The organism is Cephaloticoccus primus (genome assembly GCF_001580015.1).
Lineage (GTDB): Bacteria > Verrucomicrobiota > Verrucomicrobiia > Opitutales > Opitutaceae > Cephaloticoccus > Cephaloticoccus primus.
This window is the reverse complement of sequence record NZ_LSZQ01000046.1, coordinates 1-57,671: the sequence shown is the minus strand read 5'-3', so window position 1 is coordinate 57,671 and position 57,671 is coordinate 1. Positions and strand designations below refer to the sequence as shown.

Genomic DNA, 57,671 nt, shown 5'->3' with positions numbered 1-57,671 from the left:
TCGCGGCGGGCTCAACTGCGAGCTCACACACGGCCCTTCGGGGCAGGTGATTTCGACGGATGCGCCGGTCGATAATCAGGGACGAGGGGAAGCGTTTTCGCCCACGGATCTGACGGCCGCTTCGCTCGGTGCCTGCATCGTGACGACGATGGCGATCATCGCAGGCACGCGCTTGGGGCTCGACGACGCGTTGCTCGCGGGTACGCGCTGGGAAGTCGCCAAGGAGATGTCGGCTGATGCGCCGCGCCGGATCGTGCGACTGGCGACCGAGATCTGGTTGCCGATCCCGCAAGACCATCCGGCAGCAGAGCTGCTCGCACGGATCGCGAAAAACTGCCCGGTGCACCACAGCCTGCACCCGGATATCGAGAAACCGATCACACTGCACTGGGCAGCCTGACACGCTGCTCGTCAGATGAAAGAGGCAGAAGACTCCCGCTACGCGCGGGGCGGTGGCGTGGCGCCACGTGCCATTAAATTTGCGATTTTGCCCGTGCGCTGCGCGCCCGAACAAAATCGCAAATTTAACGGGACATCCTCCCTGTCGCTTCGCGACAGGGGAGGAATCCCAAAACGCGAATGAAACGGGAAACCCTTTGGGGCGCGTCCAAAAAGTTGACGAGTCAAACTCCCACCTGAGCTCCGGTCAGGGAGTTCATTCAACTGTGCGGCTTGCTGTGCTGTGCGGAACGCCCGACAGAACAAGCCGCACAGTAAATGGGAGCAGGCACCGCCTCCCGCCCCCACGCGCAGTGGCGGTCGTTGACCGGTTTTATTTGGCGGTGCACTCGTTGGTGCGCCGTCATCCTTAAAGTGCCAGTGAGCGGCTCGCTTGATAACAAGAGCACTCGAAGAGTGTTGCAGGGTGGCGAGGGGCTTCCTGTGCTGCTCGGCCACATGGCCAGAAAACAAGTCACTTGGGGCGGCCGTTTCAGTGCTGGCCCCGCGCAGTTGATGCAGCAGTTCAGTGAGTCAGTGTCCTTCGACTCGCGGCTGGCGCTTTTCGACATCGCGGGCAGCCAAGCGCATGCGGCGATGCTTGCGCACGTGGGGCTGATCACGGCCAGGGAGTGCGCGGCGATTCACAAGGGGCTGGAGCAAATCCGCCGCGAGATCGAGGCGGGCGAGTTTGCGTGGGATCTCGCGCTCGAAGACGTGCACATGAATATCGAGCACGCGCTCACGCTGCGCGTGCCTGCCGCCGCCAAGCTGCACACGGCGCGCAGCCGCAACGACCAGGTCGCGACCGACATGCGGCTGTGGTTCAAGGCCGCTTGCGCCGAGCTGCGCACGAAGCTCCACGGCGCGCAGTGTGCGCTGCTCGATGTGGCGAGTGCCAATGCGGGCGTCCTCATCCCGGGCTACACGCACCTCCAGCGCGCGCAGCCGGTCTACCTCGCGCACCACCTTTTCGCCTGGATGGAAATGCTGGCGCGCGACTGCGAGCGCTTCGAGCGCGTGGCCGCGCTCGCCAACTGGTGCCCGCTGGGCAGCGGCGCGATTGCGGGGACGACGCTGCCGATCGACCGCGAGCACACGGCGCGGCTGCTCGGCTTTGTCGATGCGCGGGGGCGCCCGCAGGTGACGCAAAACTCGATGGATACGGTGGCCGACCGCGATCTCTTCATCGAATTCGCCAACGCGTGCGCGCTCGTCGGCGTGCACTTTTCGCGTATGGCTGAGGATCTCATTTTGTGGAGCAGCAGCGAGTTTGGCTTTGTCGACCTGCCGGATGCGTTTTGCACCGGCTCTTCACTCATGCCGCAAAAGAAGAACCCCGATTCCTGTGAGCTGTTGCGCGGAAAATCGGCCCGACTTCAGGGCAACCTCCATACGCTGTTGACGCTCACCAAGGGGCTGCCGCTGACCTACAACCGCGACTTGCAGGAGGATAAGCCGCCGGTCTTCGACAGCTTCGACCAGGTGGCGATTTGCGCGGAGGTTTTTGCGGGAACGGTCGGCGGCCTGCGCGTGAATGAGGCGGCCTGCGCGGCGGCGGTCGCCGATCCGGCGCTGCTGGCGACCGATCTGGCGGACTACCTCGTCGAGCGCGGCGTGCCGTTTCGCGAGGCGCACCACGCGGTGGGCGCCGTCGTCCAGCTCGCCGAGAAGCGCGGCGTGGCGCTCAATGCGCTGGAGACGCGCGAGGTGAAAAAAATCAATGCGGCTTTCGCGGAGGATTGGCGCGAAGTCTTCGACCTGAAGCGTGCGCTGGCCAAACGCAGCGGGACCGGAATGCCCGGGCCCGTGCAGCTGCGCCGCCAATTCGCACGCTGGAAGAAACTGCTCAAGTAGCCGGATCCGAAGCACAGAACCTTGAAGAAAGGGGTCACCCGTTCGGGCGTTCTTTAAAAAAACATGCGTTTCGCCATCGTGCATTCTCACAGTCGTTGCTGGCCCTCCCGCCGCTTCCGTCCCGCCGGCTCTTCCTGCCTGCTGGGCAGGCTTCTTTAAGCGATGGCTAAAGTTCGCATCCTGCCAGATCGGGTCGCCAACCAGATCGCCGCGGGCGAGGTGATCGAGCGCCCCGCTGCGGTGATCAAGGAGCTGGTGGAAAACGCGCTTGATGCGGGGGCGACGCGGGTCGAGGTCGAGTTTCGCCACGGCGGGCGTGCGCTCATGCGCGTCGAGGACAACGGCAGCGGGATGAGCCAGGACAACGCGCTGCTCGCGCTGGAGCGGCACGCGACGAGCAAGATCACCGAGGCGGCCGACCTCGACCGGATCGGCAGCTACGGGTTTCGCGGTGAGGCGCTGCCGTCGATTGCGAGTGTCTCGCGCCTCGAGCTGCAAACGCGCGAGCAGGGCAAAGACGAGGGTACGGAGGTTTTGATCAACGCGGGCAAGATCGTGCACGTGCGCGAGTGCGGGCGGCCCGTGGGCACGCGGATCGTCGTCACGCACTTGTTCAACTCGGTACCCGCGCGGCGGAAGTTTTTAAAAACCGACCCGACCGAGGCGGCGCACATCATCCAGTGCGTGCGGCTCTACGCGCTCGCGAGCCCGCAGGCCGCCTTCACGTTGATCGAGGATGGGCGGGTGATTTTTAAATCGCCCGAGTGTGCGACACTGGTCGAGCGCGTGGCCGAGATTTTCGGGAAACAGACTGCCGAGGCGCTGATCCCGATTGACGTGAGCGAGGGGGCGGATGGCGAAGGTCGCGCCAGCAGCGCGGCGGCGGGCGCGATGAGCCTGCGCGGGTTGATCGGACGGCCCGGGGTGGGGCGGGCGACGCGGCACGAGATGGTGATCTTCGTCAACCAGCGGCCCGTAAACAGCCGCACGCTCAACTACGCGCTGATCGAGAGTTACCACGAGTCGCTGCCAAAGGGGCGCTACCCGCTGGCTTTTTTGTTTTTCGAGTGCGAGCCCGCAGCGGTCGATGTGAACGTGCATCCGGCCAAGCGCGAAGTGCGCTTTCGCAGCGAGCCTGCGGTGCGCAGCTTCGTAATCCGCAGCGTGCTCGAAAAGCTAAGAAGCCTCGGGGGCGAAGCGCAGCAGGCTTCGGCGGCGGCGCCGCCTCCGTTTTCGGGAGAAGCGAAGGGCCCAGCGGGAGCCCCATTTTCACCGCCCACGCTGCACACGGCTGCGCTGCCTCAAACGGGCGGGCGTGCGATCAGCCTGGCGGGCGAAAAGGTCTCGCTGCCCGCGCCGCGTTTGTCGCCCTTTGGGGCCTTTGCGCCGGCTGCGCACCGCGAGTTGGCCGCAGGTGTAAATCAAGCCGCCAGCGACGAAGCTCTAAGCGCGCGTGCGCAGGCTCCCACATCGGTGGAGAGTTCCACGGCGCCCTCTGCTCAGGGAAACGGGCCCGCGATTTCGTTTAACAAGACGAGCGGGCCGAGCGCCTGGCGCTTCATCGGGCTGGCGCACGGGGCCTATGCGTTGTTCGAGACCGGCGCGGGGCTTGTGCTGCTCGACCGGCGCGCGGCGCACGAGCGCGTGTGGTTTGAGCGGCTTCAGGCCCAATTTCGCGATGCGGCGGTGCCCAGCCAGCGGCTGCTCTTGCCGGTTGCGCTGGAGCTGGACCCCATCGCGACGGCGCTGCTGCTCGACCGCCTGAAATTTCTCGCCGAGCACGGCGTGGAGCTCAGCGAGTTTGGCCGTAATTTTTTCCGGATCGAGGCGGTGCCCACGTGGATGGAGCCTGCCGATGCCGAGGGCTTCGTGCGCGACTTCCTCGGGCTTGTGCGCGAGGGCCGTTTGCAGGGGCGCAACCTCGACCTCATGCGCGAAGAGCTCGCGCGGCTGGCGATCCGCAAGGCCCTGCGCCTGCCCGCGACAGCGAGCGAAGAAGCGCTGCGTGGGCTCCTAGCCGAGCTTTTCGCGACAGCGCATCCGCTGACGAGCCCCTCGGGCCGCCCGACCTACGTCGAGCTGAGCCACTCCGAGCTCGCCCGCCGTTTCTCCAAACCTGCTTGAGGTTAAATCCCTCGCTTGGGCCGGGGCTTTCGATTTCAATCTGGCGTCCACTCCCTTCAAAAAACGTCTGCGCCTCCTCTCTCCGCCATGCCCAAGCCCACCAAATCTCCCCGCGCCAAAACCAGGCGCGCTGCACCAAACAACGCGCCGGCTGCACCGGGCGAGTCGGCAACCACGGCGGGCACAGCCGTCGCCTCTGCTTGTTTGCCCACGGTTGATGCGTTTCGCGACTCGATCCTCCGGCACCTGACTTCGACTCTGGCGCGTTATCCGGCCGGGGCCACGTCGCACGATTGGTGGGTGGCGACCTCGCTCGCCGTGCGCGACGAAATCCACGAGCGGTTGATCGCCACGCAGTCCGCCCACGCCGCGCAAAACGTCCGCCGCCTCTACTACCTGTCGATGGAGTATTTGATCGGGCGCCTTTTCGAGGCGAACTTGCACGCGACGGGCCTGACGGAAGTCGCGCGCGAAGCACTCGCCGAGCTCGGTGTGGACTATACGCGGGTGCTCGATGCGGAGCTCGACATGGGGCTCGGTAACGGCGGCCTCGGGCGGCTCGCGGCCTGTTTCTTCGACTCGCTCGCCACGCTGGACTATCCGGCGGTCGGCTACGGGATGTACTACGAATTCGGGCTTTTCCGACAGGAGTTTGTCGATGGGCACCAGGTCGAGCAGCCCGACCGGTGGCGCGTTTTTGGCAGCCCCTGGGAGGTCATGCATGGCGAATACGCCCAGCAAATCCCGCTCTATGGTCGTGTGGAAAACGTCTTCGACGACCGCGGCCACTCGACCCCGCGCTGGGTGGAGACCAAGCAGATCCTCGGCCTGCCGCACGACATCCCGATCGCGGGCTACGGCACGCGCACGGTGAATTTGCTGCGGCTGTGGTCTTCGCACGCGCCCGACGACTTCGACCTGGCGGCCTTCAACTCGGGCAGCTACGAGGAGGCCACGCGCAAGAAGCAGGCCGGTGAGTCGATCTCCAAAGTGCTTTACCCGAACGACAAGACCGAGAACGGCAAGGCCCTGCGCCTCGTGCAGCAGTACTTCTTTGTGGCCTGCTCGCTGCGCGACTTGATCCGCCGCCACTTCCGCGACTCGCGCAATGGCTGGGCCAACTTTGCCGATAAAGTCGCGATCCAGCTCAACGACACGCACCCCGCAATCGCCGTCGTCGAGCTCATGCGGCTGATGCTCGACGAGCACCGGCTCGGCTGGGACGAGGCCTGGGGCATCACCACGCGCAGCCTGTCCTACACCAACCATACGCTGCTCCCCGAGGCACTGGAGAAGTGGGGCGTGCCGCTTTTTGAGCGGCTCCTGCCGCGCCACCTCCAGCTCATTTACGAGATCAACCACTGGCTCATGCAGCGTTGCGGCGAAGTCTGGCCGCACGATCACGCGAAGCAGCGCGTGTGCTCGCTGATCGAGGAGGGCGACGAGAAAATGGTGCGCATGGCGAACCTCGCGGTCGTCGGCTCGCACACGGTCAACGGCGTGGCCGCACTCCATACCGAGCTGCTGCAAAAGGAGCTCTTCCCCGAGCTCGCCGCGCTCTACCCGGGCAAGTTTCAAAACAAGACCAACGGCATCACGCCGCGCCGCTGGCTGCTCCAGTGCAATCCGCGGCTCGCCGCTTTCATCACGGCGACGCTCGGGCACGAACGCTGGACGCGCGATCTCGACCAATTGCGCGAGCTGGAAAAGCTCGCCCACCAGCCTGCCGTGCAGCGCGAGTTCATGGCGATCAAGCGCGCGAACAAGGCCGAGCTCGCGGAGATCATCGCGCGCGATTGCGACGGCCTCGTCGTCTCGCCTGATGCGCTCTTCGACGTGCAGATCAAGCGCCTGCACGAGTACAAGCGCCAGCACCTCAACCTGCTGCACATCCTCGCGCTCTACCGCCGCCTGTTGCAAAACCCGCAGCTCGACATCGTGCCGCGCGTCTTCGTCTTTGCGGCCAAGGCGGCGCCCGGCTACGACCTCGCCAAGAACATCATCCGCGCGATCAACCTCGTCGCCGCGCGCATCAATGCCGATGAGCGCATCGGCGGTAAACTCAAGGTCGCCTTCTTGCCCAACTACCGCGTCTCGCTGGCCGAAAAAATCATCCCTGCCGCTGACCTTTCCGAGCAGATCTCGACCGCCGGAAAGGAGGCCTCGGGCACGGGCAATATGAAGCTCGCGCTCAACGGCGCACTGACCATCGGCACGCTCGACGGTGCCAACGTCGAGATCCTCGAAGAGGTCGGCCCCGACAATATCTTCATCTTCGGGATGAGTGTCGAAGAAGTCGCCGAGCTGCGCGCGCGCGGCTACTACCCGCGCGGCGTTTACGAAGCCGATGAAGAGCTGCGCGCTGTCGTGGACTGGATCGGGAGCGACTACTTTTGCCCGGGTGAGCACGGCGCCTTTGCCCCGCTGCATCACAGCCTGCTCGGCGGCGGCGACCCCTTCATGGTGCTGCCCGACTTTCGCCCCTACAGCGATGCACAACAAGCGGTTGACCGGTGCTACCGCGACCAGGCCGCGTGGGCCGCAAAGGCGATCCTCAACGTCGCTCGCGTGGGCAAGTTTTCCAGTGACCGCACGATCCGTGAATACGCGGAGCAGATCTGGCGGCTGCCCGCTGCGCCGCTGGCGTAGCGGCGAGCGGCGTGGACGAAAGGCGTGATGCGGCGCGCACGGCTCATTGCGTTGTGCCTGGTGCTTTGGTGCGTGCTGCTGCTGCCTCCGCCGCTCGCGCTCGGCGGGGCGGCAGGCGAGGGCGCGCCGGGCGCTTCTGCGCCTGCACCGAAATCGGTGGCGGGCGGGGCTGGCGCCCGCGGCGGAGAGGGTATCGGGCATCACAGCGGCGGCGTGCCGCGGCTCGCGCTGAGCGGCGAGGTGGCAGGCGAGTTTGCATTTACATCCGCCTCGGGCGAGGTCTCGGTTGCGGGGCCGTTTCGGGTAAATCTTTCGACTGACGAGTCGCTCCGCGCTCAGCTCTCTCTAAGCGCGCCCGAGGCCAGCGTCCCCGGGCTGCTGTTGCGTGACCTCAAAATCGAAGCGCAGGCCGATGCAGCGCGGCGCGTCCTTGAGGTGAGCGTGGCGGAGTTTTCCGCGCTCGGCGGCCAGGTCGCGCTGCGCCCGTTTGCGATTGATTTTTCAGAGGAGGCGGGGCCGCCCGTACTTTCCGTGATTGCGGAGCTGCGCGGTTTTTCTTTGGCGCAGCTCAGCGACTTCGTGCCCGAAACGTTGCGTGAAGCCAGCGGCCGGATCAGCGGGCAAATCGCCCTTCGCTGGAGCGCGGCCGGCGGCCTGCAAATCGGCGAGGGCGCGCTCTCGATCCATGCGGATGAGGCGCCGCAGATCACGCTGACCGCCATGCCCGGCTTCCTGACTCAGCACACGACGCGGCGGATTCAGATCCTGCCCGCGAGTTTTGGGCGGCTGGCCCGTTGGCTCTCGCTCGAAAATCCCGCCTACGACACGATGGAGGCGGTAGAGCTGGGCACACAGCCACTCGCCGTCGAGAGCCTGAGCGTCGCGCTCTATCCCGATGGGCCCGACGGCCCGCGCTCGGCAGCGGTCAGCCTCGTAGCGCGGCCCGTGAGCGGCGCCGTCGTGAAGCGGCTGCGCTTCGACATCAATGTCTCCGGCCCGCTCGATCAGGTGCTGCGGCTCGGCGCGACTGACTCGGTCAGCCTGAACTTTGGCGCACAGCGAGCCGCGGCGGCCGAGTGAAACCTGGGTTGCGAACGCGGGCCGGACTTGCTCCTGTTTGTGCCATGTTATCCCTACGAGTCTGTCTGCTTTCCCTGCTGCTGCCTCTTTTTGCGGTGGGCTGCATCAACGTGAAAATGCAACCGATTGAAATTCACGCGACGGTCGATGTGAACGTGAAGATCGACCGCGAGCTCGACGACTTCTTCGGCGATCTCGACCGGAAATCAACGACGCTCACACCCGCCGAGCCCACGTCCTGATCGCGCTACGCTTCGCATCCGCACTGTTTTTTAACCCCTGTACTCTCATGAAAACATTTTTCCAAATGCTCCTTCTCGCCCTGTTCCTCGGCGTGCCTGCGCTCGTGACTCACGCGGCGGACGACCTCAGCGCCGTGCGCGCGCGGATGGAGGAAAGGCTGCCGACCATCGACGACCTCAAGGCCAAAGGCGCGGTGGGCGAAAACAATCAAGGCTACCTCGAAGTGCGCGACGCAGCGGCAGGCGGCAGTAATGCGCGCAACATCGTATCCGCCGAAAATCGCGACCGTGGGACAGTCTACTCCGCCATTGCCGAGAAAAACAAAACCACCAGCGAGCAAGTGGGCCGAGCCCGCGCGCGCCGCATCGCGGCCAACAGTGCGGCGGGCGTCTGGCTCCAGCGCGAAAACGGCGAGTGGTATAAGAAGTAGGGTGCGCGCGTTAATATCCTCCCCATTCTCGTTCGCACCGTTCCGGCTCCGCGGGTGTCCGCCCGCCAGCCCTCTGCCTGTTTCCCATTTCCGGCCCCCCGCTTTTCGCACCAATCGCGCTATGGACGTAAACGACCGCCTCGCCCGCCACCTCCTGAGCCGTGAGCCCGATACGGCTCGCGCGCTCTTTGTCGCGCCGACTGCCAGTATTCAGGGCGACGTCGTTTTGAGCGAAAACAGCAGCGTGTTTTATGGTGCGGTGTTGCGCGGCGATATTGCCGAAATCCGCATCGGCGCGGGCACCAACATTCAGGACAACGCTGTCGTGCATCTGGCCGACGATCTCGGCGCGCACATCGGCGAGTGGTGCACGATCGGCCATGCGGCGATTATTCACGCCTGCACGATAGGCGACGAGTGCTTGATCGGCATGGGCGCGACCGTGCTCGACGGCGCAGTCGTGGGCGAGCGCAGCATTGTGGGCGCCAACTCGCTCGTGCCCCAAGGCATGCAAGTCCCGCCCGGGTCGATGGTCTATGGCTCTCCCGCAAAAGTCATCCGTCCCCTGCGCGCCGAGGAACTCGCCTTCCTCAAAAAATCCGCTGATAAATACATCGCCGTCGCCCGCGCCCACGCCGCTTACCAAGCCCGCCGCCGTGCTGTGCCCGCCAAGTGATGTAGCGTTTTCAGCGGCCAGGAGCTCCGCGTAGCGGCCTATCCCCACGGTATCGTGAGGTACGGGGAGGAGAGCCTCGCTCGGCGTTAAACACTCGTGCTCCCGCAGTGGTCTATCTTGGTGAGCAGTTGGAGTGTTCAAGTAAGGGCTTTAAGTCTTCCCGCAAAGGATTTGGCTGGGGCTCGACAGCCCGTGATGAGTGGGCTGCTGATGAGGTGCTTCTTTCCTCTCCAGTCTGATCACTCCTCTCCCGTTCAGATTGGTCCCCCTCCTTTACCCCTCTTTATTTATGCAGATTTTAACGGCTGGGGTTTTCTTGGTGTGTGGATTTGTTTTTGGGGCGGCTGGGCTTCGGGCTGAGCAGGAGGGAGGAGAAGTGACTGCGGTGGCTGGAAATGCGGTGGGGTGGAGTGATGGGGAGATCGAGCGGTTTTTGCTGAGGGCGCGTGGTCAGTATGTGGCTGGGGAGTTGGAGGCGGCGTTGGCGAGTTATCGTGAGTTGTCGGCGCGCTTTCCCGACCGGCGCGAGTTTGCGGTGGCGGTTGAGCGGCTGGAGCGCGAGCTCGCGGGGCGGCGTGTGGCGCCGCGTTTGCAGACTCGGCAGGAGATGCTGGCGGAGGTGGATGAGAGCTGGCGTCGCCCGAGGCTTTTTGAGGAGCAGGCGGCGGTGGAAGGGGCGGCTTCGCCTGCGGTGAGCTCGCTTTCACGTAAGCTCGATGGAATCGTGTTTCCGGAGCTGAGTTTTACGCGTGTGGAGATCGGCCGGGTGGTGAGCGCGTTGAGTGCGGCTTCGGTCGAGTTTGATCGCACGGGCAGCGACTCCGCCGGAGCACCCGATTTGCCGCGCGGGGTAAACCTCGTGTTGCTCGATCCGGTCGAGCAGCAGCCGACTGTCACGCTCACGCTGCGAAACACTTCGCTGCGGCGCGTCCTCGATTTCGTTACCCAGTCGATTGGCTACCAATACGAGTTGCAGGGGGATGCGGTGGTGCTGCGGCCCGGCGGTGAGTCGAGCCCGCTGGAGACGGATTTCTTTCCCGTTTCCCGCGCAACGGTTTTGCGGATGATGGGGCAGGGCTGGCAGCCTCCGGCCTCTGCTCCCACTGCGCAGCAGGGTGCCTTTTCCTCCGCTGGCGGGAGCGGCGCGCCTGCCTTCACCGGACAGGAGGCGCCCGCGCTGCGGTATTTTTTGCAACAAGCGGGGGTGAACTTTGAGGGCACAGCCGGCAGCAGCCTCGCCTACGACGGCTCCTCAATCATCGTCACGCACACCGCGCTCAACCTGGAGCGGATCCGCAACCTCCTGCACCGCTACAACGACATCCGGCAGGTCGAGATCGAGGCCAAGTTTATGGAAGTCGCCGAAGGCGCGCTGGAGGAGCTCGGCATAAGCTGGAGCCTGAGCACCAAGCCCACGCAGCGAAACGCCGGAGCGCAGGCGAGGTACGCGATTTCGGGGCGGCCGCTCTCTGCTGCGTTTTCCAGCAGCGGTACCACCCAGCGCGGCTCGATCACGCGGCCCGCGACGGTCAGCCCCAGCGGTGAGCTCACGGAGGGCATCGACGCCACCTTTGACAACAGCCCGCCCGCGATCCCCGGGGCGCCCTCCCTCGGCGTCGGGGCCAGCGCGCTGGCGAGTGTGACCGGCGTGATCGGCGAGTTTGACGTCAACGCAGTCGTGCGCGCGCTCTCGCAAAAACAGGGTACCGACCTGCTCAGCGCGCCCAAGGTTACCGTCCTCTCCGGCAATACCGCCACGATCACCGTGGCCCAGGAGCTGCGTTACCCGCAGAGTTTCGGGCAAACGCAAAGCCAGGTGGGCACGGGCAGTGCGAGCGGTGGCGGCTCCGCCGGTGTGGCGATCACCGCTGGCACGCCGCAGGATTTTACCACGCGCAACGTCGGCGTGGAGCTGCGCGTTACCCCGATTGTCGAGGAAGACGACTACAGCATCAGCCTGGACCTGAACCCGCGCGTGACCGAGTTTGACGGCTTTGTGGAGTACGGCGGCCCCAGCGTGGCGATCTCCGGGAGCACGACCGTCAACGTGCCCTCCGGCTTTTATCAGCCGATCTTCTCCGTGCGCGACATCTCGACGAAAGTTACCATCTGGGACGGAGCCACGCTGATCATGGGCGGGCTCACCCGCGAAGAGGTGAAAAAGGTAAACGACAAAGTCCCCGTCGTGGGCGACATCCCCGGGCTCGGGCGCCTGTTCAAGTCCAGCGGCCAAAGCGCCCAAAAGCGCAACCTGCTGATCTTCGTCACGGCCAACCTGCTCAGCCCCGGTGGCTCGCCGAAAAACCAGTCGCTGCCCCACCTGCGCGCCAACTCGCTGTTCCAGAACCCCGTCCTCATCACCCCCGAAACCAGCCTCCCACGTCAACAGCTCCCTGCACAAAACACGCCCCCCGAAGAACACAGAACACTCGACCCATAGGGCCCACCCGCACATCGGCCGATTTGGGTCTCCCTACAAAGGAAGGAGAGGTGGGGCACCGCAGCGGTGGCGGGGCTAAACCAAGGCTATTGGAAATAGAGCGTGAGGGCGATTGTGGTGGCGAGGAGCAGGCGGTAGAGCGCAAAGGCGGACAGGCCGTGGCGGGTGAGGATTTTTATCAAAAACTTTACTGCTAGGGCGGCGGAGGCGGCTGCGACAGCCACGCCGAGAAGCACGCTCGACCAGCCAAAGACTTCGATCATCGCAGGGCCGCTGCGCCAGCCTTTGAGGATGGCCGCGCCAGCGAGGACGGGCAGTCCGACGAGGAAGCTAAACTCGGCAGCCTTTGCAGGGCTGAGTCCGGCCCAATAGCCGCCGACGATTGTGAGCATGGAGCGGCTGGCCCCGGGCCACAGTGCGAAGCACTGGATGAGGCCGATCTTGAGGGCTTCGCGCGGGCTGAGCTGCGCGGGCTCCTTTTCGGCGCGCGGCGCGGCTGGCGCTGACTGGACTGCGGTGGCATGTTTTGCGACTTGGGCGCGCCGCCAGCGCTCGGCCCAGAGCATGAGGACTGCGCCGCCCACGAGCCCGATCAACACGGTAGCGACGGAGAACAGGTAGTGCTCAATCAGGTCGCTGGCGGCGAGTCCCACGAGTGCGACGGGCACGAAGGCCAGCACGAGATTGCGCAGCAGGAGTAGCCCCGCGCGGTCGCGGCCCATGAGTCCGCGCAGCATCAGCACACAGCGCGACCAATACAGCGACAGGACGGCGAGGATGGCACCGATCTGGATAACGACGGTGTAGGTATCGGCGGCGAGCTTCAGGGTGAGCGGCTCGCCACTCGGGTTTTCGGGCGAGGGCGCTTTGTGCCAGAGCGGTTGTCCGGCCGCGTCGCTCAGCGGCTGCCCGGAGTCCAGGCGCAGAAACTGGTTCGTCAGGATGAGGTGCCCTGTGGAAGAGACGGGGAGAAACTCGGTGACGCCTTCGACGAGCCCGAGGATGATCGCGTCGAGCGGTGCGAGCCTGGCGAGCGGTTGGCGGTGCGGCTGCGGGTCGCGCGACTCGCGCGCGAGGCTGGGCGGCTGGCCTGCGTTTGCGGCTTCTGTGCTGGCCTCATTTGTTGCGCCGTGGCTCGGCGCGGTCGTGGCGAGTGTGGCGAGCAGGAGTGGTAAACCGAGGAGGCATGAGAGGGCGCAGAGAGGCCTTGGGCGTAGGTGCACAGCGCGTTTGCTGCGGTGTTTGCCGAGCTGCGGCAAATTTATTTGCGGCACTGAGGCTGGCTTGGCTGCCTTGTGCGGACATGCCCATTTTAAAAGAATTGACCGCGCAGCTTCTGGAGGGCGCCGAGCTCTCGGCGGAGCAGGTGGAGGCGGCGACGCAGGCGCTGGAGTCGCCCGAGGTGCCGGATTTTGAGAAGGCGGACTTCCTCAGCGCGTTGTCCGAAAAAGGCGAGACAGCCGGGGAAATCGCAGCGTTTGCACGGGCGTTTCGCCGGCGCGCGCTCGACCCCGGGATGCAGGACTGGGCGGCGCGCGCGATCGACATTGTGGGGACGGGCGGCGACCACTCGGGCGGGTTTAACATATCGAGCCTGGTCGTGCTCACGCTGGCGGCGGCGGGCGTTCCGGCGATGAAGCACGGTAACCGCGGGATCACCTCGAAGTGCGGCAGCGCGGATCTGCTGGCCGCGCTGGGCGTCGATCTTTTCGCGCCGCCCGCAGTGCTGCGCCGCGCGATGGAGGAGCTCGGCTTTGTGTTTTTCTTCGCGCCCAATTTTCACCCCGCCTTCAAGCACATCACGCCGGTGCGCAAAACGCTCGCGGGGCAGGGCAAGCGCACGGTGTTTAACATCCTCGGGCCGCTCATTAACCCGGGGCGTCCCGCGCATGTGCTGCTCGGCAGTTTTTCCAAAACATGGGTGCCGCGGCTGGCGGCGGCGCTCGCGGCGCTGGAGCCGCAAGCAGGGCTCGTCGTCCACGGCGTGATTTCTGAGGGCAAAGGGATCGACGAAGTCACTACGGCGACCCGTAACCGCGTTGTCGGTGTGGGCCGCGCGGCGGCGATCGACGCGACCTGGGAGCCCGAGCACTACGGGTTGCAGCCCGCCTCGTTTGCCGATCTCCAGGGCGGCGACCTCGCGCAAAACCTCGCAATCGTCGAGGCCCTGCTCGCGGGCAAAGCCCCGCGCGGGCTCGAAGACACGGTCGTCCTCAACGCGGCGATTTCGCTCTGGCTGGTGGGCAAGACCAAGACCGTCGAAGACGGACTTGAGCCCGCGCGCGAGCTGCTGCTTGGCGGGGCAGTGCGCCGCAAGATCGAGGACACCCGCCAATTTTACCGCAACGCATGAGCCGCCGTTACTTTGGTACTGACGGCGTGCGCGGGCCGGTCGGCGGCGCACTCGTGAATCCCGATTTTTTTGCTCGCTTGAGTGCGGCAGCCGTCGAGTGGGCGAAGACCCAGGCGGGCCGCAGTGGCAGCGTGGCTGGTAGTGAGGGCGGCACCCGTGAAGTTGCCGGAGCCGATGAACGCAGGAGCGAGGGGGCGCGGCCTTTGCGCGTGCTCATCGGCCGCGACACGCGGGCGAGCGGCCCGGAACTTGAGCGCGGCGTAATCGCGGGCGTGCTCGCGGCGGGGGCCGAGCCGGTGCGGCTCGGCGTGCTGCCGACTCCGGCGGTCGCGCGTGCGGTCAAGACGACGGGCGCCGCGCTCGGCGTCGTGATCACCGCCTCGCACAATCCGGCGAGCGATAACGGGATCAAGTTTTTCACCTCCTTCGGTACGAAACTCACCGATGCGGATGAGGCGCAGATCGAGCACCTGCTGCCCGAGGCAGTGCCACTCGGCGCGGTGGAGGCAGCCCAAACAACCGCGTGCGACGAGACTGCGCTCACGGCTTACGTGCAGGCGCACGCGCAGCTATTGCCCGCGCAGTCGCTGGCGGGCTGGCGGATCGCGGTCGATACGGCCAACGGCGCGACTGTGAGCGCGACCCCGGTCGCGTTGCGCGCGCTCGGCGCGGAGATCGTGGGGATCGGCGACCAGCCAGACGGGCACAACATCAATGCCGGCCTGGGCAGCGAGCATCCCGAAAAGCTCGCCGCGCTCGTGCGCGAATCCGGCGCGCGGCTCGGCGTCGTCCACGATGGCGATGGCGACCGCTGCATCTTGATCGACGAGCTCGGGGCGGTGCTCGATGGCGACGAGATTTTAACGATCCTCGCACTGGATGCGCTGCGGCGCGGGGCGCTGGCCCGCGATACGCTGGTGATCACCGTGCAGAGTAATCTGGGCGTCGATGCGGCGATTGGTGCCGCAGGCGGGCGCGTGCTGCGAACCAACGTGGGCGACCGCTACGTCAGCGAGCGGATGCGCGCCGAAGGCGCGGCCCTCGGCGGCGAATCGAGTGGCCACATCATCTGCGCGGATATTTCACCGACGGGCGATGGACTCGTCACCGCGCTGCGCGTGATCGATGTGATGCGGCGCAGCGGCCAACCGCTTTCCGCGCTTCGCGGCGAGCTCCGGAAATTTCCGCAAAAAACCTCGGCTCATCGCGTGCCCGAACGGCGCGCTCTCGGGAGCTGTCCGAAACTCCAGACGGCGATTCGGGAGCTGGAAGCCGCATTTAATAAAAGCGGGGAAACCGCCACCACTGGCTGCGTAGGAACGGGCCGCGTGATGGTGCGCTACTCGGGTACGGAGCTGAAGCTGCGCTTCCTCGTCGAAGCAGGCGAAGAGACGCTTGCCGCAGGCGCGCTTGCCCAGCTCGAAACCGCCGCCCGAGCCGACGGACTCTTTGAGCCCACCCAATAAATCAGTCCAAGACCGCCACTGCGCGTGGGGTGGCAGGCGGTGCCTGCACCCATTTACTGTGCCGCTTGTTCATCGGGCCTTCTGCCCGACAAACAAGCGGCACAGTAAGGGATACCCGACCTTCGGTCGGGGTCTTCAACTGGCTTTTCGGGCGGGGTGTCGTTGCCGCCGCGTCCGGAGCTGGATTCCCTGTTAGCCCAAAAAGTCCGCCCCCAATGAGTTTTCCGCTTCATTCGCATTTGATGCTTCCAGTCCTGTCGCAACGCGACAGGGGAGGTTCATGTAAATTTGCGATTTTGTTCGGGCGCGCAGCGCACGCGGCAAAATCGCAAATTCAATGGAAGTGGCGACCCGCCACCGCCCCACGCGTAGTGGAGGTCTGCGACGGGAAGCCTTGCAGCACTGACTTGCTCGGCGAGTGGCTGAGGCCTTGAGTCGGCTACATGTCGGCTGCCCCGCCACCTCGCCCGCAGGATGCGCTGAGTGCGCCGCAGCAAAAGCTGTTTGAAAACGCTCGCCGCGCTTTTGAGCAGGGCAATTGGGACTACGCGCTCACTGCCTGCGAAACGATCCTTGCGGCGCGGCCCGAGTGCTTGGCTGCCCGCCGGCTTCAACGGGCGGCCCTTGTCAAAAAAATCGCGCTGTGGCCCACATGGCTGCGGAAAGCTCGCGGCGGACTCTCTGCGCTGCTCCTGACTGTGTCGGCGAGGCGGGCCAAAAATCCGCGAGGGCGACTCCGTTTGGCAGAACGGCACTTGCTCAAAAATCCCTACGACATTGCGGCGCTCACGCTCATGGGCGAAGCCGCTGCGGCACTGGGCTGGGCCGATACCTCCGTCTTTGCCTACGAAGCGATCCGCGAGATTGAGCCACGCAATCAGGCAAATCTGCTGGCACTCGGCGAGGCCCTCTTGGCCGCCGGGCGTCACACCGAAGCCCTGAGCGCGGCCGACGCGCTTTTAGCGCAAAATCCGGTCGACGGCACCGCGCAGGCACTCATGCGCAAAGCCTCAATCGCCCAAACGCTGGAGAAGGGAAACTGGGCGGCGGAAGGCGACTTCCGCAGCAAACTCAAAAAACCGTAGCCTCAGAGGCCGAGCAGGAACTGGAGGGATTGGTCGCACTCGAAGGGCACGTCGTGACCGGTGGCGGGGTAGACGACCAGCTCCTTGGGCGAGGTGATTTTATTGTAGGCTGCGAATTGGGTATGCGGCGGCGTGATGGTGTCCATCAGCCCGGTGTAGAATTGGACCTGGGCTTTGATGCGGGGCGCGAGGTGTTGGCAGTCGACGTAGCCGAGTCGGGTAAAAATCTGGTCGGCGCGCTCATGTTTGGGATCGAAGTTGTAGAAGTAGTGGCCGAGTTCGCCGTAGGCATCGACGGCGCGGTCTGTCTCCCATACGCGGCGGTAGTCGCAGAGAAAGGGCGCCCCGATGACCGCGCGTTTGATGCGCGGCTCCAGTGCGGCGCAGGCCAGCCCGAGTCCACCGCCCTGCGAACAGCCGATCACTCCGAGCCGCTCTGGGTCGACTTCCTCGAAGCGCATAAGGACGCGGGCGAGCTGCGCGGTATCGAGGAAGATCTGGCGGAAGAGCAGTTTGCGCGGATCGGGGTCGTCGATGCCGCGAACGATGTGCCCCATGTAAGTGGTGCCGCGCACGGTGCTGTTGTCCTCGGAGCGGCCGCCCTGGCCGCGGGCGTCGAGTGCCGCGACGCAAAAGCCTTCGCCGCTGTAGACGAGTTTGGACAGAAATCGCTGACTGCTTCCCGCATAGCCGTGAAACTGAAGGAGCGCCGGGCATTTCCCGTCGGCTCCTCCCTCCGCGCGATTTTTGGGGCGCAGGTATCTGGCGTAAACCCGCGCGCCTCCCACACCGGTGAACCACAGGTCAAAGGCCTCGCTGTTTCGGGGGCTGAGCTCTTTGCTGGGGACGAGCTCGGGCTGCGGGTCAGTGGCATCGAGCTCGCGGAGGGCGGCGTCCCAATACGCATCAAAGTCGGCCGGGCGCGGGTTGCGGCCCTGATAGTTGTGGAGCTCGGCGAGTAATTCTTGGGTGAGGGGCATAAGGCCGCCCACGCTGAAATCTCCCATCGGCGAGGCAAGCCTGCTCCGCCGCCATTCCAGCGCATGCCCCTACGCGTGGGGCGGGGTCGCAGACCCCTTTATTTTGCGAGCCGCTCGTTGGCGGCTCGTCGGTCGCCACTTCCATTGAATTTGCGATTTTGCCCGTGCGCTTTGCACCCGCCCTCCCGCCCAAAATCGCAAATTTAACGGGACCTTCCCCAGTCGCGTTGCGACTGGGAAGAAACTCAAAATGCAGATGGAGCCCGTTTGGGCGCGGCGAAAAAGTTGACGGGTTGAATCACCGACTAATGGTCGGGCCCTTTCTACTGTGCGGTTTGCTCGGCGGGCGGTACGCCCGCCGAGCAAACCGCACAGTAAATGGGAGCAGGCACCGCCATAAGACCGGTCTGCGACCGCGCCCCACGCGCAGTGGGGGCTTCTGGAAGCGTCGGTCAGACTGCCGCAGGTGGGCGCGGGCGGTATTTTGTCAGCCAGCCTTCGGCGAGGGCCACGGCGCTGAGCATCAGTGCGCCGCTGAGGAGTAATTGCGGGACTGCCGCTTGCTCGCGAAAAAAGAGGAGCGAGACGAGGACGCCGATCGGGATTTTCGCGTTGTTCATCACGGCGAGGGTGCCCGCGTTGACGCGGAGGGCGCCGAGGTTCCACCAGAAGAAACCGATGCCCGAGGCGATGATTCCCAGGTAGGCGATGGTGCCGAGCTGGGCGGCACTGGGGCGAAAGCCGGGCCAGTCGGTGCTGAAGAGCGAAGCGGCGAGGCTCGCGCCGAGCGCGCCGAGGTAGAGCAGCCCGAAAAGCTCGCGCTCACGAAGGCCGGCAGGAGCGCGTGCCCGCTCGCGCCGCCAGGCGAGCTGGCCGAGCGCGAAGCACAGGTTGGACAGTTGCATGAGGCCGAAGCCCGCTGCGATGCCCGCCAGCGCGAGTGAGTGCCAGAGCATGACCGAGGCCCCCGCAATCGAGAGCAGCGCCGCCCAGAAATGCCGCCACTGCCAGCGGCGCTCAATCGCCGCATCGAGCAGCGCGACATAAACGGGTGTGAAGATCGTGAAGAGCACGACTTCGTGCGCGGCCAGAAACGCAAAGGCGCGCAGGTACAGCGTGTACATGATGCCAAACTGGAGCGCACCGATGGACGCCAGCCGCCACGCTTGGCGCGCGGGGATGCGCCGCAGTTTTAAAAAGGGCACAAAAACGAGTGCCGCAAAGAGGAGCCGCAGCACGACGACGGCAGTCGGGTCCAGCGTGGTGAGCTGGCCTTTGATCAGACCGAAGGAAAAGGCCCAGGTCAGCGAGGTGAGGATCAGATAAAACATGCGGCGGGCGGGAGGAGGCGGGAGGGGCGCGGTCGGGCGCGTGTGAGTGAGGCGTTGTGGTGGCTTGGTCGCCTGGCTGGCGTTAGCCGTTGGGGAGCGCGGCACTTAACGCACGCCTTTTTAGCCCACTCCGCGTGGGGCGGTGGCGTGGCGCCACGTGCCATTCAATTTGCGATTTTGCCACGTGCGCTTTGCGCCCGAACAAAATCGCAAATTTAAGGATCTCCCCCCCTGTCGCTTCGCGACAGGACGCGAGGCATCAAATGCGAATGGAGCGAGTACCCATTGGGGCGAGGTGAGAAAGTTTACGGGTAAACTCCTACCCGACCGAAGGTCGGAAGTTTTCAACTGTGTGGTTTGTGCATCGGGCGGAACGCCCGATGTACAAACCGCACAGTAAATGGGAGCAGGCACCGCCTGCCGCCGCCCGCGTAGGGCCGCCCTGCCGCCCCACGCGCAGTGGAGTCTTCGACTCTTTTATCCAGCGAGGCCCTCGTTGGGGCCTCGTCAGGAGTCGTATCAATTCGTTGGATACGCTTTTTAAACGCGGAAGATCGCGCCGAGTTTTTTGCCGAGCAGCAGGCTCATGCCGACGATTGTCACGCCCAGGAAAACCATTGCCCAGACGCCGAGTGCGCTGGCGATAAACTTGCCCTCACCGATGAGCTGGAAGAGCTCCATGATCGCCTTGGTGATCGGGTAGTAGAGCTGTTTTTGCGCGAGGATCAGCGAGTCGGAGACTTCGAGCATGGCGAAGGAAAAGGCGAGCAGCCCGCCGGCGATCAGGTTGGCCATGATGAGCGGCAGGGTGATTTTGATCGTCGCCTTTAGCGGTGGGCAGCCGAGGTTTTGCGCGGCTTCTTCGAGCGTCTCGCTGGTCTGCTGAAAACCGGCCACGGCGGAGCGCACGACGTAGGGCAGGCGGCGCACGGAGTAGGCGATGATGAGCAGGACGCTCGGGTTTTCGACCGGGTTTATGAAGTCAAAGAGACGCCCCTCCTGCGACATCGCGAGGTAGCCAAAGGCGAGCACCAGCCCGGGCACGGCCAGCGGCATCATGGCGAGCGAGTCCAGCACCTGGCGGCCGGCGAGCCGGCTGCGGACGACGACGTAGGCGATGGCGATGCCGAGCCCGATGTCGATGAGTGTGGAGAGGCTGGCGAACTTCAGACTGTTGGCGATTGCGGGGACGGTGAGCTCGCGGCCGAGCGCGAGCCCGAAGTTTTCGAGCGTGAAGCCCCGCGGCAGGACGCTGCCGTACCAGTCGCTCGAAAAGGCGACGAGCACGACGCCCAGGTGCGGCAGGATCGCGACAAAGGTCACGCTCGCGAACAGTAGCGTGCACAGCGCGCGGCGCAGCGGCGGCAGCTCGCGCGGGCCGCTCGTCGTCGCGGCCTTGGGTGCCGTGGCGTGGCCGCTGCGGCCAAAGAGTCCCTTGCCCAGCGCGTAGAGCGCGACCGAGCTTGCGAGCATCACCGTGACCAGTGCGTAGGGAAACGGGTTTCCGCCGATGTCGCGCAGCCCGTAGTAGATCTGCACGGGCGTGACGCGCGCGTAGTCAAAGACCAGCGGTGTGCCCAGCTCCGTGAAGGCCCAGATAAACACGATGGTGCCGCCCGCGAAGAGCCCGGGCTTGATGAGCGGCAGCGTGATTTTGAAAAACCGGCGCAGCCCCGTACAGCCGAGGTTTTCGGCGGCCTCTTCCATCGCCGGGTCGATGTTGGCGAGCGCGGCGACGGCGTTGAGGTAGATGATCGGGTACAGCGAGAGCGCCTGGATCAGCGCGACGCCCCAGAACTGGTTGAGCGCAAACCAGTCGAAGGCCCAGCCCTCGGGCCGCAAGCCGCTCGCGATCAGCAGGCTGTTTACTGCGCCGTACTGGCCGAAGATTTGCCTGATCCCTATCGCGCCGACAAAGGGCGGCAGGATCATCGGCACGAGGACGAGCGAGCCGAGCAGCGTCTTCCCGGGAAAGGCGAAGCGCTCGGAGACGAAGGCCAGCGGCAGGGCGACGAGCATCGCCAGCACCGTCGTCGCGCAGGCGAGCAGGAAGGAGTTTCGCAGCCCGCCGAGGTAGAGTGGGTCGCTCAGTAGCACCGCAAAGTACTCCACCGTGAAGCGGCCATCGGCATCGAAGAAACCACCCTTCAGGATCTGGAGAATCGGCCACAGAAAAAACGCGGCGAAGAACACCGCGGTCAGGGCAAAGACGAGGCGCGCAAAATTGGCCGACATCGCGCGCGACGCTGCGAGTGCCACCGGATTATGCAAGCGGCAGAGAAGACGGCGCACCAACGAGCGGCTCGCAAAATGAAAGGGTCGAAGACCCCTGCGCGTGGGGCGGTGGCGTGGCGCCACGTGCCATTCAATTTGGGAATCGGCCTCGACGCTGCGCGTCGAAGCACGATTCCCAAATTTGCCCCCCAGTCGCGTTGCGACTGGGAAATGTGGCCTCAAATGCAAATGAAGCGGAAACCCATTGGGGCGCGGCGAAAAAGTTTACGGGTTAAACTCCCACCTGAGCTCCATTCAGGGAGTTTATTCTACTGTGCGGTTTGCTCGGCGGGCGTTCCGCCCGCCGAGCAAACCGCACAGTAAATGGGAGCAGGCATCGCCTGCCGCCGCCCGCGCAGGGCCGCCCTTGCGCGCCGCCATGTACGTTAGGGTTCCATACATTATAGTGCGTAATACTGCTTATTAGTATTACCCTCTTTAGACAGGCGTGGGACGATTTGTCATGAAGCGGCGCGATGAACCCTGCCCCGAGCGGGGCTGTAACGAGTGTTGCGGCCCCATACCTGAAGCTCTTTCGCCGCGCACAGCTACTCTGTGTGTGCGCGTTGGCTTGGGGCGCCTGGGGTTCGCCTGCTGTGGCGCAGGTTACGCTGCCTGCGGGCATCGTCACCTGGGGCGGCGCGGGCGCGGATGACAATTGGGCGACCCCCGAAAACTGGGCCAGCGGCGCAGTTCCCGCGTCGGGCGCAGATGTGCTCTTCGCCAAGCTGTCACCCGATGGGGCTGAGCAGCAGCCGCGCGTTTTGGATAATCCGGTACGGACCTTGCGCTCGCTGTGGTTTGAGGCGGGGGATTTTTACACGCTGAGTGGCCCGGAGGCACTCAGACTCGGCAGCGGCCTCAGTGCCGGTGGAGACTTGCTTGTGGTGAACTCGCTCAAGGCCGACGGGAGCCTCTCCGGCCACTCCGAGATCAATATCGAGCGCGTTATCCAGATCGCTGCCGGTAGTTTTGGCGGCGGCTTTGGGCGAATCGCCAACTACTCGGAGGCAGGGCTGCGCTTGGGCGCTGTCTTCAATCTCTCCAATAACAAGCTGCGGATCGGCGGGACTGGAGCGACACACTTTGCGGGCGGGACTGCGGGGAGTGGGACAATCGCCGTGGGCGGTGTGGCCGGTGAGCGGCCGCACTTGATCTTCGGGGGAACCGACGGGCTGGGCGTGGCAGGCGCGATCACTGTCGATGCGGGCGGCATGGCCGTTGTGCGTGGAGTGGGCGCACTCGGCTTTGCCCAAAAAACGGTAAACAGCGGCGGCACCTTGGCCTTTCGCTCGGACGCGGGCGTCGCGGTCACCTACGGCGTGAGCGGGCAGACGCTCCAGGTCGCCGGACACGGGCAGACCCGCAACGACGACACGGGGCCCATCGGCGCGATCTACAGCGACGGCGGCAGCAATCAGGTAAACTTCAGGATCAACATGGTCGGCACCGAGGGCGTGAGCTTCGGCTCGCGCGGCGAGCTCACGGGCGGGCTCACGCTGGCCGGACGGATCTCGGGCAACGGACCATTCATCAAGGTCGGTACCGGCCTCATCACGCTGAGCAACACGCACAACAACTGGAGCGGCAGCACGATCATCCGAGGCGGCGTCCTGCGGCTGGGGAGTGCGGCTGCGCTTCCCAGCACGAGCAATATCGTCTTCGACGGCGGGATCTTGGAGCTCGGCAGTGACGCGACGTTCAGCTTCGGCACGGGCCCGGGGCAAATCCAGTGGATGGGCTCTGGCGGCTTTTCGAACTCAGCTTCAAGTGCGAGTTCGGTCAACGTGGGAGCCGTCACTTGGGGGGAGGGCGGCTTCGTCCCCACGGGCTCGGCCCTTTTGCTAAACTCCCGCTACGCACGCGGGAATATTACGCTCTCTTCCGATATCGATCTCGGTAGCGAGCTGCGTGAGATCCGTGTGGAACGCGGGGAAAACCACATCGTTCATGCCCAAATGAGCGGTAAGCTCAGCGGGAGCGGTGGCGGGATACTCAAGACGGGCAGGGGCCTGCTATACCTCAACCAGCCCGACCATACGTACACGGGAGCGACGCTGATCCGCGAAGGAGCCCTGTGGCTGGAGGCTTTGGGGAGCAGCAACATCCAGCTCGACGGTGGAGTGCTCGTCATCGGAAAGGTGGGGACTACGGTACTCGATATTGGCAGCGGTGCAGGGCAGATCCAGTGGCTCGGCGACGGCGGACTTTCCGCCAGCAGCTCCTTTTCGAGCACTGTAAAACTGAGGCTGAACGGTGCTGAGGGTGAGCTCGACTGGGCGGCCTTTATCCCGCTGGGGCGCGAGCTGCGGCTCGGCCACTATTCGTCCGCCAACATACTTACCTGGGATACCGCGCTCAATCTTGGCGATGGGGAGCGGACGATCAGGATCGAGGGCGGGCGCAGCATCAGCACCAGTGATGTAGCCTTTAGCCAGGCGCTGCGCAGCACTGCGGCGGCGACGCTCAACCTCGTGGGGAATGGCCGGATCGACTTTGCCGTCGATAACGCCGAGCTGAAAGCGGGGCGGATCAATCTCTACGGTGCCGGGCTGCGGCTGCACAGCGCAGGCCGCCTCGCCGCCGCGGCCATGCTCTTCGACATCCGGCACGGCGGCCGCCTGATCCTCGATAACAGGGGAAGTGTCGGTAACCCGAATGTGGGCGGCAGCTTCGTGGCGGATCGGATTCACGACGAGGCGGTGATCCGCCTCAACGCGGGCACGCTTGTTTACCGGATCGGCTCGGCGGATACGTCCTACGAAAAGCTGGGTGAACTTACGCTCGACTCGGGGGCCAACGCCATCGAGTTCAGCGCGGCGGCCGGCGTGACGCACTTTGAGCTGGGCGCAGCCGCACTGCTCCGCGCCGCCGACTCGCGCAGCACACTCTACTTTAACGACGCACGGGCGCAGCTCGGGCTGACCAGTTCGGCGAGCGGTCTCGGCATTAACGATGCGGGCGGCGACTCGATCATCCCTTGGGCTGCGTACGACCAAGGCTGGCTGCGGCCGATTGCCGCCGGATCGGGTGCCGGTGCGGCACACTATCTCAACGCAATTCCCAACGAAGGCTACCACACGGGAGGGCAAGCGGGTTGGAACGGGGCCCACAACGTTAGGTTCCCGGGCCCTGTGATGCTCAATGCCGCGCGCACGGTGAACTCGCTCGTTCTGGGGACTGCGGGAGCCCTCAATACTGGCAGCTACACGCTGACGATCAACTCGGGCGGCCTGCTCGCCCGTGGGCAGCAAATCACCGGCAGCGGCTTGATCACGACTGGCGCAGGTCGCCCGCTCTACATTCACAGCTACGGTACCGGCACCGGCGTTGAGACAAAAGTGGCAGGTGCGGTCAGACTTGGCGGCGGGATGGATCTGGTAAAAACCGGCCCAAACACGCTTACGCTCAGCAGCACTGCGACGCACAAGCTCGGCGCGGTCTACATCCACCAAGGCACGCTTAAGCTGCAAGGAGGGACGCTCTCCGTCTCGGGCCCGATTACCATCGGCGACGGCGCAGGGACGGACATTCTGGAGCTCGCGCCCGACCGCTGGCACCAGCTCGTGAAAACCGGCGGCGGTTTCCCGAAGGTTATCTTAAAAGGCACACCCTACGATCCGCTCGGGCCGGAGTACGGCGGCGACCAGGCGATTCTGCGCTTGGGCGGCGGTACCAGACAGACGCTCGCCGGGCTGCACATCGAGCACCGCGGGACGATTGACTGGGCGGGCGGGCGCGGGGGCATGGGAAACATCCTGTGGATCGAGGAGCTCACCTTCAGCGACCCGAAGGCGCAGCTCTTCATGCGCAACTGGAACCATTTTGAAGACATCCTGCTCGTCCGCCACGGCGGCATGGCGCTCAGCCAGCTCCAGCAAATCGTCTTCGAGGGCTACCAAGACTACACCACCCAGTGGAAAGCGTATAACGCCGACTACATGCAAATCCTCCCCTTCGGTGCGCTCCCCGAGCCCTCGACCTATGGTGCCCTCCTCGGTACGCTAGGGCTGGGAGTAGTCGCGTGGCGCAAACGGCGGAACGGACGGCACACCAACGAGCAGTGCTGTTAAATAGAAGAGTCGAAGACTCGCACTGCACGTGGAGCGGGAGGGCGGCCCTACGCGGGCGGCGGCAGGCGGTGCCTGCATCCATTTACTGTGCGGTTTGTGCATCGGGCGGGACGCCCGATGCACAAACCGCACAGTAGAGAACCTCCGACCTTCGGTCGGCTAGGAGTTTACCCGTGAACTTTCTCACCTCGCCCCAATGGGTTTCCGTTTCATTCGCGCACGGGTTGAGGTACCTGACGAGCCGCCAACGAGCGGCTCGCAAAATGGAACGGTCGAAGACCGTGTCGCAACGCGACAGGGGGAGATTCATGTAAATTTGCGATTTTGGGCGGGAGGGCGGGCGCAAAGCGCACGGACAAAATCGCAAATTCAATGGAAGTGGCGACCCGCCACCGCTCCACGCGCAGTGGAAGCCCCAGGCTCTTTTACGTCTGCTGAGTCAGCCTTTGGAAGGCGGCCAGGGTTTCGCGGCTGACGTGGTGCTCGATGCCTTCGGCATCTTTTTGGGCGACGGCGGCGGGCACACCGATGGCCCGCAGGAAGTTCTCGACCGTCTGGTGGCGCGCCTTGGATTCGACTGCGATTTTCTTGCCCGTATCGGTCAGGAAAATCGCGCGGTAGGGCTGCGAGCTCACAAAGCCGTCGCGTTGCAGGCGGGCAATAGTGCGGTTTACAGTCACGTGGCTGACGCCGAGCAGTCGGGCCAGATCGGTCACGCGGGCCTCGCCCGTTGTCTCGACCAGATCGGCAATCGCTTCGACGTAGTCTTCGACTGTCTCGCGCGAGTGCGCCTCGCGGGTGCTGCGCAGCGCGGCGGCGCGGGCCGTTTCCATGGCTTCTCTCGTGGCCTTGGCGGCCCTGACCGTGGCGGCTTTGGAGCTGGCCTGGGGGGCCGGGGCGGCGCGTTTTGTTGTGAGCATGGAGGGCGGTGACAAGAGGCGCGGAAGGAGCGGGAGGGCGGGAGGGGCGGGGCAATGCGTAGCCAGAGATTCTCCTTGCTGTCGAAGGAAATAAATGTAACTGAGACTACGTTTCGTCTCTATAGGTACGAATTAATACCCATGATTACCAAGCTAAACAAAGATACATTTCGAATCGCGCGTGCGGCGCGTACGCTCAGTTGGGCGGCCGCACTCGGCGGGCTGGGAGCGGCCGGCTCGCTTTTCGCGCAGACTGCGCCCAGCGGCGGCGCCGATGCCGACCAAGCTGCCGTCGCGCTTGAGCGGATGCAGGTGGTGAGCACCGCGACGCGCACCGAGCGGCTGATCTCGGAGGTGCCGATCCGCACCGAGGTCGTCACCAACGAAGGCATGCACATGCGTGCGGCCTTTAACTTCTCACAGGCGATGGATCTGTTTAACGGCATCCGCGTCGAGAGCACCTGCCAAAACTGCAACACCTCGGAGGTGCTCATGCAGGGCCTCGGCGGCGCGTATAACCAGATCCTCTTCGACGGTGCGCCGCTCATGTCGGCGCTCGGTGGGGTTTACGGTCTGGAGCAAATCCCGACTGCTTTTGTCGATCGCATCGAGGTCGTGAAAGGCGGCAGCTCGGCGCTCTACGGCGCGGGCGCGGTCAGCGGCGTGATCAACCTCATCCCCATCCAGCCGCTGCGCAACGGCGGCTTCCTGCAAGTCGGCGTCGACGTGCAAAAGAGCGAGCCGGTCTGGCTGGCCGATGGGCGGCTCGACCGTGTGTTTGCCGAGGGCAAGGGCGGCCTCTCGTTCGTGTTTCAATCCAGCCAAAATGACCCGATCGACTTCAATGGCGACGGCTACAGCGAGATCACCGAAAAGGAGCTCGGCGTCGTCGGTGTGCAGGGCTGGTTCTCGCCGACCACGCGCACCCGGCTGCGCGGGAACTACCAGTACACCTGGGAAGAGCGCCGCGGCGGTAACCGCTTTGACCAGCCCGAGTACCTCTCCAACATCGCCGAGTCGCTCCAGACCAAGTACCACCGCGGCGGGCTGACCTGGGAGCAGGATGTGACGCAGGACTTCGATTTCTCGGTGGGCTACTCCTTCGCCTACATCGAGCGCGACAGCTTCTACGGCGGCCTCGGCGATGTGATCACCGACCCGACCGACCCAAATTACGATCCCGACGAGCTCGACCCCACGATTGCCGGAAGCGCGGCCTCTGACTCTTACGGCCAATACGGCTACACCAAGGACCCGCTGCACTACATCGACTCGCAGTTCAACTACCGCCTGGAAAAACACGCGCTCGCCTTTGGCGTGCAGTACAAGTGGGAAAAGTGACCGACGATAATCGCGACTTCGAGGGTAACACGATTAACCGGCTCACCGACGACAGCTTCTCCAACGTCGGCTTCTACCTGCAGGACGAGTGGACGGCTACGCCGCTCCTCAGCGTCATCGCCGGTGGCCGCGTCGATAAGAGCTCGGAGCTCGACGATGCGATTTTCTCGCCGCGGCTCGCCGTCGCCTACGAGGCCACGCCGAACCTGAAGCTGCGCGCCAGCGTGGCGACCGGCTTCCGCGCGCCGGAGGTCTTCGACGAAGACTTGCACGTGGACATCCTCGGCGGGGAGCAAGTCCGCATCCGCAACGATGCGGATCTCAAGGAAGAAAAGTCGATCACCGGCATGGCCGGTCTTGAGTGGCGCAACGATCCGGTGAAGCCCACCTGGGGCTTCGACATCACCGCCTCGCTCACCGACATCGATGACACCTTCCTGCTCGGGCCAAACCAGACCGACCCCGTGACCGGCGATCTTTATCAAGTGCGCAGCAATGCCTCGGGCTCCAAGGTCCAGGGCGTCGAGGCCAACTGGGTTTACCAGCCGCAAAAGGAATTCCGCTTCGAGCTGGGCGCGTCCTACTACCGCTCGCGCTACGATGAGGCCGAAGACATCTTCGACGACACGGAGGAGGGCGGCACGACGATCATCTCGACCCGCGACTACCTGATCACGCCCAAGTGGAGCGGTGTCGGCCAGGTCGTGTGGACGCCCATCGACGAGGTGAACGTGTTCCTCGGCGCGAAGTACATCGGCGGCATGGATGCGCTGAACAACCGCTTGGGCGAGCTGCGCCACACGTCGGATTTCTGGGTCGTCGACTTCGGCTTCACGCGCCACTTCGAGCTGCGCGGCAGGCACCACCTCGACGTCTCGCTGGGCGTGAAGAATATCTTCGACGAGCGGCAGAAGGACCTGGAGGTCGGCGCCGACCGCGACAACGACTACGTCTACGGGCCGCGTTTCGCGCGTTCGTTCTTTGTCACTGCAAAGTATAGTTTCTAAGCGTGCAGAAACAGGCGCGCTTCTTTGCGCGGTCGGGTGGCAGCACTCCATGCCATTGTGTTGCCCGCCCGCTGTGGAGGGGCGCTCGCCGCGCTGCGGGGTACGGGGTGTCCGTGCTCCGAGAGGCGGCGTTTTTTTCTGCGCGGTGGAAATGGCGCGGCCAGCTCAACCAGGGTTCATGGGTTTGGCCGCGCCACTTTTTTGATGGCGGCGGGCAGCTCGGGAGTGGGCCTAGAGGAGCGCGGAAGTGCGGATTGTGGAGGGGAGGCGCGGAGCGGGCGGCGATTTTTTTAAGACAAAGGCTACACCATGAAACTAAAGTATCTACTCGGTACGGCGCGCACGATCGCGCTGGGGCTTGGATTATCGGCGCTGCTCGCGGCACTGATCGGCTGCGCGCCGAAGGGGGAGGGCACGGGCGCGGCTGAGCGCGAAGCCGCCGGTGCCGCGCCGCACAAGCCGCGCGTGGTGACGACCTTTACGATCCTTCAGGACATCGCCCAAAACGTCGCGGGCGACCGCGCGGTAGTGGAGTCGATCACCAAGCCCGGGGCCGAGATTCACGGCTACGAGCCCACTCCGCAGGACATCATCAAGGCGCAGGAGGCAGACCTCGTGTTGTGGAACGGGCTGGGGCTGGAGCTCTGGTTTGAGCGATTTTTTACGCGGCTGAAAAATGTGCCCAGCGCCGTGCTGAGCGAGGGAATTACTCCAATCAAAATCACGGAGGGCGCTTACTCGGGGCAGCCCAATCCGCATGCGTGGATGTCGCCGCGGGCCGCGCTCGTTTATATCGAGAATGTGCGCCGCGCCCTGAGCGAAATCGATCCGGCTGGCGCGGCGATCTACAGCGCCAATGCGGCAGCCTACGGCGCACAGGTGCGGGCGGTCGAAACGCGCTTGCGCACGCAGTTGGCGCAAATCCCTGCGCGGCAGCGCTGGCTGGTGACGAGCGAGGGCGCGTTCTCCTACCTCGCCAAGGATTTCGATATGCAGGAGCTGTTTTTATGGGCGGTAAATGCCGACCAGCAGGGCACGCCCCAGCAAGTGCGCCGCGTGATTGATGCGGTGCGCGAGAATGGCGTGCCGGTGATTTTCAGCGAGAGCACGATCAGTGACCAGCCTGCCCGCCAGGTCGCCCGCGAGACAGGGATCCGCTACGGCGGTGCACTCTACGTGGACTCGCTGACGGAGGCCGCCGGGCCAGCGCCGACTTTCCTGCGCTTGCTCGAATATAATGCGGAGGTCATCTTGCGCGGCTTTAGCCTTCATGACTGAAAGCCCGCCCGACTCACCTCCGCATTCGCCTGCCGAATCGCCCCCGCTCGAACTGAGCGTCGAGGACATCACGGTCAGTTATCCCAACGGGCATGTGGCGTTGCGGGACACCCGTTTCCGGCTGGAGAGCGGGCGCATCTGTGCACTGGTCGGCGTAAACGGCAGCGGGAAATCGACGCTCTTTCGCGCGATCATGGGCTTTGTAAAACCCTCGCGCGGCCGCGTGCAGGTGGGCGGTCGCAGCATGCAGTCGGCGCTCAAGGCGGGCCTGATCGCCTACGTGCCGCAGGCCGAGGAGGTGGACTGGACCTTTCCCGTCAGCGTGTGGGACGTCGTGCTCATGGGCCGCTACGGGTACATGAATTTCCTGCGGATGCCGCGTGCGCGCGACCGCGAAGTCGCCGAGGAAAGCCTGCGCCGCGTGGGCATGCTGGAGTACCGCGACCGGCAGATCGGCGAGCTTTCCGGCGGGCAAAAGAAGCGCGTCTTCCTCGCGCGTGCGCTGGCCCAGCGCAGCCGGATCATCCTGCTCGACGAGCCTTTCACCGGTGTGGATGTGCAGACGGAGACGGCGATCATCAAGCTGCTGCGCGAGCTGTGCGCCGCCGGTCACCTGATCCTCGTCTCGACGCATAACCTCGGTGCCGTGCCCGAGTTTTGCGACTGGGTCGTCCTCATTAACCGCACGGTGCTGGCCGCCGGGCCGACCGAGCAGGTCTTCACCCAAGACAACTTGGTGCGCGCCTTTGGCGGCGTGCTGCGGCACTTCAAGTTCGATGAATCGACGGTGCAAAAACACGACGAAAAGGCGGTCACGCTGCTGACCGACGACGAGCGCCCGCTCGTTTTCGGCAAAGGCGGCCACCTAGAATACAGCCACCGCGAGGGCAAGGAGGACGTACTCGCCGAGCGCGACGAAGAGGAAGCAGAGGCTGCGGCGGCCCCTGAACCCAGGTCCCGATGAGCCTGCTGCATCCGCATCGCATTGGCCGCGCCGCCCACCGCACTTCATGCTCTTGGGGCCACATTTCACGTGCTGTGTTTTCGGTGTCGGGCCTCGCCGCTCCTGCACTCGTCAATTTTCCCGTAAACCGCTGCACTCGCCCGCGCGGGTAAGCGCCTTTTTTTGAACCGTCCGCATGTCTGATATTTTTCCCCCGCTCCTTACTCCGCTGCACTACGACTACATGCTGCGCGCGATTGTGGTCAGCGGATTGATCGGCGCGGTCTGCGGCTTTCTCTCGTGTTTCATCACGCTGAAGGGCTGGTCGCTGATGGGCGATGCGCTCTCGCATGCGGTGGTGCCCGGCGTGGCGGTCGCGTATGCGCTGGGGCTGCCCTTTGCGGCGGGGGCCTTGGGCACGGGCCTGTTGGCGGCGGCGGGCATGGCCTTCGTCAAGGCGCGGACGCCACTGCGCGAAGACGCGGTGATCGGCGTCGTGTTCACCGCCTTCTTCGCGCTCGGGCTTTTGCTCATCTCGATAAACCCCAGTGGCGTGGCCCTGGAGACGATCATCTTTGGCAATATTTTGGGGATCTCGGATTTCGACATTGCGCAAATCGTGGTCGTCGCGGCGGCGACGCTCCTTGTGCTCGGGCTCAAGTGGCGCGACTTGCTCCTCGTGTGCTTCGACCCGCATCAGGCCCGCGCGCTAGGGCTCAATACCGCGGTGCTGCACGCGGTGTTGCTCGCGCTGCTCTCGGCGACGACGGTCGCCGCACTGCAAGCCGTGGGGGCGGTGCTCGTCGTGGCGATGCTCATCACACCGGGGGCGACCGCGTACCTGCTCACGGATCGCTTTAGCCGGATGATCGGCGTGGGGATGGCGCTGGGCGCGGGGACTTCGCTCGTCGGTGCCTACGCGAGCTACTTTTTCGACGGGGCGACCGGCGGCTGCATCGTGACGCTGCAAACGCTGATCTTCCTCGGCGTGTTTTTCTTTGCCCCGAAACATGGGCTCGTGCGGCTGCGCCAGCTCGCGCGGTTGAGGGGGCACGAGGCGGCGCAGCCAGCTCCCGCGCGGACTCCCGCCGCGCAGTCGTAGCAGCACGCGCCCCAAGAAATCTCACCGCCACCCGCACCGCCACGACGAAACCGCAAACGAAAGCCTCCGCCCGATGCCACCGCTACTCGACGCACTTCTGGAGCCCTTTCGCTATCCCTTCATGGTCGAAGCGATGCTGGCGGGCACGGCGATTGCGGCGGTGTGCGCGGTGCTGTCGTGCTATCTCGTGCTCAAGGGCTGGTCGCTGATGGGCGATGCGATTTCGCACGCCGTGCTGCCCGGGATGGTGCTGGCCTATTTCTTCGGCCTGCCAATCGCGCTCGGGGCTTTTCTGTCGGGCCTGTTTTGCGCGGTTTCGGCGGGCTTCATCCGCGCCAATAGTCGCGTAAAGGAAGATACGGTTTTGGGCGTGGTGTTTACCGGACTCTTCGCGCTCGGGCTGGTGCTTTTCACGAAACTGAAGGTCGATCTGCACATCGATAAGGTGCTCTTCGGAAACATCCTCGGGCTGCTGCCCGGCGACCTGCGGGCGACCCTGCTGACCAGTGCGGTGGTGCTCGCGGTCATCGTGGCCCTGCGGCGCGACCTGCTGCTGTTCTGCTTCGATCCGGCGCAAGCGCGCGCTATCGGGCTGCGCACCGGGTGGCTCTACTACCTGCTGCTTTCACTGCTGGCCGTGACGATTGTCGTTTCGCTAAAGGCGGTCGGCATCATCCTCGTGGTGGCGATGTTGGTGACGCCGGGCTGCGTCGGCTTCCTGCTCACGCAGCGCTTTGGCCGCATGCTGTGGATCGCAGTCGCCACCGCGGTGGGCTCCAGCTTTGTGGGCGTTTACAGCAGTTTTTTCCTCAATGCCTCGACAGCGGCCTGCATCGTGCTGACGCAGGCGCTGGTCTTCGTGGGCGCGATGGCTTTTGCGCCGAAGCATGGTTTGCTGCGCCGCCGTCGCGGGGCAGCGAGCGCCTCAACGTAGGGTCACGGAGGTTAGCGGGTCTGGTGCACAGCTAAAACGCAGGCCTAGGCCCCGGGAGCCCCCTCCCACTCGCCTCCACAGGGTCCACCGGACTTCTCGAACTCAACCATGAGGTCGCGCCCATCCATGGAAACCACGGGCGTGTAATACTTGGATATCCTCGCCAGGTCTCCCTTCGCGTAGTGGCAAATGAAAGAACGGCGGAAGCGCGTCTTCGAGCGGTTGGGCCCTGAGCCGTGGAGCACATTGCCATTAAAGAAAAGCACGTCCCCGGCCTTCATCTCGGCATATACGGGCTTTTTCCCCTTGGGGACAGGCACCTGGTTGGAAGAGAAACTAAGCTTCGAGTCGGCTATGTCAGGACAGACGAGCTCCGCATCTTGCGTGTTCGGCACGACCATCAGTCCGCCGTTTTCCGCGTCGCTGTCATCCAGAGCGATCCAGGCAGCCATGCAGGTGCCAGGCTGCACCAAGAGGTAGAAATTATCCTGGTGTATTGCCTGCCCACGTGCTCCGGGCGGCTTGAAATAATACATGCTTTGGGTTGCCACAGGATCCTGGCCCATGAATTTCACGAGATACATCCGCACTTTCGGATGAAGCAGGTACGCACGTGCCTTTTGATCAAAACGATGCGGATGCATCACGCGCGGCCACCTGACCAGAGGATCTTCCGGACTGCCAGCTATCTTCGCATCTCCTTTTACGAACTTTCCCGGCTCGTAAAATCCGGGCCTCCCCTCCGCATGCATCGCGCCAAAATGCGCATTCAGGTCGCTCACCTCTTCGGGGAGGAAAAGTCCGCGGGCGATAAAATAACCATCACGGTGAAGGGCCTCAGCCGCTTCGGCGAGGCGAGTCTCGTCCACGGTCGGCTCGGGGAAAATCAGAGAGTGAGCACTCTCTTCGGCTTTCTCGGGTGTTTTGTAGGGCATAGTAGGGGAGGGTTCGACCACAAACCTGAGTGCCCGAGCTCAAAATTCAATAGGGAACTTTTGGGGGCACGGAATATTAAACCATATAAGCCATAGGATTTTATCATCTCAAAATCGACCCAAAACAGAGCAGGCATTTCCTTTAGTTTATCAAAAAAACCTCTCCCCTTTAGGTTCATTAAATAGGCCAAGTCATATCCATAGTGAAGGGGGAGGAGCGCCATAACCAGCATTGACCCTCAAAGAATCGGGGAGACTATCGGTTCATGCTTCCCCCTGATTCATTGTTAACGCCTTCTTTTTCGTCTTCCAAGCGCGTAGCCCAAGGTATCAACAGTTCCTGGAAATTCTACAAGGGAGCAGATGCCCCCACAAACGGGCAGGGGCAAGCCTGTTGGGAAGATGTCGACCTTCCCCACACCTGGAATGCGGAAGATGTTATGGCCGATGAGCCAGGCTACTATCGTGGCATAGGCTGGTATCAGAAGGAGCTTTTTATCCCCGAGGGGTGGCAGGAAAAGCAAGTTTACATCCACTTCGAGGGGGCTAGCCAGGTAACCGAGTTATTCGTAAATGGCAAAAGCGCAGGCTCTCATGTAGGAGCATATACGGCATTTAACTTCAATATAAGTGGTTTTATTCATCAGGGGATAAATGCCATCAGGGTTAAGGTAGATAATAGCTTCAATCCCGATATAATACCGGTGAGTGGCGATTTCAGTGTGTATGGCGGTATTTATCGGAGTGTATATTTGGTCGTGTTGGGGCAAGATCATTTTGACATGAATAACTATGCCAGTAACGGCGTTTTTATTTCCACACCACATGTTTCGGCAGAGGCAGCCACTGTTCGGGTCAAAGGGAGGGTATCCACAAAGCAGAAGTTGAAAGTGTTGACCACGATCTACGATAAGGGAGGGGACAAGATAGCTGAGTCGACGGTTAGCCCGGACGGGGACGGAAGCTTTTCTACGGATGTAACTATAAAATCGCCACATCTATGGGCTCCAGACCATCCTTATTTATACAGGGTGGTGAATGCACTGGTCGGTGCAAAGGATGGAACTCTATTGGACGAGGTGATTAACCCATTGGGCTTCAGGTGGTACAGTTTCGACCCAGAGCGTGGGTTCATCTTGAATGGGGAACCACTCAAGCTGATCGGTGCAAACCGGCACCAGGATTTTCGGGGGCTGGGCTCGGCCCTTCCCGATATACTTCACGTCAACGATGTTCAATTGCTCAAAGATATGGGAGGTAATTTCCTGCGCGTTTCGCATTATCCACAAGCCCCTGCGCTCATGGAAGCTTGCGATCGTTTGGGGATATTGGTTTCGGTGGAAACTCCGGGGAATAATAAGATAACCGAGAGCGAGGAGTTCGCCCGTGTGACGCTCGAAATGCAGCGCGAAATGATAAGGCAGAACTACAATCATCCCAGCGTTATCATCTGGAGCTACATGAATGAAGTCTTGCTTGGCCTGCCTTCCTACAGGAGCGATGCTCCGAAACTTGAGCACTATTTAGAAAAGGTAAGGAATCTGGCGACAGAGATCGAAACCTTGTGTAGAGAAGAAGATCCCGAGCGCTATACCATGATTGCCTTTCATGGAGATCTGGATCTTTACAAGCGGGCAGGGCTGATAGATGTCCCGCAGGTCGTAGGGTGGAATCTTTATCAAGGGTGGTATGACGGGGAGTTTGAGGATTTCGAGAAGTTCTTGCTGCGATTCAAGGAGGAGTATCCGAACCGGCCAATGATCGTTTCGGAATATGGTGCTGACTCCGATTATCGCCTGCATATCCTTGCCCCGGCCCGTTTCGACAAAACCTAGGAGTACGCCAATCGCTTTCATGAAGCGTATTTACCGGTTATCCACAAATACCCGTTTATCTCGGGGGCTAGCATGTGGAACCTTGTTGATTTTGTCAATGAAAGCAGGCAGGAGGCCACGCCGCATCTGAACACCAAGGGGCTGCTCACCACAGATCGAAAACCGAAGGATGCTTACTATATCTACAAGGCATTCTGGGCCAAACAGCCGTTTGTGAAAATAGGCGGGTCGGATTGGCCAAGCCGCGCACAATGTGCCGACGAAAGTAGCGACACAGTAGCCACTCAGCCAGTCACGATATATAGCAATCAATATGCTGTATCTTTATGGGTAAATGGGGAACCTATGGGGGCCAAAAAGATCGTAAACGGGAAGGCGGTTTATCCTGTCCGCTTCAAGAACGGCACAAACCAGATCAAAGCCATCTCCGCAAATGGATCGGAAGATTTGGTCAATGTGCAATTTCATGTTGTGGCCAATAACTTGAAATCTGAGGAAAATCCCTTTACATCGCTCAATGTAAGCTTGGGCGATGCCCGAATGTTTATGGATGACCTGACCGGGGAAGCATGGGTTCCCGAGCAGGCTTATAAGCCGGGTAGCTGGGGCTATGCAGGCGGCTATGTGTATAAAGAAAACGAAAATAGCGACCGATATGGTTCGACGCGCGTAATCGTGGGCACGCGCTATCATGCCCTTTATCAAACTCAGCGAGTCGGGCTGAGTGCGTTCAGGGCGGATGTCCCCGATGGGGTTTATGAAATTACCTTTCACTTTGCTGAGCTACTGACGAACAAGGCCCAGGAAAAGTTGATAAATGATCTTGGAGTAAACACGGGCACAGGAAATACCAAGCGAGGAGATATCGGGCATAGGAGCTTTGGCGTGATCGTCAACGACGCTGTTTTTATCGAAGCCCTTTCCTCAGAAAACTACCTCGTCCCTCTTCGAGCTTATAACACCAAAACCCATGTTAATGTGACACACGGGGGAGGCATTCATATCCGCTTTGCGGCTCATGGCGGGGAAGCCGTTTTGAACGCTATCCAATTGAGGCGGATTTACTGATATTGGATTTATCCAGGGTAGTGGGTGAACGAGGCACCCGCTACCTTATTCCTGTTGTCACGGGCAGTGTTGCGGTCTTGTTCGTCCGCTACTACGAAGATGCTGACTTCTGGGCTCTGCTCTGCTTTGGGCATACGATCCTCCCTGTTTATGGCTGAATATCTTGTAACTACAGGGCGCAGATTCTGACTGAGCAGTCATGATTGACATGCATGTGCATTTGTATCCGCCGGAGATTAACGCCGATCCGGCTGGCTGGGCGGCGCGGGCGGGCGAGCCGCATTGGGCGACTCTCAGCACGCGGCGGCGCAAGAGCGGGCAGCCCGTGCAGGGTTTCCCGAGTGTCGAGGAGCTGCTGCGCGCGATGGATGAGGCGGGCGTCGAGCGCAGCGTATTGCTCGGCTGGTACTGGGAGCGCGCGGAAAACTGCCGCCTGCAAAATCGTTTTTACGCAGATTGCGTGTACGCGCACCCCGACCGGATTTCGGCCTTCGCCTCGGTGAGCCCGAGTGCGGGTGAGGACGCAGTCCTGCACGAGCTCGATTGGGCGCGCGAGCATGGGCTCTGCGGCGTGGGCGAGCTCTCGCCGCACTCGATTGGTTGGGCTTGCGAGGATCCGATTCTGGCAGCCGTGCTCGCGCGGGCAGGGGACTGGGGCTGGCCGGTAAACCTGCACGTCACCGAGCCCGTTTCGCGCGATTACCCGGGTAAGGTGGAGACGCCGCTGGCCGACTTCGCGCAGCTCGCTGCGGCGCATCCGCACACGCCGCTAATCCTCGCGCACTGGGGCGGGCGGCTGCCGCTACTGCTCGGCGGGGCGGCGGGAGCCGATACGGCAGCCTATGTGGAGGACGGCGGCGCGGCGGTGGATTTTGCGCTCCCGCAAAACCTGTACTTCGACACGGCGGCCTCGCCGCTGATTTACGGGCCGGATATCTGGCAAAAGTTTGTGGCGCGGGTGGGGGCCGAGCGCGTGCTCTTCGGCTCCGACTACCCGCTCAATCTTTATCCGGCGCTGAGTGCGGAGCCGGACATCGCGCGTTTCGCTGCCGAGCTGCGCGAGCGGTCGGGCCTCACGGCGGAGGAAATCTGTGTCATCTCCACGGATAATGCTCGAAGGCTGCTTGGGCGTTTATGACGCTCCCCGTGCATTGCCTTTCCATTTCCGTAACCTTTTATGCCAAAATATGATACGTCTCTTGTTTTCGTTTTTCGCTCTCGCCGCCTCCCTGGTTTTCGCTGGCTGCGGCCGCTCCGATAACACCGTCACGCTCAGTAAAAGTGAAGAAGGGCTCACGCGCCTGGTCATGCAGAGCGACTGGTTTCCGCAGGCCGAGCACGGCGGGTTTTATCAGGCGCTTGCGCGCGGCTTTTATCGCGAAGCGGGGCTCGATGTGACGATTAACCCGGGTGGGCCGGGCTCGCATGTGCGGCTCAAGGTCTCGCGCGGAGATGCGGACTTCGGCATGCTGCGCAGCGACGATCTCGCCATGTCCGTAGCGCAAGGGCTGCCGCTGGTGATGGTCGGCGCGCTGATGCAGCACGATGGCGAGGCGCTGCTCGTCCATGCGGATAGCCCCGTGCGCGACTTCGCCGATCTCGACGGACAGACGGTCATGGCTCCGCTCAGCATGGTCTGGGTCTCCTTTATCCAAAAAAAATACGGCATCTCGTTTAACCTCGTGCCGGTCCAGTACGGGCTGGCCTCCTTCTTTGCCGATCCGAAGCTGGTCCGAAGCTGCTACCTGACCAGTGAGCCGTTTTTCGCACAACAGCAGGGCGTGCCGGTGCGCGCGCTGTCGCTCATCGATGCCGACTACGATGTGTACAGCGGGCTCATCGCGCGGCGCGAGTTGCTGCGCGATAAGCCGGAGGTCGTCCGCGCCTTCGTCGCGGCCACGATGCGCGGTTGGGAGGACTACCTGACGGGCGACCCCAGGCCCGCCGATGAGCTGATCCTCAAGAGTAACCCGCAGATGTCGCAGGCGCAGCTCGACTACTCGCGGGCCGCCATGATCAAGCACGGGATCGTGAAGGGATTTCCCGAAAAGGAGGAGGCGCTCGGGGCGATCAAGCTGCCCCGCCTCCAGCACGAGATCGACCGGCTGCGCGAGTTTGGCGCGCTGGACAAAAACGTGCGCGCGGAGGATATCGCCACGCTCGATTTTCTGCCTGAGGCGGCCCGCGCTGCATCTGCGCATTAAGCGTGCGCAGCCGGGCGGGATCAGCTCTTTTTCCCCCTCTTCATTTTTCCCCTCCATGAATCCGACAAATCCTGAAGCAAAACTCGCCGGGCTCGGCCTCAAGCTCCCGAGCCCGCCTGCTGCCGCGGGCAGCTACGTGCCCACCGTGCGCACGGGCAACCTGCTCTACTGCGCGGGTACGATCTGCATGATCGACGGGCAGATGACCCACACCGGCCAGGTCGGCAAAGAGCAGACAATCGGCACTGCGGTCGAGGCCGCCCAGGTCTGCGCGCTCAACACGCTGGCCAACATCAAGGCCGCCGTGGGCTCGCTCGACCAGGTCGCGCGGATCGTCTTCGTGAGCGGCTTTGTCAACGCGGTCGATGGCTTCGAGGAAAGCCCCGCCGTGATCAATGGAGCGAGTGACTTGTTCGTAAAAGTTTTTGGCGAAGCGGGGAAGCACGCGCGCGCCGCCGTCGCCGTAAATGGCCTGCCCAAGGGCTCGACCACCGAGATTCAGGTCGTGGTCGAGTTGAAGGGCTGAAGGAACTGAAGAACCACCGCCCCTGCCGCCCGGGCGACAGGGGGAGGCCCGCGCCCGATGGCTGCCTCCTTTGCGCGGGGGAGGGCTGTTTCCAGCCTTCAGTAATATTACTTAAGGTATTGGTATTTACACTTTTAACCTGATGAGATGCGCTGCGCATGTGCTTTCGGGTCAGTGCTGCACCTCTCGTAACCCCAACCCCTGAAGTTCTATGAAACTACGCCGTCCTGCCTTGCTGCTGCTTGGTCTCTTCGCGCTGTGTGCCAGCGTGTTCGCTGCGCCGACGAAAGACCGCTATCGAATCGCCGTCGTGCCAAAGGGCACCTCCCACGAGTTTTGGAAATCGGTGCAGGCTGGCCTCGTGAAGGCGCAGCGCGAGTTTGCCGAGCAGGGCACGAGGATCGACATCATGTGGAAAGGCCCGCTGCGCGAGGACGACCGCGAGCAACAAATCCAGGTGGTGGAAAACTTCGTCGCCCGCCGGGTCGATGCGCTTGTGCTGGCACCGCTTGATGGGCGCGCACTCGTGCCGCCAGTAGAGCTCGCCGCGCGCGCGAAAATCCCGGTCGTCCTTGTGGACTCGGGCCTGGAGTCAGACATCCCGGTAAGCTCGGCCTCGACGGACAATTATAACGGCGGAGTGATCGCCGCGCGCCGCCTGGCCGAGCTGCTTGGCGGTCGCGGGAAAGTTATTTTGCTGCGCGTGGTCGCAGGCTCGATGGGCACCGGCCTGCGCGAGCAGGGCTTTCTCGATACGATTGCCAAGGAGTTTCCCGAGATGCGCGTCCTCTCCAGCGACCAGTACGGCGGCCCGACTCGCGACACCGCGTACCGCTCGGCGCAAAACCTGGTCAACCGCTACGGACGCGAGGTGGACGGCGTTTTCGCGGCCAACGAATCGAGCTGCGTCGGGATGCTCCTCGCGCTGCGCGATGCGGGGCTGGCCGGCGGGCGCGTGAAGCTCGTGGGCTTCGATGCGGCGACGCAGCTCGTCGATGCGCTGCGCGCGGGCGACATCCAGGGCCTCGTCGTGCAAGACCCGCTCAACATGGGCTACCTCGGCGTGAAAAGCGCCGTCGCCGCGCTGCGCGGTGAGCCGCTCCCGAAGGTCATCGACACGGGCAGCACGATGGTCACGGCCGAAAACATGGATGCACCGGAGGTCGACGCGCTGCTGCACCCGCCGCTTTCAGAATACCTGTGAGATTACGGAAAAGCGGAGCTGCCATGGAACGAGGCTCCGCCAATCCGATCTATGGCTGCTCGTCATAAATGCGGCCACCGCTGCCTGCTTCGCCCGCGCCGAGATTTCCCCTAACCCCAAACCAAGCCATTCATGAAAAAAACATCCCTCGCTGCTGCATTCCTCGCGTTCTGCGTTTCTACGCTCCTGCTGCCAGTGATCCACGCCGCCCCCGAGCGCTACCGGATCGCCGGAGTCCCCAAAGGCACCACCGATGAGTATTGGAAAAGTGCCAATGCAGGCATGGTAAAGGCGCAGCGCGAATTCGCCGAGCAGGGCGTGCGCGTGGACATCATGTGGAAGGGCCCGATTCGCGAGGATGACCGCGAGCAGCAAATCCAGGTGATGGAGAACTTCGTGGCCCGCCGCGTGAGTGCGATCGTGCTTGCTCCGCTGGACGGCACGGCCCTCGTGTCTTCGGTCGAGCTGGCTACCCGCGCGAAAATCCCCGTCGTCCTTATCGACTCCACGCTCGATAAGGACGTGTACGTGAGCGAAGCCTCGACGGACAATTATCAGGGCGGAGTGATCGCGGCGCGCCGCCTGGCCGAGCTGCTCAATGGAAAGGGGAAGGTGGTCGTCGTGCGCGTCGTGCCCGGCTCCACGAGTGTCGAGGGGCGCGTAAATGGCTTTCTCGATACGATCAAGGAGTTCCCCGGGATCGAGGTCATATCCAGCGACCAATACGCTGGCCCCTCGCGCGACACGGCCTATCGCACTGCCCAAAACCTGATCAACCGCTACGGCCATCAGATCGACGGCATCTTCACGCCCAACAACAGCAGCACTTCGGGAACACTCCTCGCACTCGCCGACGTGGGCCGCGGTGGTGGCAAGGTAAAGCACGTAGGCTTCGACACCGACAAGCAGTCCGTCGCTGCACTGCGTGCGGGGGACTTGCAGGGCCTCATCGTCCAGGATCCGCTCAACATGGGCTATGTGGCCGTAAAAACGGCCGTCGCCAAACTGCGCGGAGAGGAAGTGCCCAAGCTCATCGACACCGGCTGCACTCTCATCACTGCCGAAAATATGGACGATTCCGAAATCCACGACCTGCTGCACCCGCCGCTCGATAAGTACTTGTAGGCCCCTCTTTCTTCCCGTTTGCGCTGCTTGCCCGCACCAGCCCGGGCAAGTGGGCTCACGGCTCAAACTCACCACCTCAACCTCTCCCCAAAAAAAATGTCCTCACGACTACGGTTGGCGGGTATCGAAAAATCCTTTGGCGCGACCCGCGCGCTCGGCGGGGTATCGCTCGAAATCGCCCCGGGCGAGGTGCACGCGTTGATCGGCGAAAACGGCGCGGGCAAGAGCACGCTGATGAAGATCCTGAGCGGCGTCATCCAGCCCGATGCCGGGACGATGACCCTGGAGGGCCGCGCGTACAGGCCCGCCGATACGCTCGATGCGCGCAGGCACGGCGTGGCGATGATCTACCAGGAGCTCAGCCTCGCGCCGCATCTCAATGTTTGGGAAAACATCGGCCTGGGCGCGCTGCCGAGCCGTCTTGGCTGGGTGGATCGTCGCGCGGCTCGCCAGCGTGCACGCGGCGCACTCGCCCGCCTCGCGCACGAGCACCTCGACCTGGAGCGGCCTGTGGCGGAGTTTTCGATTGCCGAGCAGCAGATCATCGAGATCGCCCGGGCGCTGCTCTCCAACCCGCGCGTCCTCATCATGGATGAGCCCACGAGCAGCCTTACGCAGGCTGATACGCGCAAGCTCTTCGAGGTCATCGCCCAACTGCGCGCCGAGGGCGTGAGCATCATCTACATCAGCCACTTCCTCGAAGAAGTGCGCGAAGTCGCCCAGCGCTACACCGTCCTCAAGGACGGGCAAACCGTGGGCAGTGGCGATATGGCCGCCACGCCGCAGAGCGAGATCTTGCAGATGATGGTCGACCGCGACGTGTCCGACCTCTACCCGAAACGCCGCGCCACGCTCGGCGAAGCCCGCTTCACACTGGAGGGGGAGGGCGGCCCATTGACGGTGAGGGCGGGTGAGATCCTCGGCATCGCGGGGCTGATCGGCGCGGGCCGCACGGAGCTTTTGCGCGCAAACTTCGGCCTCGATCCCAGCGGGCAAGTTTCGGGAAAACCCACGCCGCGGAAACGCTGGCGCGAGCGCGTCGGCTTCCTGAGCGAAGACCGCAAGGAAGAGGGCCTCATGCTGGGCCTCTCGATTGCCGAAAACATCGGCCTGACCAAGTACCCGAAGCTGAGCCGGGTAGCGGGCTACCTGCCCCCGCGCCGCTTGTCGGTCATGGCCGAGCCGTGGTTGGGCACCTTGGGAATCAAGGCGCGCGTGTCCGAGCAAGCCGTCGGCGACCTCTCCGGTGGCAATCAGCAAAAAGTCGCTCTCGCCCGCCTGCTGGAGCACCCTGCCGAGGTGCTCCTCCTCGACGAGCCCACGCGCGGGATCGACGTCGGCAGCAAGGCGCAGCTTTACGAAGTGATCGCCGAGCTCGCGGCAAAGGAGGGCAAGGCCATCATCGTGATCAGCTCCTACCTGCCCGAGCTCTTCGGGCTCTGCGACCGGATCGCCGTCATGCACGGCGGCGCTGTCGTCGCGTGCAAGCCCACTGCCGAGTGGACGGAGCCCGACCTGATGCGCGCCGCACTCGGCGTCTCCGGCTGAGAGCACACACACGCTCAGCGCTCACTGCCTCTCGCTCACCCGGACTCGCACTTTCACCGCACGCGATTTTTCGCACCCTTTAAAATCCCCCCTCCACAAGAGCCATGAACAAAGTTTTAGCCAAGTTTGGCCCCTTCCTCGGCCTGCTCCTCGTCATCGTCTTGTTCTCCATCCCGGGCGAAGTGCGCGAATACTTCCTCTCCGTCCCCAACTTTAAAATCATCCTCACGCAGACGGTGATCGTCGCGCTCGCCGCACTGGGGATGACGCTGATCATCGTGAGCGGCGGCATCGACCTGAGCGCGGGCTCGGTCATCGCGCTGAGCAGCGTTATCGGTGCGCTCTGCCTGAAGGCGGGCTGGTCGGCCTGGCTGATGGTCCCCGCCGTGATTGCCTGCGGTGCCTTCCTCGGTGCGCTCAACGGGACGGCAATCGCCGGCCTGCGGATGACGCCCTTTATCATCACCCTGGGCATGATGGGAATCGCGCGTGGCGCCGGGAAGTGGATGGCGAACAACGAAACCGTGAACTACACGAACCCCGCGATTAACGGGTGGATGACCACGGCCGATCCCTTCGACTTCAGCATGCCGCCCGGTGCATGGGTGACGGTCGCACTGGCGATTGCCGTCGCCGTTTTCATGCAGCGCACCGTCTTTGGGCGGCAGATATTTGCGATAGGCTCCAACGAGGCGACGGCGCGGCTTTGCGGGGTAAACACCGTGCTGACCAAGGCGCTGATCTACACGCTGGCGGGCGCATTTTTTGGGCTGGCGGGCCTGATGCAGCTCGCGCGCCTGCGGCAGGGCGACCCCACAGTCGCGATTGGGCTGGAGCTCGACATCATCGCTGCGGTGATCATCGGCGGCGCGAGCTTGAGCGGCGGCTCCGGCAGCATCCTGGGGACGATGGTCGGCGCGCTGATCATGTCCGTCCTGCGCAACGGCTCACAACAGATGGGCTGGCCGACCTATTTTCAGGAAATCATGATCGGCGTTGTAATCATCGTCGCCGTCTTCCTCGACCGCCTCCGCGCCCAACGCCGCCCTTGAAGATCATCGAGGGAATTTCCCCACGGACGGACGGCCACGTGTGGGGCGCGCAAATTGGAATCCGCAGGCAGCGGCCACTCGCCGCCAATTGAAAGAAACCGCGGGGGGAGGGGAGCGTTGGGGGCGCCACCGCTCGCCTCGGATCCTCCACTTGCCCAACCCTTTTTGCGCAGCCTGAGGTATTCGGCGATCTAGCTGCCGATAGGGAAAATGCTGTCGCGGGTGGCGCGGGTCATGCGGGTGTGGGTGCGGGTGGGCAGGCTGTTCAGAAAAAGTTTGCCGTAGCTTTTCGCCAGGACGCGGGAGTCCAGGATCGTGATTATGCCGTGGTCGCTCGCGCTGCGGATGAGCCGGCCCACGCCTTGGCGAAATTTTACCAGCGCATCGGGTAGGGTGAGCTCGACGAAGGGTGTGCCGCCACGCTCGCGGATGTGTTCGCACTTGGCTTCGATGATCGGGTGCGTGGGCGGGTCAAAGGGCAGGCGCGTGAGGATCACTTGCGAGAGCGCGGCGCCGGGCACGTCGATCCCCGTCCAGAAGCTGTCGGTGCCGAAGAGTACGGCATCGCCCGCTGCCCGCATCTGCTCGGCCAGCTCGCTGCGCGACATGTCCTGGCCTTGCATCAAAAAGGGGCGCCCCGCTGCCGCGTAGATCGGCTCCAGGGCGGCGGCGACGGCGCGCATGTCGTGATAGCTGGTAAACAGGACGAGCGAGCCGCCGCTCACCCGTTCGGTGCAAAACCGCACGTAGTCGCTGAGCACTTCGATGGCGAGCCGCGCCTCCTGCGGCGAGGGCAGGGGCACATCGCTGGCGACGTACACGTGCATGCAGCGCGCGTAGTCGAAGGGCGATTCGACGACGACGCTGGGCGCATCCGCCTCGACCCCGACGCGCGCCGCGAAGCGCTCCATCTTCCCGCCAATCGCGAGCGTCGCGCTGGTGCATAGCACACTCGTGCCGCCGCTGAAAATCTGTTTGCGCAGCTCGGCTGCGACGTCGATTGGCGCGCTGCGCAGCGTGACGATGGTCTGCCGCCGCCCGCTGCGCTCGGCCCAGTACACATGCCCGGAGTCGCCGAGTGTGAGCCATTCGCTGAGGCTTTTTTGAATCGCGCGAATCCGGTTGGCTTGCTCCAGCAGCTCTTCGCGGTCGTGGCCTTCGTCGAGCTTGTCGGCGGTCTTCAAGGTGAGCCGGTGCAGCGCGCCGAGCGGGCCGTCGAGCAGCGGAGAAACGGTCTCCGGTTCGCGCACGCGGACGACCGCGCGCGCGGTCAAAAACTGCTGGTGCACCGACTCGAAAAACAGCCGGGCGGCCTCCAGCGCATCGAGCACGAGCTGCTTCGCCTCGGCGCCCGCCAGTTTGAGCAGGAGCCCGCGCTGGGTTTTCGGGCTATAGAGCGTAGAGAGCGCGCGGTTCACTCCGTAGCTGGAGAGCGCGAGGCCGAAGTTTTCCGTGGCGACCTCGGGGACGGTGTGCGCCTCGTCGAGGACGAGGAAGTCATCGGCATAGAGTACGCCGCGCGCGGTGCTGTCGGTGGTGCTCGCGTGGGCGCGGCCCGCGCCAGCGTTGAGCAGCGCGAAGAGCAGCGCGTGGTTCACGATGATGACTTGCGAGGAGCGCAGCCGCGCCTTGGCGCTCTGGTAGAAGCAGCGCGTGGGATCGCAGTTTTTGCGCGAGCAGGTGGCCGAGGCAGCGTTGACGGCTTCCCAGACTTCAGGGCGTGGGGGCGGTTGTAGTTCATGGCGCAGCCCGTCGGTACTGGTCTTGGCCCACTCGGCGATGCGTTGGAGCTCCTCGTATTCGCTGTCGGCAAACAGCGAAGCTCGATCAGCGAGGGCCCGCGCCAGCCGCGTGGTGCACAGGTAGTTTGCCTTACCCAGGAGCACGCTGGCCTTGAATTCCGCGTAGGGCGCGAGCTCGGGCACGGCCTCAAAGAGGCGGCGGCACAGCGGCAGGTCTTTTTTTTGCAACTGCTCTTGTAGGGCGATCGTGTGCGTGGAGACGATCAACTGGCGCGATTGATCCACCGCGTGGATGATCCCGGGCAGCAGGTAGGCGAGCGACTTGCCGACGCCCGTCCCCGCCTCAAAGAGCAGCGGCTCGTCGCCCTCAAACGCGGCTGCGGCTGCACGCGCCATCTGCTCCTGCTCAGGGCGGTGCTCAAGCGAGAGTGTCTCTTGCAGCCAACCGCCCTCGGCGAAGAGCTGTGCGGTAAACGCCTGCGCGTGATTGGGCAGCGGCGGTGTGGCAAACGATGCGAAGTGCTCCGCTTCTTCCGGTGAGGGCGGGGGCGGGCCAAAGTCGGAGTCGTCGCGCAGTCCAATCATGAAACCGCTGAGGCAAACCGAGGCTGCCGCCGCCATGCAACGAAAGAGTCGAGGACGCGCGGCCAGGCGGGAGGGCGAGCCGCGCGCATAATAAACGAGTCGAAGACTCCCCTGCGCGGGCGGCGGGGTCGCAGACCCTCTTATTTTGCGAGCCGCCCGTTGGCGGCTCGTGTGTCCCCTGCCATTCAACTGTGCCGTTTGTCTGTTGGGTGCTCCGGCCAACAGACAAACGGCACAGTTGGAAACACCCGATCTCCGGTTGCGGTCGTTGACCGACTTATCTGACGAGGCCCTCACTGGGCCTCGTCCGGTGCTGCACATTTATCCGTTAATCAAAAAAATCCGCCCCAATGGGTTTACGCCCCCAGTCGCGTTTGATGCCTCATTCCCTGTCGCAACGCGACAGGGGGGAGTTCATGTAAATTTGCGATTTTGCTTGAGCGCGTAGCGCACGGGCAAAATCGCAAATTCAATGGCACGTGGCGCCACGCCACCGCTGCCCGCGTAGGGCCGCCCTCCAGCCTCACCGCGCGTAGTGATATTTTGGCGCGGTGCGAAAGTTGCCTTCTGCCTCGAAACACGCACATCCACTTCGGCGCACCGGAAACCATGCCCGATACCTTCTCGCACACCCATCCGCAGTCTCACGCTCACGAGCACTCCGCCGCGCACAGGCATTCAGGTGCGCACTCCGCCTCGCCCTCCGCCCCCTCCCACGCGGGGCACGCGCATGCGCACGGCTCCGAGTGGCGCGTGCTTACGGCGCTCGCGGCGGCTTGCGGCGGCTTCGGGCTGCTGGGCTTTGCAGCGCAGCTCGCGCTACCCGATCTGCCTTGGTTGAGCCATGCGCTGTATTTGTGCGCCATCGGTGCGGGTGCATGGGATGCCGCCAAAGACTCTTGGGAAAACATCCGCGCGCGCCGCCACATCGACATCCACTTCCTGATGCTCGTCGTCGCGCTCGGCGCGATAGTCATCGGCGCGTGGGGCGAGGCCGTGCTCCTGCTGTTTCTTTTTTCCACCTCGGGCGCGATGGAGAGCTACGCGCTCGACCGCACCCAGTCCGAGATTAGCGCACTCTTCAAAGCCGCCCCCAAGCAAGCGCTGCGGCTCGATGCCGCGGGCCACGAGACGGAAGTCCCTGTCGATGCATTGCGCGTGGGCGACCGCGTCCGCGTAAAGCCGGGCGCGGTTTTCCCTGCCGATGGCGAGGTCGTCGCGGGCACCAGCTCCAGCGACGAATCAATGCTCACGGGCGAGGCCCTACCGGTCGATAAGGCGCGCGGCGACCGCGTGTTTAGCGGCACGCTCAACCTCTGGGGCGCGGTAGACTTCGCCGTAACCAGGCTCCCTAGCGAGAGCACCCTGCAAAAAGTCATCAGGCTGATCCAGACTGCCCAAAAACTGCGCGCGCCCAGCGAGCGCTTCACCGACAAGTTTGGGCCCGGCTACACCTACGCGGTCATCGCGGCTTCGGCGCTACTGTTCCTCGTGCTCTGGCTCGGCTTCGGCGTGCCCGCGTTTACCAACACCGGGGAGCTCCGCTCGGCCTTTTATCGGGCGATGACGCTGCTCGTCGTCGCCAGTCCCTGCGCTCTCGTGCTCTCGATCCCCTCGGCGATTTTGGCCGCGATTGCGTGGGGGGCGCGCCACGGCGTGCTCTTCCGCGGAGGCGCAGCGATCGAGCGCTTGGCGACGATTACGGCAGTCGCGTTTGACAAGACGGGCACGCTCACCACCGGCGAGCTCGCGGTCGTCCGCAGCGAGAGTTTTCCTGTAGGGCGCGAGCGCGAAGTCCTGGAGCTGGCCTATGCGCTGGAGGCCAATTCGCAGCACCCGATTGCCCGCGCCATTGTCCGCCATGCCAAGTCGCAGGAACTGCCGCTGCGCGCGGTCGAAGCCTTCGAGTCGCTCACGGGCCAAGGGCTGCGCGCTACGCTCGTGTCGCCGGCGGAGGCTGCACCCGACTCGCCGCAATCGCCGCGCCGGCAGATCAGTCTTGGCCGTCGCGAGTTGATCGACGACGCCAGCGACGCGCTCGCCCGGTGGGCGCAGCAACTGCCGCCGACCGAAGCCGACCTCAGCGAAGTCTGGCTGCGCACCGAAGACGGGCTGCTCGGGCGCATCCTCCTGCGCGATCAAGTCCGCGAAGAGTCGCGCCCCGTCTTGCAGGCACTGCGCCGCCGCGGGCTCAAGACGATTATCCTGACGGGCGACCGCCGCCCTGCGGCCGAAAGCGTGGCCCGCAAACTCGGGCTCAGCGAAGTCCGCGCGGGCCTCACCCCGGAGCAAAAAGTCGCCGCCGTGCAGGCACTGCGTGAGGAGGGCCACCAAATCGCGATGCTGGGCGATGGCGTAAACGATGCGCCGAGCCTGGCTGCTGCCGATGTCGGCGTGGCGATGGGCGCACGCGGTAGCGACGCCGCGCTTGAGCAAGCCGAGCTCGTCCTCATGCACGACCGGATAGAAAACTTCCTCGCTGCACTAAAGCTCAGCCAGCGCGCCGTGGGCGTGATCCGCCAAAACCTCATCATCTCGCTGGGCGTCGCTGGCGCCATGGTGCTGGCCACGCTCTACGGCGTCGTGCCGCTGTGGCTCGGTGTCGCCGCACACGAAGGCAGCACCTTCCTCGTCGTCGCCAATTCACTGCGCCTTCTCTTCGGGCGAAACCACCAGGAACAACGCATCCCGCTCTTCTGCGAACTGTACAAAGAAGGGCGTATCTCCGCATCCCCCCGCCCCCGTGCTGTGTAGAGATTTTTATCAGGCGTATCCTTGCACCGAGTATATGTAGGAGGAGCGAAGGATTTTTCTCTTTGATGTTTCTGTTTGCAGCTCAGCGAGGAGCAGGGGCACAGCCCTTCTTTTAATCGCGAATGAGGACGAGGTCGCCTGTGCGGACTTCTTCGTAGAGTTCGATGATGTCGAGGTTGCGCATGAGGATGCAGCCTGCGCTCAACGGCTCGCCGATGCGCGCTTCGTGGTTGGTGCCGTGGATGTAGATGTAGCGCGCGCGTGTGTCGCAGTCACCGCTGCGGTTTACACCTTCCTCCAGGCCGCCGAGCCACAGAATCCGTGAGGTGATGAGGTTGCGCCCTTCCTGCTCGCTGTCGGGCAGTTCGCTAAAGTGCTGCCCCGTCGCTACGCGCCCTTTGAAGACCATGCCGCAGGGCTGCCCGCCGCCGATCCGCTCCACGATCTGGTGCAGCCCGCGCGGCGTCCCCAGCGAGCCGCGCAGATTGGAGGGCGGGCGGCGCGAAGTGGAGATCAGGTAGCTTTTCACCAGCTCGGCGTTGCGGAAAAACTGCAAGGTGCCGCTCCCGATGCTGACAATCAAAACGCGCGGCGTGGGTTTGACGCCTGATGCGGCGCAGGCTTGTGTGAGTGCCTCCCAAGTTTTTTTACCGCTCCCTCCTTTATTTTTCATGGCAACATCATCCTTCACAGTGGGCATCGTCGGGGCGACCGGCGCGGTCGGTCAAGAGCTGCTCCGACTCCTCCTGGAGCGCGAGTTTCCGTGTGCGCGTGTGCGGCTTTTCGCCTCGGCGCGCTCGGCCGGAAAACGGATCGAGCGGGGCGGGCAGGTGTTCACCGTCGAGGAGGCGCGGCCCGGAGTGTTTGCGGGGGTAGACCTTGCGTTTTTCGCGGCGGGCGGCTCGGTCACGCGCGCGCTGGCTCCGGATGCGGTGGCGGCGGGCTGCGTGGTGATCGACAAAAGCTCGGCACTGCGGATGGAGCCCGATGTGCCTCTGGTCATTCCCGAGATCAACCCCGAGGGGCTGCGCCAGCATAAGGGCATCATCGCCAATCCCAACTGCTCGACCGCTGTGATGCTCATGGGCCTGTGGCCGCTGCACCAAGCTTTCGGGCTCAAGCGCGCTATCGTCGCCACCTACCAATCGGTCTCCGGCACGGGGGCCGAGGCGGTACGCGAGCTCGACGCGCAAGTGCAAGCCTACGCCGCGGGACGCTCAATCGAAAGCAAGGTCTACCCGCACCAGATCGCATTTAATTGCCTGCCGCACATCGACAGTTTCGGGCCCGACGGCTACACGGGTGAGGAGACCAAGATGGCGCAGGAGACGCGCAAAATCATGGGCCTGCCCGCGCTGAAGCTCTCGGCCACGACGGTGCGCGTGCCCGTTGTCCGCGCGCACTCGGTCGCGGTGAGTGCCGAGTTTGAGCGACCTGTCGATCTGGACGTCGCGCGCCGCGCGATTGCCGCTTTTGAGGGCGCGGAGCTCGTGGACGATCCGGCCAATAATGGCTACCCGACTCCGCTCGCCTTTGCCGAAAAAGTGAAGTGCGGGGTAGGTCGCTTGCGCCGCGACACCGCTTTTGATAACGGGCTCTCCTTTTGGGTGAGCGGCGACAATCTCTGGCGCGGCGCCGCGCTTAACGCCCTGATGAATGCCGAACTCATGGTTCGCCAAGGAGGTCTGTGACCTCCGCCATTCACGCTCGCGCGACAGAATGATGCACGCGGTGTGTTCTACCCTGCTAGCGCAGGGGCCAACGAATACCGCCCTTGTAAACTCCGATGGTAAACCCGTTTGGGAGGTTACGTCTCAGGTGAGCCGAGGTCTTCGCATCCCGCCCAAGCTTGCCCTGATTCTGTGAGAGTTTTGTACGACTTTCTGTAAGCGTCCTGTAACAGGAAATGACAGGAAAACCGCATGAAGCCACTCATTTCTACAACCGACTCCCTATGATCCCTCCTCTGTAGCCTCGTGCTGGTGGACGCCAAGGGACTCGAACCCCTGACCCCCTCGGTGTAAACGAGATGCTCTAACCAACTGAGCTAGGCGTCCCCAAGCACAAGAGAAGCCGCAGAGGTAAGTTGCGTGTGCGCTCTACTGTCAAGGCACCGAAGGTTCTTTTCTACTGAGTGTGGAGCATCTGGCTGCCCGACTTGCATGCGCGACTTCCGCAGGAGCTGTCAAAAAAGCGGGTCTGGTGACGCAGCGGCTCCTTGCGTATGGGCGTGGATTGGGCAGAGACGGGAGTGTTATGCCGCCGCCTGCTTCTCCTTCACGTATCGCCGCCGCCTTTTCCCGTGCCCGCGCCGAGGGGCGCTCCGCCTTCGTCGCCTACCTTTGCGCGGGCGATCCCGACCTGGAAACCTCGGTCGCGGCTTGCCGGACGGTGATCGAAAACGGCGTCGATGTGCTGGAGCTCGGCGTGCCTTTCTCCGATCCGGTGGCCGATGGGGTGACGAATCAGCTCGCCGCGCAGCGCGCGTTGACGGCAGGCATAGGCCGCGCGCAAGTCCTGGAGCTCGTGCGCCGCATCCGCGCGTTCAGCGAGGTGCCGATCGTTTTTTACACCTACTTCAACCTCGTCTTCACAGGCGGCATAGAGAACTACGTGAGCGAGGCGCGCGCGGCGGGTGTCGATGGATTGCTGACGCTTGACTTGCCGCCCGAAGAAGCGGGGGAGCTCTGCGCGGCCTGCGCCAAACACGGCATGGAGACGGTCTTCATCGTGGCGCCTACGACTCCCGAAGAGCGGATCAGGCGAATCGCCGCGAGTGCGACGGGGTTTATTTACTACGTTTCGCGCGAGGGCGTTACGGGCGTGCGCGATTCGCTCGTGGCCGGGCTGGGCGAGGCGGTCGCGCAAATAAAGGCGCACACGGCACTGCCCGTCGTGGTGGGCTTCGGCATCTCGACTCGCGAGCATGTGCGCCAGGTCGCGGCCATCGCCGATGGCGTCGTAGTCGGCAGCCTGCTGGTCAACGTGATTGCCCAAAACCTGGGCTCGGAGGAGGCGATTTGCGCGGCCCTGCGCGCGCAGATGCGCGAGCTCACACCGGGGCTTGCCCGTGCTTAAGTCTCCCCAATTCGCCCCGCACGAACGTGGCCCAACGCTGCGACTGCGCCCGTGAGTGAGTGTCACACAGCCCGCGCCGAAAGCTTGGCGGATATGCCGAGCCCAAATGGCTCTGGTGGTTCCGACGGTTTTCCCGCGAGCGCAGAGGCTGCAACGCATCGCGCCTCGCGGGCTCGGCTCCACATCCTCACGGGCTGTACGGCGGTCGGGAAAACGGAGCACGCGCTGCGCTGGGCCGAGGCACACGGCGCGGAAATCATCTCCTGCGATTCGCTGCTCTTCTATCGCGGAATGGACATCGGTACGGCCAAGCCCACCCGCGAAGAGCGTGCACGTGTGCCGCACCACCTGGTCGATATTTGTGAGCCGGGCGAGCCGATGGATATCGCCCGCTACTGCGAGCTCGCGCGCGGCGTAGTCGAAGAGCTGAGCTCGCGCGGCGTGCCGATCCTCGTGACAGGCGGCAGCGGGTTTTACCTCAAATCATTTTTTGCTCCGGTAGTGGATGCGGTCTCCGTGTCTGCAGAAATCCGCGCGCGTGTAGCCGCGCTTCCGCCCGAGCGTGCGCTCGCCGAGTTGTGCGCATTGAATCCCGACGATGCTGACCTGGATGGGCTTGATGTGAGCAATCCGCGCCGGGTTGCGCGCGCGCTTGAGCGTTGTCTGGCAAGCGGGAGATCGGTAGCCGAGCTGCGGAGCGACTTTGCCACGCAGCCCGCGCCCTTTGCGGACTACGAGCTGCGCATCACCGAGCTGGTGCGCGCGCCTGAGGACTTGGCAAGGCGGATCCGTGAGCGAGTGTCGGCGATGCTCGCAGCGGGCCTGCTTGATGAAGTGGAGCAGCTCCTAAAGCGCGGTCTGCGCGAAAACCCGAGTGCAGCAGCGGCGATTGGCTATCGCGAGTCAATCGCCGTCCTCGAAGGCCGCGCACCACTTGCGGGCCTTGCCGAAGCGATTGAACGCAGCACCCGCGCCCTCGCGAAAAAGCAGCGTACCTGGTTTCGCACCCAACTCCCGCCGCACGAGCAGGTGGAAGTCGTCTGAGACTGCCACTGCACGTGGCGCGTGGGAGGAGGTGTCCCTGCGCGGGCAGCGGTGGCGGGACGCCACGTGCCATTCAATTTGGGAATCGGCTCCGTCGCGCAGCGACGGGACCGATTCCCAAATTTAACGGAACTTCCCCCAGTCGCGTTGCGAGGGTCGCAGACCCTTTTATTGGACGAGCCGCTTGTTGGCGACTCGTCAAGGTGCCTCAGCCCGTGCGCGAATAAGACGGGAAACCCGTTGAGGCAGATTTCGTTGGGTTAACGGGAAAATGCTGTTCTGGCGCAGCGGCCCGGTCTGCGACCGCGACGCCGCGCTCAATAAAACGGTCGAAGACCGCGCCCTACGCGCAGTGGGAAAATGCCCCCTGTGTGCGGTTAGTTCGCGGGCAGCTCGATGTTGTAGAGTGCGAGCGAGGTGCCGTCGATCCGGTTGAGCTCGGCCATGGCGGTGCGCAGGTTGACTTGCGACTGGAGTTCGGCGACGCGTGCGGTTTCGAGGTCGTCTTGCGCCTCAAGGACGCGGCGGCTGGTGGAGAGCCCTGCGTCGAAGCGGGCACGCTCAAGCTCGTATTGGCGGGCGCTGAGCTCGGTGGCTTTGCGAGAGATGGTGACGGTTTCCAGGTTGGTCTCGACGGCGCGCACGGCGCTGCGGACTTCGAGGGCGAGGTTTTGCTCGATCTGGCGCAGGCGGGTTTCTTCGCGGCGCAGATTATTAAGTGCGGTGTTGTAGCGGGCTTTCTCCGCGCGCAGTCCCCAGGGCATGCGCAGCGCGAGGTCGATCTGCCAGGTGTAGCCGTCGCCATCGGGCAGGCGGTTGTAGGTGCGGCCGAGCGTGCTGTCGCGGGTGTTGTAGCCGCCAGCGACGTTGAGGTCGAGCGAGGGCAAGCGGTTGCGGCGGGCGGTGGCGAGGTCGAGCTGGAGCTGTTTGATCTGCTCGGCAGCGGAGCGGTACTCGGGCTGCTGCTTGCGCGCGAGGGCGTAGGAGAGCTCGAAGTCGGGGCTAAATGTGGCGGTGGGTGGCAGGGCGACGGTGCCGAGTGCCTGGTCAAACTCGAACTGGCCGATGAGGTTGAGGAGCCGGTCTTCGGCGTCGCGCACGCTTTGCTGGGCGACGAGGACGCTGCGGCGGGCGTTCTCGACGCCGACCTCTGCCTGGAGGACATCGAGGTCGGTGACGACTCCGGTGCGCAGGCGAGTGGTGTTTTCGTCGTAGAGGCGCTGGGCGAGGTCGAGGCTTTGGGTGCGAACTTTCAGGCTCTCGCGCGCGTAGACGAGGGCGTAGTAGGCGGCCTCGGTGTCGCGCACGACCTGGAGGACGCGCGAGGTGGTGTTGAGGCTGGCGATTTCCAGGCCGATCTCGGCGCGGCGGATCGGGGCGAGGTTTACACGCGTGCCCGCGCCGCGTAGCAGTGGCTGGGAGACGCTGAGCGAGAGGTCGGCGTTGTAGGCGGGGTTGAGCAGCGCGAAGTTATTGTTCGTGCCGCGCCGGTTGAGGCTCTGGGTCAGCGAGAGCGTCGCGCCGGTGGCGACTTTTTGGGTGACGCCCGCGCGTGCGCTAAAGGTGTCGTTGCGCGTGCCTACGAGGCTGGTGTCGGGGTTGTCGGATTGGTTGACCGACTTGCCCGTGGTGAGAGTGAGGGCCGGATCGTAATCGGCGCGCGCGATGGTGAGGGCTTCGCGGGAGTTGGCCGCATCGAAACGCTGAATCGCCAGGCCGAAGTTTTTTTGGAGCGCGCGATCAATGCAGGCCTGGAGCGAGAGCGGCTCGGAGGCGGCACCCGCTTGGGTGGTGGTCGCTGCGGCGGCCGCTTGGGCGAGGGCCTTGTGGGGAAGCGCGAGCGTGAGTGAGAGAGCAAGTGCACAGAGACTGGGGAGCTGTGCCAAGGGGCGGTATCGGCGATGCATAGGACGCGGCAAAGACGTACCAGGCACGTGGCAGTTTCAGCCGATTTGGCCGTGGAAAACCTTTGGCGCGGCGAGGCTTGGGGCGCGTTTGGCGCGCGTTGGATGGGCGAGCTTGGGGCGGTTTCGAGGGAGGGAAGGTATGGCACTCGGAGTAGCTTAACTATTGTTCTGGTAGTAGGTTATACTACTTATATCTCGCCAGATATTTTGCGTTGGAGTGTAGAGACCGCGTGACTTTGTGGGGCGAGTGGGCATTAGCGGCGGTGCTTTTAAAGCCCCACATGAATACCCCCGATCTGAGAGATGGCTCAGAAATAGTGCCCCCTGCGGCGGCGAGTGAACCATGCGCGGTGACGCGTGCAGCGAGCGCTGCCGCCCCACGCTCGCGAGTGCCTACGCTCCTGCGCAAAAACCTGCGCTACGGCGTGCTCGACGGAGTCGCTGCGATGCCAATCGGCCAACTCGGCGCGCCGGGTAATGTGGTGCTCGCGGCCTTGCTGTGTGAGATGTTTCACATGTCGCCCGCCAATTACGGGCTGATCGTATCGCTCCCGTTTTGGTTCAACTTTTTGCAAGTGCTGATCACGCCGAGGCTCTCCCAAAAAATGGATGCCAGGCGGCTGTGCCTGAGCAGCGCATGGGTTCATTTTGGCGCGTGGGTGCTGCTCACTGCTTCGCTACCTTTTATCCCGCGCGAGGAGACGCCGCTCACGCTCACCATTTTTATCATCGGCTTCAGCGTCACGGCCTGCACTCAGGCGATCAACGGCGTCACATGGAACGGCTGGATGCAGGACGTCGTCCCGCAGCGCGTGCGCGGCAAGTATTTCGGCACGCGCAACCAGCTCCTCTACATCTCGGTAATCGTATTCCTGCTTTCGGTTTCGGGGCTCACCGCCCTGCTAAAAGACTCCATCCTGGCGTACCTCGTCCTCTTCGGCGGGGCACTTGTCCTGCGCGTTTTTTCGATCTTCGCCTTGCAGCGCATGATTACGCCCACTGCCCCGCCGGGCGCGCCGCAAGCGACCGCAGCGCGACTCCCGACACGCGACCAATTGCGGATCATCTGGGCCGAGCGCGACCTCATGCGCTTCATCGCGGGGGCGGCCCTGTTTGGTTTTAGCATCAATCTGTTTGGCCCTTTCGTCCCCGTTTTCATGTACGAGGAGCTGGGGGTGAGCGTGTCTCGGGCAAACTGGATCCTGCTCTTTGCGCCGATAGGCTCGGCGGTCGTTTTTCCCGCGTGGGGGCGCTTGCTGGATCGCTACGGAAACGTGCCCGTGATGATCATTTCCCTCATCCTCTGGCAGCTCGTGGCGCTGATCTGGTGCGTGGTGGATACCGATAAACTGTGGTTGCTCTACGTGGTTTCGGCCTTTGGCGGAATGTTCGGCGCAGGCTACCTCGTCGGCACCTTCGCGCTCATGCTCAAGCTCACTCCGGCCAGTGCGCGCGCAATCGGGGTGGCGCTTTTCACCTCGCTGACCTCTCTCGCCGCCGCACTCGGCCCGCCGCTGGGAGGCCGGATCATCACTTGGGCAAAAGCGCAGGGCCTTGAGTCGCTGACCATTTATCACACCGCCTACGCGTTTGCGCCGCTGATGACGATCTTTGCCTGCCTGATCTTGCGCAAAGTGCGCGAAAACCGGGCCGCATCCATCACCGAAGTCGTCGGCGCCATACGCAACGTGCGCACTGCCGCCGCCCTCCTCGGCCTGTCGTTTTTTATCAACCTCGTCTTCTACCGCAAAACCGGCAAACGCCGCCCGGGACAGCCCCGCCTCACGCGCTTGTTCCGCTAGCCGGAAAAGGCGGTTGCCCAATGCTCCACTCCGCGTGGGGCGGTGGCGTGTCGCCACTTCCATTGAATTTGCGATTTTGCCCGTGCGCTGCGCGCCCGAACAAAATCGCAAATTTAACGGGACATCCTCCCTGTCGTTTCACGACAGGGGAAGGAGCCTGAATCGCGGATGGAGCGAGTACCCATTTGGGCAAGATGAAACGATTTGCCGGTAAATCACCGACTCAAGATCGGGACAT

General features: G+C 63.6%; 41 protein-coding genes, 1 tRNA gene and 1 pseudogene (1 of these 43 running past the window's edge). 33 read left to right on the top strand and 10 right to left on the bottom strand.

The features are described 5' to 3' along the window. From AXK11_RS05950 to AXK11_RS05910, 9 genes and pseudogenes are all read left to right on the top strand, one after another. Window positions 1–400, top strand: partial view of an OsmC family protein gene (locus AXK11_RS05950; RefSeq protein ID WP_068630261.1) — the 3' portion only. It extends 23 nt beyond the left edge of the window; only the last 400 of its 423 coding nucleotides appear in the window; the start codon falls outside the window, past its left edge; its stop codon occupies window positions 398–400. Window positions 401–897: 497 nt separating this feature from the next. Next, window positions 898–2,295 carry an argininosuccinate lyase gene (argH, locus tag AXK11_RS05945; RefSeq protein WP_068630321.1) on the top strand — a complete coding sequence of 466 codons (1,398 nt, stop codon included), beginning with the start codon at window positions 898–900 and terminating at the stop codon, window positions 2,293–2,295. Between the two features lie 162 nt (window positions 2,296–2,457). Continuing rightward, complete coding sequence (gene mutL / locus AXK11_RS05940) at window positions 2,458–4,419, top strand: DNA mismatch repair endonuclease MutL (protein WP_068630259.1); 1,962 nt, start codon at window positions 2,458–2,460, stop codon at window positions 4,417–4,419. A gap of 87 nt (window positions 4,420–4,506) precedes the next feature. Continuing rightward, entirely contained in the window at window positions 4,507–7,068 is a 2,562-nt protein-coding gene (locus tag AXK11_RS05935; RefSeq protein ID WP_082780955.1) for a glycogen/starch/alpha-glucan phosphorylase, read from the top strand. A 27-nt stretch (window positions 7,069–7,095) separates the two neighbouring features. Next, a pseudogene (locus AXK11_RS10450) lies at window positions 7,096–7,686 on the top strand (intermembrane phospholipid transport protein YdbH family protein); the annotation flags it as partial. A gap of 506 nt (window positions 7,687–8,192) precedes the next feature. Beyond that, entirely contained in the window at window positions 8,193–8,390 is a 198-nt protein-coding gene (locus tag AXK11_RS05925) for a hypothetical protein (RefSeq protein ID WP_068630256.1), read from the top strand. Between the two features lie 47 nt (window positions 8,391–8,437). Continuing rightward, a complete protein-coding gene (locus AXK11_RS05920) occupies window positions 8,438–8,821 on the top strand; it encodes a YdbL family probable chaperone protein (RefSeq protein WP_068630255.1) in 384 nt (127 codons plus the stop codon). A 121-nt stretch (window positions 8,822–8,942) separates the two neighbouring features. Further along, window positions 8,943–9,497, top strand: coding sequence for a gamma carbonic anhydrase family protein (locus tag AXK11_RS05915; protein WP_068630254.1), 555 nt, complete (start codon window positions 8,943–8,945; stop codon window positions 9,495–9,497). 457 nt (window positions 9,498–9,954) lie between these two features. Next, window positions 9,955–11,937: a secretin GspD/PilQ domain-containing protein gene (locus AXK11_RS05910; protein WP_197456822.1), complete on the top strand. Its 1,983-nt coding sequence runs from the start codon at window positions 9,955–9,957 to the stop codon at window positions 11,935–11,937. Between the two features lie 86 nt (window positions 11,938–12,023). Here the strand turns inward: AXK11_RS05910 and AXK11_RS05905 are convergent, their stop codons facing one another. Next, window positions 12,024–13,160: an undecaprenyl-diphosphate phosphatase gene (locus AXK11_RS05905; protein ID WP_197456821.1), complete on the bottom strand. Its 1,137-nt coding sequence runs from the start codon at window positions 13,158–13,160 to the stop codon at window positions 12,024–12,026. Window positions 13,161–13,240: 80 nt separating this feature from the next. Here AXK11_RS05905 and trpD point away from each other — a divergent pair, with 80 nt between their 5' ends. The 3 genes from trpD to AXK11_RS05890 all read left to right on the top strand — a co-directional run bounded on the left by trpD (window position 13,241) and on the right by AXK11_RS05890 (window position 16,841). Next, window positions 13,241–14,290 (top strand): anthranilate phosphoribosyltransferase, encoded by a 1,050-nt coding sequence (gene trpD, locus AXK11_RS05900; RefSeq protein ID WP_068630250.1) that lies wholly within the window; start codon window positions 13,241–13,243, stop codon window positions 14,288–14,290. Further along, window positions 14,287–15,756: a phosphohexomutase domain-containing protein gene (locus AXK11_RS05895; RefSeq protein WP_068630248.1), complete on the top strand. Its 1,470-nt coding sequence runs from the start codon at window positions 14,287–14,289 to the stop codon at window positions 15,754–15,756. The genes trpD and AXK11_RS05895 overlap by 4 nt, the downstream gene beginning before the upstream one ends. 443 nt (window positions 15,757–16,199) lie before the next feature. Then, window positions 16,200–16,841, top strand: a complete 642-nt coding sequence (locus tag AXK11_RS05890; protein ID WP_068630247.1) for a tetratricopeptide repeat protein — start codon at window positions 16,200–16,202, stop codon at window positions 16,839–16,841. 2 nt (window positions 16,842–16,843) lie between these two features. Here AXK11_RS05890 and AXK11_RS05885 read toward each other — a convergent pair whose 3' ends face one another. The 3 genes from AXK11_RS05885 to AXK11_RS05875 all read right to left on the bottom strand — a co-directional run bounded on the left by AXK11_RS05885 (window position 16,844) and on the right by AXK11_RS05875 (window position 21,387). Beyond that, window positions 16,844–17,821 (bottom strand): acetylxylan esterase, encoded by a 978-nt coding sequence (locus AXK11_RS05885; protein ID WP_068630309.1) that lies wholly within the window; start codon window positions 17,819–17,821, stop codon window positions 16,844–16,846. Window positions 17,822–18,273: 452 nt separating this feature from the next. Then, window positions 18,274–19,152 carry an EamA family transporter gene (locus AXK11_RS05880; RefSeq protein WP_068630246.1) on the bottom strand — a complete coding sequence of 293 codons (879 nt, stop codon included), beginning with the start codon at window positions 19,150–19,152 and terminating at the stop codon, window positions 18,274–18,276. A gap of 540 nt (window positions 19,153–19,692) precedes the next feature. Then, the gene (locus tag AXK11_RS05875; protein ID WP_231865776.1) at window positions 19,693–21,387 is read right to left on the bottom strand and encodes an ABC transporter permease; all 1,695 of its coding nucleotides are present in this window, start codon (window positions 21,385–21,387) and stop codon (window positions 19,693–19,695) included. 515 nt (window positions 21,388–21,902) lie between these two features. On the opposite strand from AXK11_RS05875, the gene AXK11_RS05870 reads away from it, so the two are divergent. After that, the gene (locus AXK11_RS05870) at window positions 21,903–25,499 is read left to right on the top strand and encodes an autotransporter-associated beta strand repeat-containing protein (RefSeq protein ID WP_082780952.1); all 3,597 of its coding nucleotides are present in this window, start codon (window positions 21,903–21,905) and stop codon (window positions 25,497–25,499) included. A 425-nt stretch (window positions 25,500–25,924) separates the two neighbouring features. Here AXK11_RS05870 and mntR read toward each other — a convergent pair whose 3' ends face one another. Then, window positions 25,925–26,419, bottom strand: coding sequence for a manganese-binding transcriptional regulator MntR (gene mntR, locus AXK11_RS05865; RefSeq protein ID WP_082780951.1), 495 nt, complete (start codon window positions 26,417–26,419; stop codon window positions 25,925–25,927). A gap of 141 nt (window positions 26,420–26,560) precedes the next feature. Between mntR and AXK11_RS10060 the strand changes: the two genes are divergently transcribed. From AXK11_RS10060 to AXK11_RS05835, 6 genes are all read left to right on the top strand, one after another. Beyond that, the gene (locus AXK11_RS10060) at window positions 26,561–27,760 is read left to right on the top strand and encodes a TonB-dependent receptor plug domain-containing protein (protein WP_068630242.1); all 1,200 of its coding nucleotides are present in this window, start codon (window positions 26,561–26,563) and stop codon (window positions 27,758–27,760) included. Then, on the top strand, window positions 27,757–28,767 hold the full coding sequence (locus AXK11_RS10055) for a TonB-dependent receptor plug domain-containing protein (RefSeq protein WP_197456820.1): 1,011 nt from the start codon (window positions 27,757–27,759) through the stop codon (window positions 28,765–28,767). Before AXK11_RS10060 ends, AXK11_RS10055 begins: the two co-directional genes overlap by 4 nt. Window positions 28,768–29,076: 309 nt before the next feature. Next, window positions 29,077–30,045: a metal ABC transporter substrate-binding protein gene (locus AXK11_RS05850; RefSeq protein WP_082780950.1), complete on the top strand. Its 969-nt coding sequence runs from the start codon at window positions 29,077–29,079 to the stop codon at window positions 30,043–30,045. Further along, window positions 30,038–31,009: a metal ABC transporter ATP-binding protein gene (locus AXK11_RS05845; RefSeq protein WP_068630240.1), complete on the top strand. Its 972-nt coding sequence runs from the start codon at window positions 30,038–30,040 to the stop codon at window positions 31,007–31,009. Before AXK11_RS05850 ends, AXK11_RS05845 begins: the two co-directional genes overlap by 8 nt. A 175-nt stretch (window positions 31,010–31,184) precedes the next feature. Beyond that, window positions 31,185–32,090 carry a metal ABC transporter permease gene (locus tag AXK11_RS05840; RefSeq protein WP_068630239.1) on the top strand — a complete coding sequence of 302 codons (906 nt, stop codon included), beginning with the start codon at window positions 31,185–31,187 and terminating at the stop codon, window positions 32,088–32,090. A 73-nt stretch (window positions 32,091–32,163) separates the two neighbouring features. Continuing rightward, window positions 32,164–33,024, top strand: coding sequence for a metal ABC transporter permease (locus AXK11_RS05835; protein ID WP_068630238.1), 861 nt, complete (start codon window positions 32,164–32,166; stop codon window positions 33,022–33,024). A gap of 44 nt (window positions 33,025–33,068) precedes the next feature. Here AXK11_RS05835 and AXK11_RS05830 read toward each other — a convergent pair whose 3' ends face one another. Continuing rightward, a complete protein-coding gene (locus AXK11_RS05830; RefSeq protein ID WP_082780949.1) occupies window positions 33,069–33,959 on the bottom strand; it encodes a phytanoyl-CoA dioxygenase family protein in 891 nt (296 codons plus the stop codon). A gap of 266 nt (window positions 33,960–34,225) precedes the next feature. Here AXK11_RS05830 and AXK11_RS09460 point away from each other — a divergent pair, with 266 nt between their 5' ends. The 9 genes from AXK11_RS09460 to AXK11_RS05790 all read left to right on the top strand — a co-directional run bounded on the left by AXK11_RS09460 (window position 34,226) and on the right by AXK11_RS05790 (window position 44,521). Continuing rightward, entirely contained in the window at window positions 34,226–35,794 is a 1,569-nt protein-coding gene (locus AXK11_RS09460) for a glycoside hydrolase family 2 protein (protein WP_082780948.1), read from the top strand. Between the two features lie 72 nt (window positions 35,795–35,866). Further along, complete coding sequence (locus AXK11_RS09455; protein ID WP_082780947.1) at window positions 35,867–36,862, top strand: malectin domain-containing carbohydrate-binding protein; 996 nt, start codon at window positions 35,867–35,869, stop codon at window positions 36,860–36,862. A gap of 199 nt (window positions 36,863–37,061) precedes the next feature. Next, the gene (locus AXK11_RS05820; RefSeq protein WP_068630236.1) at window positions 37,062–38,000 is read left to right on the top strand and encodes an amidohydrolase family protein; all 939 of its coding nucleotides are present in this window, start codon (window positions 37,062–37,064) and stop codon (window positions 37,998–38,000) included. Between the two features lie 49 nt (window positions 38,001–38,049). Next, on the top strand, window positions 38,050–39,066 hold the full coding sequence (locus tag AXK11_RS05815; RefSeq protein WP_068630234.1) for an ABC transporter substrate-binding protein: 1,017 nt from the start codon (window positions 38,050–38,052) through the stop codon (window positions 39,064–39,066). Between the two features lie 55 nt (window positions 39,067–39,121). Beyond that, window positions 39,122–39,592: a RidA family protein gene (locus AXK11_RS05810; RefSeq protein WP_068630232.1), complete on the top strand. Its 471-nt coding sequence runs from the start codon at window positions 39,122–39,124 to the stop codon at window positions 39,590–39,592. A gap of 211 nt (window positions 39,593–39,803) precedes the next feature. Further along, a complete protein-coding gene (locus AXK11_RS05805) occupies window positions 39,804–40,796 on the top strand; it encodes an ABC transporter substrate-binding protein (protein ID WP_068630229.1) in 993 nt (330 codons plus the stop codon). Window positions 40,797–40,928: 132 nt separating this feature from the next. Beyond that, on the top strand, window positions 40,929–41,921 hold the full coding sequence (locus AXK11_RS05800; protein ID WP_068630227.1) for an ABC transporter substrate-binding protein: 993 nt from the start codon (window positions 40,929–40,931) through the stop codon (window positions 41,919–41,921). 96 nt (window positions 41,922–42,017) lie between these two features. Next, complete coding sequence (locus AXK11_RS05795; RefSeq protein ID WP_068630225.1) at window positions 42,018–43,469, top strand: sugar ABC transporter ATP-binding protein; 1,452 nt, start codon at window positions 42,018–42,020, stop codon at window positions 43,467–43,469. A gap of 104 nt (window positions 43,470–43,573) precedes the next feature. After that, complete coding sequence (locus tag AXK11_RS05790) at window positions 43,574–44,521, top strand: ABC transporter permease (RefSeq protein WP_068630224.1); 948 nt, start codon at window positions 43,574–43,576, stop codon at window positions 44,519–44,521. Window positions 44,522–44,712: 191 nt separating this feature from the next. Here the strand turns inward: AXK11_RS05790 and AXK11_RS05785 are convergent, their stop codons facing one another. Then, a complete protein-coding gene (locus tag AXK11_RS05785) occupies window positions 44,713–46,848 on the bottom strand; it encodes an ATP-dependent DNA helicase (protein ID WP_068630301.1) in 2,136 nt (711 codons plus the stop codon). A gap of 609 nt (window positions 46,849–47,457) precedes the next feature. Between AXK11_RS05785 and AXK11_RS05780 the strand changes: the two genes are divergently transcribed. Beyond that, entirely contained in the window at window positions 47,458–49,602 is a 2,145-nt protein-coding gene (locus AXK11_RS05780; protein WP_068630222.1) for a heavy metal translocating P-type ATPase, read from the top strand. A 112-nt stretch (window positions 49,603–49,714) separates the two neighbouring features. Here AXK11_RS05780 and AXK11_RS05775 read toward each other — a convergent pair whose 3' ends face one another. Further along, entirely contained in the window at window positions 49,715–50,275 is a 561-nt protein-coding gene (locus AXK11_RS05775) for a L,D-transpeptidase (RefSeq protein WP_082780945.1), read from the bottom strand. Here AXK11_RS05775 and AXK11_RS05770 point away from each other — a divergent pair. After that, window positions 50,274–51,293, top strand: a complete 1,020-nt coding sequence (locus AXK11_RS05770; RefSeq protein ID WP_068630221.1) for an aspartate-semialdehyde dehydrogenase — start codon at window positions 50,274–50,276, stop codon at window positions 51,291–51,293. The two genes, AXK11_RS05775 and AXK11_RS05770, sit on opposite strands and share 2 nt — an antisense overlap. A gap of 289 nt (window positions 51,294–51,582) precedes the next feature. Here the strand turns inward: AXK11_RS05770 and AXK11_RS05765 are convergent. Then, window positions 51,583–51,659: transfer RNA gene (locus AXK11_RS05765), tRNA-Val, on the bottom strand. Between the two features lie 199 nt (window positions 51,660–51,858). Here AXK11_RS05765 and trpA point away from each other — a divergent pair. Then, the gene (gene trpA / locus AXK11_RS05760) at window positions 51,859–52,680 is read left to right on the top strand and encodes a tryptophan synthase subunit alpha (protein WP_068630219.1); all 822 of its coding nucleotides are present in this window, start codon (window positions 51,859–51,861) and stop codon (window positions 52,678–52,680) included. 93 nt (window positions 52,681–52,773) lie between these two features. Beyond that, complete coding sequence (gene miaA / locus AXK11_RS05755) at window positions 52,774–53,724, top strand: tRNA (adenosine(37)-N6)-dimethylallyltransferase MiaA (protein WP_082780944.1); 951 nt, start codon at window positions 52,774–52,776, stop codon at window positions 53,722–53,724. Window positions 53,725–54,101: 377 nt separating this feature from the next. Here miaA and AXK11_RS05750 read toward each other — a convergent pair whose 3' ends face one another. Continuing rightward, window positions 54,102–55,631: a TolC family protein gene (locus AXK11_RS05750; RefSeq protein ID WP_082780943.1), complete on the bottom strand. Its 1,530-nt coding sequence runs from the start codon at window positions 55,629–55,631 to the stop codon at window positions 54,102–54,104. A 389-nt stretch (window positions 55,632–56,020) separates the two neighbouring features. Between AXK11_RS05750 and AXK11_RS05745 the strand changes: the two genes are divergently transcribed. Continuing rightward, window positions 56,021–57,433 (top strand): MFS transporter, encoded by a 1,413-nt coding sequence (locus AXK11_RS05745; protein WP_197456819.1) that lies wholly within the window; start codon window positions 56,021–56,023, stop codon window positions 57,431–57,433. Window positions 57,434–57,671: the final 238 nt, after the last annotated feature.

What these genes read in the sequence shown, in the direction of transcription:
- argH (WP_068630321.1), top strand. Translation starts at nt 898, where the DNA reads ATGGCCAGAAAACAAGTCACTTGGGGCGGCCGTTTCAGTGCTGGCCCC.
- mutL (WP_068630259.1), top strand. Translation starts at nt 2,458, where the DNA reads ATGGCTAAAGTTCGCATCCTGCCAGATCGGGTCGCCAACCAGATCGCC.
- AXK11_RS05935 (WP_082780955.1), top strand. Translation starts at nt 4,507, where the DNA reads ATGCCCAAGCCCACCAAATCTCCCCGCGCCAAAACCAGGCGCGCTGCA.
- AXK11_RS05925 (WP_068630256.1), top strand. Translation starts at nt 8,193, where the DNA reads ATGTTATCCCTACGAGTCTGTCTGCTTTCCCTGCTGCTGCCTCTTTTT.
- AXK11_RS05920 (WP_068630255.1), top strand. Translation starts at nt 8,438, where the DNA reads ATGAAAACATTTTTCCAAATGCTCCTTCTCGCCCTGTTCCTCGGCGTG.
- AXK11_RS05915 (WP_068630254.1), top strand. Translation starts at nt 8,943, where the DNA reads ATGGACGTAAACGACCGCCTCGCCCGCCACCTCCTGAGCCGTGAGCCC.
- trpD (WP_068630250.1), top strand. Translation starts at nt 13,241, where the DNA reads ATGCCCATTTTAAAAGAATTGACCGCGCAGCTTCTGGAGGGCGCCGAG.
- AXK11_RS05895 (WP_068630248.1), top strand. Translation starts at nt 14,287, where the DNA reads ATGAGCCGCCGTTACTTTGGTACTGACGGCGTGCGCGGGCCGGTCGGC.
- AXK11_RS05890 (WP_068630247.1), top strand. Translation starts at nt 16,200, where the DNA reads ATGTCGGCTGCCCCGCCACCTCGCCCGCAGGATGCGCTGAGTGCGCCG.
- AXK11_RS05885 (WP_068630309.1), bottom strand. Translation starts at nt 17,821, where the DNA reads ATGCCCCTCACCCAAGAATTACTCGCCGAGCTCCACAACTATCAGGGC.
- AXK11_RS05880 (WP_068630246.1), bottom strand. Translation starts at nt 19,152, where the DNA reads ATGTTTTATCTGATCCTCACCTCGCTGACCTGGGCCTTTTCCTTCGGT.
- AXK11_RS05875 (WP_231865776.1), bottom strand. Translation starts at nt 21,387, where the DNA reads ATGTCGGCCAATTTTGCGCGCCTCGTCTTTGCCCTGACCGCGGTGTTC.
- AXK11_RS05870 (WP_082780952.1), top strand. Translation starts at nt 21,903, where the DNA reads ATGAACCCTGCCCCGAGCGGGGCTGTAACGAGTGTTGCGGCCCCATAC.
- mntR (WP_082780951.1), bottom strand. Translation starts at nt 26,419, where the DNA reads ATGCTCACAACAAAACGCGCCGCCCCGGCCCCCCAGGCCAGCTCCAAA.
- AXK11_RS10060 (WP_068630242.1), top strand. Translation starts at nt 26,561, where the DNA reads ATGATTACCAAGCTAAACAAAGATACATTTCGAATCGCGCGTGCGGCG.
- AXK11_RS05850 (WP_082780950.1), top strand. Translation starts at nt 29,077, where the DNA reads ATGAAACTAAAGTATCTACTCGGTACGGCGCGCACGATCGCGCTGGGG.
- AXK11_RS05845 (WP_068630240.1), top strand. Translation starts at nt 30,038, where the DNA reads ATGACTGAAAGCCCGCCCGACTCACCTCCGCATTCGCCTGCCGAATCG.
- AXK11_RS05840 (WP_068630239.1), top strand. Translation starts at nt 31,185, where the DNA reads ATGTCTGATATTTTTCCCCCGCTCCTTACTCCGCTGCACTACGACTAC.
- AXK11_RS05835 (WP_068630238.1), top strand. Translation starts at nt 32,164, where the DNA reads ATGCCACCGCTACTCGACGCACTTCTGGAGCCCTTTCGCTATCCCTTC.
- AXK11_RS05830 (WP_082780949.1), bottom strand. Translation starts at nt 33,959, where the DNA reads ATGCCCTACAAAACACCCGAGAAAGCCGAAGAGAGTGCTCACTCTCTG.
- AXK11_RS09460 (WP_082780948.1), top strand. Translation starts at nt 34,226, where the DNA reads ATGCTTCCCCCTGATTCATTGTTAACGCCTTCTTTTTCGTCTTCCAAG.
- AXK11_RS09455 (WP_082780947.1), top strand. Translation starts at nt 35,867, where the DNA reads ATGTGGAACCTTGTTGATTTTGTCAATGAAAGCAGGCAGGAGGCCACG.
- AXK11_RS05820 (WP_068630236.1), top strand. Translation starts at nt 37,062, where the DNA reads ATGATTGACATGCATGTGCATTTGTATCCGCCGGAGATTAACGCCGAT.
- AXK11_RS05815 (WP_068630234.1), top strand. Translation starts at nt 38,050, where the DNA reads ATGATACGTCTCTTGTTTTCGTTTTTCGCTCTCGCCGCCTCCCTGGTT.
- AXK11_RS05810 (WP_068630232.1), top strand. Translation starts at nt 39,122, where the DNA reads ATGAATCCGACAAATCCTGAAGCAAAACTCGCCGGGCTCGGCCTCAAG.
- AXK11_RS05805 (WP_068630229.1), top strand. Translation starts at nt 39,804, where the DNA reads ATGAAACTACGCCGTCCTGCCTTGCTGCTGCTTGGTCTCTTCGCGCTG.
- AXK11_RS05800 (WP_068630227.1), top strand. Translation starts at nt 40,929, where the DNA reads ATGAAAAAAACATCCCTCGCTGCTGCATTCCTCGCGTTCTGCGTTTCT.
- AXK11_RS05795 (WP_068630225.1), top strand. Translation starts at nt 42,018, where the DNA reads ATGTCCTCACGACTACGGTTGGCGGGTATCGAAAAATCCTTTGGCGCG.
- AXK11_RS05790 (WP_068630224.1), top strand. Translation starts at nt 43,574, where the DNA reads ATGAACAAAGTTTTAGCCAAGTTTGGCCCCTTCCTCGGCCTGCTCCTC.
- AXK11_RS05785 (WP_068630301.1), bottom strand. Translation starts at nt 46,848, where the DNA reads ATGATTGGACTGCGCGACGACTCCGACTTTGGCCCGCCCCCGCCCTCA.
- AXK11_RS05780 (WP_068630222.1), top strand. Translation starts at nt 47,458, where the DNA reads ATGCCCGATACCTTCTCGCACACCCATCCGCAGTCTCACGCTCACGAG.
- AXK11_RS05770 (WP_068630221.1), top strand. Translation starts at nt 50,274, where the DNA reads ATGGCAACATCATCCTTCACAGTGGGCATCGTCGGGGCGACCGGCGCG.
- AXK11_RS05775 (WP_082780945.1), bottom strand. Translation starts at nt 50,275, where the DNA reads ATGAAAAATAAAGGAGGGAGCGGTAAAAAAACTTGGGAGGCACTCACA.
- trpA (WP_068630219.1), top strand. Translation starts at nt 51,859, where the DNA reads ATGCCGCCGCCTGCTTCTCCTTCACGTATCGCCGCCGCCTTTTCCCGT.
- miaA (WP_082780944.1), top strand. Translation starts at nt 52,774, where the DNA reads ATGCCGAGCCCAAATGGCTCTGGTGGTTCCGACGGTTTTCCCGCGAGC.
- AXK11_RS05750 (WP_082780943.1), bottom strand. Translation starts at nt 55,631, where the DNA reads ATGCATCGCCGATACCGCCCCTTGGCACAGCTCCCCAGTCTCTGTGCA.